The 57395-nt window shown below is 72.3% G+C and carries 47 protein-coding genes and 1 pseudogene (1 of these 48 running past the window's edge); 17 read left to right on the forward strand and 31 right to left on the reverse strand.

Features of this window, described 5'->3' with window-relative positions; all coding sequences use genetic code 11:
• The 4 genes from BZZ08_RS13770 to BZZ08_RS13785 all read right to left on the reverse strand — a co-directional run.
• On the reverse strand, positions 1 to 206 hold a 206-nt coding region (locus BZZ08_RS13770; RefSeq protein ID WP_198601458.1), incomplete at its 3' end, for a flavodoxin-dependent (E)-4-hydroxy-3-methylbut-2-enyl-diphosphate synthase.
• Positions 207 to 462: 256 nt separating this feature from the next.
• Entirely contained in the window at positions 463 to 1755 is a 1293-nt protein-coding gene (locus BZZ08_RS13775) for a M50 family metallopeptidase (protein ID WP_104632569.1), read from the reverse strand.
• Between the two features lie 8 nt (positions 1756 to 1763).
• The gene (gene dxr / locus BZZ08_RS13780; protein WP_104632490.1) at positions 1764 to 3020 is read right to left on the reverse strand and encodes a 1-deoxy-D-xylulose-5-phosphate reductoisomerase; all 1257 of its coding nucleotides are present in this window, start codon (positions 3018 to 3020) and stop codon (positions 1764 to 1766) included.
• A gap of 99 nt (positions 3021 to 3119) precedes the next feature.
• Positions 3120 to 5084, reverse strand: coding sequence for an acyl-CoA dehydrogenase family protein (locus tag BZZ08_RS13785; RefSeq protein WP_104632491.1), 1965 nt, complete (start codon positions 5082 to 5084; stop codon positions 3120 to 3122).
• A gap of 291 nt (positions 5085 to 5375) precedes the next feature.
• Here BZZ08_RS13785 and BZZ08_RS13790 point away from each other — a divergent pair, with 291 nt between their 5' ends.
• The gene (locus tag BZZ08_RS13790; RefSeq protein WP_104632492.1) at positions 5376 to 6389 is read left to right on the forward strand and encodes a LacI family DNA-binding transcriptional regulator; all 1014 of its coding nucleotides are present in this window, start codon (positions 5376 to 5378) and stop codon (positions 6387 to 6389) included.
• Positions 6390 to 6471: 82 nt separating this feature from the next.
• On the opposite strand, the gene BZZ08_RS13795 is transcribed toward BZZ08_RS13790, so the two are convergent.
• From BZZ08_RS13795 to BZZ08_RS13820, 6 genes are read right to left on the reverse strand one after another with little or no spacing between them, the layout of a single operon-like run.
• Positions 6472 to 7206 (reverse strand): glycoside hydrolase family 12 protein, encoded by a 735-nt coding sequence (locus BZZ08_RS13795; RefSeq protein ID WP_104632493.1) that lies wholly within the window; start codon positions 7204 to 7206, stop codon positions 6472 to 6474.
• Between the two features lie 38 nt (positions 7207 to 7244).
• The gene (locus BZZ08_RS13800) at positions 7245 to 9473 is read right to left on the reverse strand and encodes a glycosyl hydrolase family 95 catalytic domain-containing protein (RefSeq protein WP_104632494.1); all 2229 of its coding nucleotides are present in this window, start codon (positions 9471 to 9473) and stop codon (positions 7245 to 7247) included.
• A complete protein-coding gene (locus tag BZZ08_RS13805) occupies positions 9470 to 11452 on the reverse strand; it encodes a beta-galactosidase (RefSeq protein WP_104632495.1) in 1983 nt (660 codons plus the stop codon). The genes BZZ08_RS13800 and BZZ08_RS13805 overlap by 4 nt, the downstream gene beginning before the upstream one ends.
• On the reverse strand, positions 11452 to 12378 hold the full coding sequence (locus tag BZZ08_RS13810; protein WP_198601466.1) for a carbohydrate ABC transporter permease: 927 nt from the start codon (positions 12376 to 12378) through the stop codon (positions 11452 to 11454). Before BZZ08_RS13810 ends, BZZ08_RS13805 begins: the two co-directional genes overlap by 1 nt.
• 41 nt (positions 12379 to 12419) lie before the next feature.
• On the reverse strand, positions 12420 to 13457 hold the full coding sequence (locus BZZ08_RS13815) for an ABC transporter permease (RefSeq protein WP_104632497.1): 1038 nt from the start codon (positions 13455 to 13457) through the stop codon (positions 12420 to 12422).
• A 27-nt stretch (positions 13458 to 13484) separates the two neighbouring features.
• On the reverse strand, positions 13485 to 15170 hold the full coding sequence (locus tag BZZ08_RS13820) for an extracellular solute-binding protein (RefSeq protein ID WP_104632498.1): 1686 nt from the start codon (positions 15168 to 15170) through the stop codon (positions 13485 to 13487).
• A gap of 331 nt (positions 15171 to 15501) precedes the next feature.
• On the opposite strand from BZZ08_RS13820, the gene BZZ08_RS13825 reads away from it, so the two are divergent.
• A complete protein-coding gene (locus tag BZZ08_RS13825) occupies positions 15502 to 18342 on the forward strand; it encodes a glycoside hydrolase family 3 C-terminal domain-containing protein (RefSeq protein ID WP_104632499.1) in 2841 nt (946 codons plus the stop codon).
• 41 nt (positions 18343 to 18383) lie between these two features.
• Here the strand turns inward: BZZ08_RS13825 and BZZ08_RS39525 are convergent.
• A pseudogene (locus tag BZZ08_RS39525) lies at positions 18384 to 18506 on the reverse strand (DNA-binding response regulator); the annotation flags it as partial.
• On the opposite strand from BZZ08_RS39525, the gene BZZ08_RS13835 reads away from it, so the two are divergent.
• Together BZZ08_RS13835 and BZZ08_RS13840 are read left to right on the forward strand one after the other, a co-directional pair.
• Positions 18499 to 19491: a glycosyltransferase family 4 protein gene (locus tag BZZ08_RS13835; RefSeq protein ID WP_446750256.1), complete on the forward strand. Its 993-nt coding sequence runs from the start codon at positions 18499 to 18501 to the stop codon at positions 19489 to 19491. The pseudogene BZZ08_RS39525 and the gene BZZ08_RS13835 sit on opposite strands and share 8 nt — an antisense overlap.
• 13 nt (positions 19492 to 19504) lie before the next feature.
• Positions 19505 to 19918 (forward strand): cytidine deaminase, encoded by a 414-nt coding sequence (locus BZZ08_RS13840; RefSeq protein WP_104632500.1) that lies wholly within the window; start codon positions 19505 to 19507, stop codon positions 19916 to 19918.
• Between the two features lie 9 nt (positions 19919 to 19927).
• Here BZZ08_RS13840 and BZZ08_RS13845 read toward each other — a convergent pair whose 3' ends face one another.
• The 3 genes from BZZ08_RS13845 to BZZ08_RS13855 form a co-directional block, all read right to left on the reverse strand.
• On the reverse strand, positions 19928 to 21373 hold the full coding sequence (locus BZZ08_RS13845; protein WP_104632501.1) for an aldehyde dehydrogenase family protein: 1446 nt from the start codon (positions 21371 to 21373) through the stop codon (positions 19928 to 19930).
• Positions 21374 to 21513: 140 nt separating this feature from the next.
• Positions 21514 to 23163: a PucR family transcriptional regulator gene (locus BZZ08_RS13850; protein WP_104632502.1), complete on the reverse strand. Its 1650-nt coding sequence runs from the start codon at positions 23161 to 23163 to the stop codon at positions 21514 to 21516.
• A 153-nt stretch (positions 23164 to 23316) separates the two neighbouring features.
• Complete coding sequence (locus BZZ08_RS13855; protein WP_104632503.1) at positions 23317 to 25440, reverse strand: ATP-binding protein; 2124 nt, start codon at positions 25438 to 25440, stop codon at positions 23317 to 23319.
• 252 nt (positions 25441 to 25692) lie between these two features.
• Between BZZ08_RS13855 and gabT the strand changes: the two genes are divergently transcribed.
• Positions 25693 to 27027 (forward strand): 4-aminobutyrate--2-oxoglutarate transaminase, encoded by a 1335-nt coding sequence (gene gabT / locus BZZ08_RS13860; protein ID WP_104632504.1) that lies wholly within the window; start codon positions 25693 to 25695, stop codon positions 27025 to 27027.
• Positions 27028 to 27425: 398 nt separating this feature from the next.
• On the opposite strand, the gene BZZ08_RS13865 is transcribed toward gabT, so the two are convergent.
• Positions 27426 to 28235 (reverse strand): tetratricopeptide repeat protein, encoded by an 810-nt coding sequence (locus BZZ08_RS13865; protein ID WP_241965474.1) that lies wholly within the window; start codon positions 28233 to 28235, stop codon positions 27426 to 27428.
• Between the two features lie 44 nt (positions 28236 to 28279).
• Here BZZ08_RS13865 and BZZ08_RS13870 point away from each other — a divergent pair, with 44 nt between their 5' ends.
• Positions 28280 to 28969, forward strand: a complete 690-nt coding sequence (locus BZZ08_RS13870) for a phosphatase PAP2 family protein (RefSeq protein WP_198601459.1) — start codon at positions 28280 to 28282, stop codon at positions 28967 to 28969.
• On the opposite strand, the gene BZZ08_RS13875 is transcribed toward BZZ08_RS13870, so the two are convergent.
• The 8 genes from BZZ08_RS13875 to BZZ08_RS13910 form a co-directional block, all read right to left on the reverse strand.
• Positions 28908 to 30725 carry a chitinase gene (locus tag BZZ08_RS13875; protein ID WP_241965475.1) on the reverse strand — a complete coding sequence of 606 codons (1818 nt, stop codon included), beginning with the start codon at positions 30723 to 30725 and terminating at the stop codon, positions 28908 to 28910. The genes BZZ08_RS13870 and BZZ08_RS13875 overlap by 62 nt on opposite strands.
• Before the next feature lie 102 nt (positions 30726 to 30827).
• The gene (locus tag BZZ08_RS13880) at positions 30828 to 31295 is read right to left on the reverse strand and encodes a hypothetical protein (protein ID WP_104632508.1); all 468 of its coding nucleotides are present in this window, start codon (positions 31293 to 31295) and stop codon (positions 30828 to 30830) included.
• A gap of 129 nt (positions 31296 to 31424) precedes the next feature.
• Positions 31425 to 32852, reverse strand: coding sequence for an NAD(P)/FAD-dependent oxidoreductase (locus BZZ08_RS13885; RefSeq protein ID WP_104632509.1), 1428 nt, complete (start codon positions 32850 to 32852; stop codon positions 31425 to 31427).
• 34 nt (positions 32853 to 32886) lie between these two features.
• Positions 32887 to 33699, reverse strand: a complete 813-nt coding sequence (locus BZZ08_RS13890) for an ABC transporter permease (RefSeq protein WP_104632510.1) — start codon at positions 33697 to 33699, stop codon at positions 32887 to 32889.
• Entirely contained in the window at positions 33700 to 34629 is a 930-nt protein-coding gene (locus BZZ08_RS13895; protein WP_104632511.1) for an ABC transporter permease, read from the reverse strand. It lies immediately after the preceding gene.
• Positions 34629 to 35822, reverse strand: coding sequence for an ABC transporter ATP-binding protein (locus BZZ08_RS13900; protein WP_104632571.1), 1194 nt, complete (start codon positions 35820 to 35822; stop codon positions 34629 to 34631). Before BZZ08_RS13900 ends, BZZ08_RS13895 begins: the two co-directional genes overlap by 1 nt.
• Positions 35823 to 35827: 5 nt before the next feature.
• On the reverse strand, positions 35828 to 37075 hold the full coding sequence (locus tag BZZ08_RS13905) for a polyamine ABC transporter substrate-binding protein (protein ID WP_104632512.1): 1248 nt from the start codon (positions 37073 to 37075) through the stop codon (positions 35828 to 35830).
• A 55-nt stretch (positions 37076 to 37130) separates the two neighbouring features.
• A complete protein-coding gene (locus BZZ08_RS13910; RefSeq protein ID WP_104632513.1) occupies positions 37131 to 38666 on the reverse strand; it encodes a gamma-aminobutyraldehyde dehydrogenase in 1536 nt (511 codons plus the stop codon).
• 202 nt (positions 38667 to 38868) lie between these two features.
• Between BZZ08_RS13910 and BZZ08_RS13915 the strand changes: the two genes are divergently transcribed.
• Positions 38869 to 39477 carry an NADAR family protein gene (locus tag BZZ08_RS13915; RefSeq protein ID WP_198601460.1) on the forward strand — a complete coding sequence of 203 codons (609 nt, stop codon included), beginning with the start codon at positions 38869 to 38871 and terminating at the stop codon, positions 39475 to 39477.
• 51 nt (positions 39478 to 39528) lie between these two features.
• Here BZZ08_RS13915 and BZZ08_RS13920 read toward each other — a convergent pair whose 3' ends face one another.
• Both BZZ08_RS13920 and BZZ08_RS13925 read right to left on the reverse strand, forming a co-directional pair.
• Positions 39529 to 39978 carry a DUF4190 domain-containing protein gene (locus tag BZZ08_RS13920; protein ID WP_104632515.1) on the reverse strand — a complete coding sequence of 150 codons (450 nt, stop codon included), beginning with the start codon at positions 39976 to 39978 and terminating at the stop codon, positions 39529 to 39531.
• A 58-nt stretch (positions 39979 to 40036) separates the two neighbouring features.
• The gene (locus BZZ08_RS13925; RefSeq protein WP_104632572.1) at positions 40037 to 40702 is read right to left on the reverse strand and encodes a DUF4190 domain-containing protein; all 666 of its coding nucleotides are present in this window, start codon (positions 40700 to 40702) and stop codon (positions 40037 to 40039) included.
• A gap of 56 nt (positions 40703 to 40758) precedes the next feature.
• On the opposite strand from BZZ08_RS13925, the gene BZZ08_RS13930 reads away from it, so the two are divergent.
• From BZZ08_RS13930 to BZZ08_RS13940, 3 genes are all read left to right on the forward strand, one after another.
• The gene (locus BZZ08_RS13930; RefSeq protein ID WP_104632516.1) at positions 40759 to 41919 is read left to right on the forward strand and encodes an adenosine deaminase; all 1161 of its coding nucleotides are present in this window, start codon (positions 40759 to 40761) and stop codon (positions 41917 to 41919) included.
• A gap of 14 nt (positions 41920 to 41933) precedes the next feature.
• The gene (locus BZZ08_RS13935) at positions 41934 to 42641 is read left to right on the forward strand and encodes a glycerophosphodiester phosphodiesterase (RefSeq protein WP_104632517.1); all 708 of its coding nucleotides are present in this window, start codon (positions 41934 to 41936) and stop codon (positions 42639 to 42641) included.
• Between the two features lie 148 nt (positions 42642 to 42789).
• Complete coding sequence (locus BZZ08_RS13940) at positions 42790 to 43986, forward strand: serine hydrolase domain-containing protein (RefSeq protein WP_104632518.1); 1197 nt, start codon at positions 42790 to 42792, stop codon at positions 43984 to 43986.
• A gap of 35 nt (positions 43987 to 44021) precedes the next feature.
• Here the strand turns inward: BZZ08_RS13940 and BZZ08_RS13945 are convergent, their stop codons facing one another.
• The 3 genes from BZZ08_RS13945 to BZZ08_RS13955 form a co-directional block, all read right to left on the reverse strand.
• Entirely contained in the window at positions 44022 to 44561 is a 540-nt protein-coding gene (locus tag BZZ08_RS13945; RefSeq protein ID WP_104632519.1) for an HXXEE domain-containing protein, read from the reverse strand.
• A 12-nt stretch (positions 44562 to 44573) separates the two neighbouring features.
• Entirely contained in the window at positions 44574 to 45773 is a 1200-nt protein-coding gene (locus BZZ08_RS13950) for a polyamine ABC transporter substrate-binding protein (RefSeq protein ID WP_104632520.1), read from the reverse strand.
• Between the two features lie 200 nt (positions 45774 to 45973).
• Entirely contained in the window at positions 45974 to 47413 is a 1440-nt protein-coding gene (locus tag BZZ08_RS13955; RefSeq protein WP_104632521.1) for a gamma-aminobutyraldehyde dehydrogenase, read from the reverse strand.
• 164 nt (positions 47414 to 47577) lie between these two features.
• Here BZZ08_RS13955 and BZZ08_RS13960 point away from each other — a divergent pair, with 164 nt between their 5' ends.
• From BZZ08_RS13960 to BZZ08_RS13990, 7 genes are all read left to right on the forward strand, one after another.
• Positions 47578 to 48093 carry an Lrp/AsnC family transcriptional regulator gene (locus BZZ08_RS13960; RefSeq protein WP_104632522.1) on the forward strand — a complete coding sequence of 172 codons (516 nt, stop codon included), beginning with the start codon at positions 47578 to 47580 and terminating at the stop codon, positions 48091 to 48093.
• 2 nt (positions 48094 to 48095) lie between these two features.
• Positions 48096 to 49469, forward strand: a complete 1374-nt coding sequence (locus tag BZZ08_RS13965; RefSeq protein WP_104632523.1) for an aspartate aminotransferase family protein — start codon at positions 48096 to 48098, stop codon at positions 49467 to 49469.
• A gap of 202 nt (positions 49470 to 49671) precedes the next feature.
• Complete coding sequence (locus tag BZZ08_RS13970; protein ID WP_104632524.1) at positions 49672 to 50448, forward strand: ABC transporter ATP-binding protein; 777 nt, start codon at positions 49672 to 49674, stop codon at positions 50446 to 50448.
• The gene (locus BZZ08_RS13975) at positions 50430 to 51935 is read left to right on the forward strand and encodes a hypothetical protein (RefSeq protein ID WP_104632525.1); all 1506 of its coding nucleotides are present in this window, start codon (positions 50430 to 50432) and stop codon (positions 51933 to 51935) included. Before BZZ08_RS13970 ends, BZZ08_RS13975 begins: the two co-directional genes overlap by 19 nt.
• Before the next feature lie 130 nt (positions 51936 to 52065).
• Entirely contained in the window at positions 52066 to 52473 is a 408-nt protein-coding gene (locus BZZ08_RS13980) for a VOC family protein (RefSeq protein ID WP_104632526.1), read from the forward strand.
• Positions 52474 to 52498: 25 nt separating this feature from the next.
• On the forward strand, positions 52499 to 53677 hold the full coding sequence (locus BZZ08_RS13985) for an LOG family protein (RefSeq protein ID WP_104632527.1): 1179 nt from the start codon (positions 52499 to 52501) through the stop codon (positions 53675 to 53677).
• A gap of 155 nt (positions 53678 to 53832) precedes the next feature.
• Positions 53833 to 54537, forward strand: a complete 705-nt coding sequence (locus BZZ08_RS13990) for an LAETG motif-containing sortase-dependent surface protein (protein WP_104632528.1) — start codon at positions 53833 to 53835, stop codon at positions 54535 to 54537.
• 119 nt (positions 54538 to 54656) lie between these two features.
• On the opposite strand, the gene BZZ08_RS13995 is transcribed toward BZZ08_RS13990, so the two are convergent.
• The 3 genes from BZZ08_RS13995 to BZZ08_RS14005 all read right to left on the reverse strand — a co-directional run.
• A complete protein-coding gene (locus tag BZZ08_RS13995) occupies positions 54657 to 55685 on the reverse strand; it encodes an ABC transporter ATP-binding protein (protein ID WP_104632529.1) in 1029 nt (342 codons plus the stop codon).
• Positions 55686 to 55687: 2 nt separating this feature from the next.
• On the reverse strand, positions 55688 to 57289 hold the full coding sequence (locus tag BZZ08_RS14000) for an ABC transporter permease (protein WP_198601468.1): 1602 nt from the start codon (positions 57287 to 57289) through the stop codon (positions 55688 to 55690).
• Positions 57290 to 57357: 68 nt separating this feature from the next.
• On the reverse strand, positions 57358 to 57395 hold the end of the coding sequence (locus BZZ08_RS14005; protein ID WP_104632531.1) for a thiamine ABC transporter substrate-binding protein. Its footprint extends 1054 nt past the window's final position; only the last 38 of its 1092 coding nucleotides appear in the window; the start codon falls outside the window, past its right edge; its stop codon occupies positions 57358 to 57360.

Below are 57395 nucleotides of genomic sequence, written 5' to 3' on the forward strand. Positions count from 1 at the left end.
CGGACGATCTGGCAGCCCGACGCCGTCAGCTCGGCGATCTGCTGGAGCGTCGCCCCGATGTCGGACGTACGGGTGGTGGTCATGGACTGCACCGACACGGGGGCGTCGCCGCCCACCGCCACGGGCCCGACCTGGATCTGCCGGCTCTTGCGGCGCTCCGCGAGCCTGGTCGGAACGTCCGGCATGCCGAGAGAAATCGCAGTCATCTGCTGTGCAACCCCAAGTCGTGGATCAAGGTCCGGTCCCGTTCAGCGGCGGGCTCCGGCAATCGAGATTACGGCACCGACGTGAACGCCGGGCACGCGGCGTACGGGGCTGCACCTTTTGGCGTCCATCTGCCGGGCGTATGGAGTGAAGCCCGGTCCGGAGGGACATGCTCTCCGGATCGGGCTTCTCATCGGATCGGTCGGACGGTCCGTGGATCGGGTGATCACGCCGGGTCCCGCGCGGACGGTCCGGTCGTCAGGTGATGCGCACCGGGTTGACGACGTCCGCCACCAGCACGAGCAGCGTGAAGCAGACGAAGACGCCCGCCACCACGTAGGCCACCGGCATCAGCTTCGCCACGTCGAAGGGCCCGGGGTCGGGCCTGCGCAGCACCTTGGCGGTGCTCCGGCGCAGCGACTCCCACAGTGCGCCCGCGATGTGGCCGCCGTCGAGCGGCAGCAGCGGGAGCATGTTGAAGAGGAACAGAGAGAGGTTGAAGCCGGCCACCAGCATGACGAACATGGCGAGCTGCTGGGTGGGCGGGATGTCCAGGGTGGCGATCTCGCCTCCGACGCGGGCGGCGCCGACGACGCCCATCGGGGAGTCGGCCTCCCGGGGTCCGTCGCCGAAGGCCGCGTCCCACAGGGCGGGGATCTTGGCGGGCAGCGCGGCGAGCGAGTCGACGGCGTCGCCGATCCGGTCGCCCATCCAGGTCACGGACTGGCCGAAGTCCTGTTTCACCACGCCGGTGGCGGCGCTGAAGCCGAGGAAGCCGGCGGTCACGTACTCGCCCTGGACGATCTGTCCGTTGGAGTCCTTCTTGGCGACCTTGTTGGTGGCGATGGTCGCGTGGAGGGTGACCTCCTCGCCCTTGCGCTCGACGACGACCGGCACGTCCTCGCCCGGGTTGGCGCGGATCAGGTTGGACAGCCTGTCCCAGTCGTCGGTCCGTACGCCGTCGAAGGCGACGATCTTGTCCCCGGCCCTGAGGCCCGCCGCGGCGGCCGGGGAGGCCGGGTCGGCCTTGGTGCAGTCGTCGCGGTTCTCGCTCTGCGAGATGACGCACTGCGAGACGGAGCTGACGGTGGTGGTCTGCTGCGAGATGCCGAAGCCCATCAGCACGGTGAGGAAGAGCACCACGGCGAGGATGAGGTTCATGAACGGGCCGGCGAACATCACGATGACGCGCTTCCACGGCTTGCGCGTGTAGAAGAGGCGCTTGTCGTCACCGGGCTGCAGTTCCTCGAAGGCGGCCGAGCGGGCGTCCTCTATCATCCCGCGCCAGGGCGAGGTGGAGCGTGCCTCCAGGCGGCCGTCGGGGCCGGGCGGGAACATGCCGATCATGCGGATGTAGCCGCCGAAGGGGATGGCCTTGACCCCGTACTCGGTGTCGCCCTTCTTCTTCGAGAAGAGCGTCGGTCCGAAGCCCACCATGTACTGCGGCACCCGGATGCCGAACATCTTGGCCGTGGACAGGTGGCCCAGCTCGTGCCAGGCGATGGAGAAGAGCAGACCGACGGCGAAGAGGACTATGCCGAGGATGAACATCAGGGTCGTCATGCACGGGCCTCCGCCGTCTGTGCCGCCAGTTGCCGGGCCCGGGCGCGTGCCCAGGTCTCCGCTTCGAGGACGTCCGCGACGGTGAGCGAGGTTCCCGTACCGGGGGTGCCGTGCTCCTCGACCACCCGCGTGACGGTCTCCATGATCCCGAGAAACGGCAGCGCGCCGGAGCGGAACGCCTCGACGCACTCCTCATTGGCGGCATTGAACACCGCCGGGGCCGTGCCCGCGAGCTGTCCCACGTGCCGGGCCAGGTTCACCGAGGGGAAGGCCTCGTTGTCGAGCGGGAAGAACTCCCAGGTCGAGGCCTTGCTCCAGTCGAAGGCGGGGGCGGCGTCGGGAACGCGTTCGGGCCAGCCGAGGCCGACGGCGATGGGCCCGCCCATGTCGGGGGGCGTGGCGTGGGCCAGGGTCGATCCGTCCGTGTACTCAACCATCGAGTGGACATACGACTGCGGGTGCACGACCACCTCAATGCGGTCGAAGGGAATGTCGTAGAGCAGGTGGGCCTCGATCACCTCCAGGCCCTTGTTGACCAGGGTGGCGGAGTTGATCGTGATCACCGGGCCCATGGCCCAGGTGGGATGCGCGAGGGCGTCCTCGACGGTGACGGCGGCCAGCTGGTTCTTCGTCCGGCCGCGGAACGGGCCGCCGGACGCGGTGACGACCAGTTTGCGCACGTCGGCGCGGGTGCCGGCGGCCAGCGCCTGGAAGAGGGCGGCGTGCTCCGAGTCGACCGGGATGATCTGGCCCGGCTTGGCCAGCGCCTTGACCAGCGGGCCGCCGACGATGAGCGACTCCTTGTTGGCCAGCGCGAGGGTGCGGCCCGCCTCCAGGGCGGCGAGGGTGGGCGCGAGTCCGATGGAGCCGGTGATGCCGTTGAGCACCGTGTGGCAGTCGGAGGCGGCGAGCAGGGTGGCCGCCTCCGGCCCGGCGAGGATCTCCGGGAGCGGCTCCCCCGCGCCGTACTGGGCGGTGAGCGCCTCCCGCAGCGCCGGTACGACGTCCTCGCGGGCGACGGCGACGGTCCGCGCCTTCAGCCGGTACGCCTGCTCGGCTAGGAGGGCGACCCGGCCGCCGTTGGCGGACAGGGCGGTGACCCGGAAGCGGTCCGGGTTGCGCAGCACGAGGTCGATGGCCTGGGTCCCGATCGACCCGGTGGACCCGAGGATCACCACGTCCTTCGGGCCGTCGCCCGCCACCGGGTCGTAGACGAGGTGGGGGTCGGCGAGTGGGGCTGGACTGTCGCTCATCCCCCCATTGTGGCCGCAACGGCCCTCCGGGAGGACAGCGCGTCCCTCGCACGGGTGTCGCGCACCCGCGCGAGGGATCGCCCGGGGCCGGGCCCCGGGTCAGCCGATGGCGCGGCGGACGTTCTCCCGCTGGGACGGGCCCGGTGTGGCGTCCGCGATCCACGGGCCGTCGCCCGAGGGGTCGACGACGCCCTGCTCCAGCCATTCGTACGCGCCGCCCAGCACGCCCTTGACGACCTTGCGGTCCAGGTCGTCGGTGTTGCTCCACAGGCGGCCGAAGAGTTCTTCGACCCGGAGGCGGGACTGACGGCAGAAGGCGTCGGCGAGCTGGTAGGCCTCGCGGCCGTGGTCGCCCTTGGCGCGCAGGTGCTCGGCGCGTACGCAGGCGGCGCTCATCGCGAACAGCTCCGCGCCGATGTCGACGATCCGGCCCAGGAAGCCCTGCTTGGTCTCCATCCGGCCCTGCCAGCGGGACATGGCGTAGAAGGTGGAGCGGGCGAGCTTGCGGGCGGTGCGTTCGACGTAGCGCAGGTGACCGGACAGGTCGGGGTGACCGGAGGGGTGGAAGTCGGCGTACGAGCGCGGGAGTTGGCCGGGTCCGGCGACGAGCTTCGGCAGCCACTTGGCGTAGAAGACGCCGGCCTGCGCGCCCGCCCTCGCCTTGTCGGACAGGGTCTTGTCGGGGTCGATCAGGTCCCCCGCGACCGAGAGGTGGGCGTCGACGGCCTCGCGTGCGATCAGCAGGTGCATGATCTCGGTGGAGCCCTCGAAGATGCGGTTGATGCGCAGGTCCCGCAGGAGTTGCTCGGCGGGGACCGCGCGCTCGCCGCGGGCTTCCAGGGAGGCCGCGGTCTCGAAGCCCCGGCCGCCGCGGATCTGGACCAGTTCGTCGGCCATCAGGCAGGCCATCTCGGAGCCGTAGAGCTTGGCGAGGGCGGCCTCGATGCGGATGTCGTTGCGGTCCTCGTCGGCCATCTGGGAGGAGAGGTCCAGGACGGCCTCCAGCGCGAAGGTCGTCGCCGCGATGAAGGAGATCTTGGAGCCGACCGCCTCGTGCAGCGCGACCGGCTTGCCCCACTGCTCGCGCACCACCGACCACTCGCGGGCGATCTTCAGGCACCACTTGCCGGCGCCGACGCACATGGCGGGCAGCGAGAGGCGGCCGGTGTTGAGGGTGGTGAGGGCGATCTTGAGCCCGGCGCCCTCGGGGCCGATGCGGTTGGCGGCCGGGACGCGGACGCGGTGGAAGCGGGTGACGCCGTTCTCCAGGCCGCGCAGGCCCATGAAGGCGTTGCGGTTCTCGACGGTGATGCCCTCGGAGGCGGCCTCGACCACGAAGGCGGTGATGCCTCCCTTGCCGTCCTTGCCCCCCTCGCCCTTCTCCGGCTTGGGGACGCGGGCCATGACCACGAGGAGGTCGGCGACGACTCCGTTGGTGGTCCACAGCTTCACGCCGTCGAGGACGTAGTCGTCGCCGTCCCGGACCGCGGTGGTGGCCAGACGGGCGGGGTCGGAGCCGACGTCCGGCTCGGTCAGCAGGAACGCCGAGATGTCGGTGCGGGCGCAGCGCGGCAGGAACGTGTCCTTCTGCTCCCGGGTGCCGAACATCTTCAGCGGCTGCGGCACGCCGATCGACTGGTGGGCGGAGAGCAGCGCGCCGATCGCCGGGTTCGCGGACCCGACCAGGGCGAGGGCCTTGTTGTAGTAGACCTGGGTCAGGCCGAGGCCGCCGTACTTGGTGTCGATCTTCATGCCGAAGGCGCCCAGCTCCTTCAGCCCGGTGATCACGTCGTCGGGGATCCGCGCGTCGCGCTCGATCACCGCCCCGTTGATCTTCGTCTCGCAGAAGTCGCGCAGCTTGGCGAGGAACTCCTCGCCCCGCTGGACGTCCTCGTCGGCCGGGAGGGGGTGGGGGTGGAGGAGGTCGAGACGGAAGCGGCCGAGGAACAGCTCCTTGGCGAAGCTGGGCTTGCGCCAGTCCTGTTCCCGGGCCGCCTCCGCGACCTGTCGGGCCTCACGTTCGGTGACGGTGGGACGGGAGGAGGGGGTGGGTGGTGCGGACATGAGGCTCACCTCGCCACGAATCGCCCTGCACGAACTTGCGGACGTACGTTACTAGTCGGTGCTACTCGATCGTATGTACCCGATCCCGGGCGACCCAGCCACCCTTCGTGCGGCCGTTCGGCCGATACTGCGGGGGGAGACTCGACAAGGAGAACGCAGAGGAAAGGGCAGTCGAAGCGCTTCGACTGACTATGGACACCCATCCCCGCTGCGGCTACTGTCGAACCACCCTCGCCCGCCCCTGTTGGTCCCGCGCGCTGTCGAAGCGCTTCACAAAGCTTGGAGAGCTGGATGGTCACCCTCGCCGAGGTCGCCCAGCACGCCGGAGTCTCGGCGAGCACGGTGAGCTATGTCCTCAGCGGCAAGCGGTCCATCTCCACCACCACCCGGCAGCGGGTCGAGGAGAGCATCCGGAAGCTCGGCTACCACCCGAACGCGGGCGCCCGCGCCCTGGCCAGCAGCCGGTCGAACATCATCGCCCTCATGATCCCGCTGCGCACCGACATGTACGTGCCGGTGATGATGGAGATCGCCATCGCGGTCGCGGCCGGCGCGCGCACCCACGGGTACGACATCCTGCTGCTCACCGGCGAGGAGGGCCCCGACGCGGTGCGCCGCGTCACCGGCAGCGGACTCGCCGACGCGATGATCCTCATGGACGTCGAACTCGACGACGAGCGGCTCCCGCTGCTGCGCGGCACCGACCAGCCGTCCGTGCTGATCGGGCTCCCCGCCGACACCGAGGGCCTCACCTGCGTCGACTTGGACTTCCGGGCGACCGGCGCGCTCTGCGTGGAGCACCTGGCACAGCTGGGCCACCGCGACATCGCGGTCATCGGCGAGGCCGCCGCCGTCTACGAGCGGCACACCGGCTTCGCCGAGCGCACCCTCGACGGTCTGCGCACCCGCGCACGGGAGCTGGGACTGCGGCTGCTGCACCGGCCCTGCGACGGCGGGTACGACGCGATGGCCGCGACGCTCGCCCGGGTCTTCGACGAACGCCCGGACACCACGGGATTCGTCGTCCAGAACGAGGCGGCGGTCGAGCCGCTGCTCGCCCTGCTGCGCCAGCAGGGCCGGGCGGTGCCGGAGGACGTGTCGGTGGTCGCGGTCTGCCCCGAGGAGGTCGCCACCCAGGCCTCGGTACGGCTCACCTCGGTCGCGGTGCCCGCGCAGGAGATGGGGCGGCGGGCCGTGGAACAGCTGGTCGCCAAGCTCGACGGCCGCGGCAGCGACGAGGTTGTGCTGCTCGCGCCGGAGCTGACGGTCCGGGCCAGCTCGGGACCGGCGCCCGTCCGGCCGTAGCACTCCTCCGCCCCGCCGCTCTCCGGGCCCCGCAGGGCCGGTCCCGGGACCGGCCCTGCGCGGTGGTGCGCGGGTGCCGTGGTCAGCCGCCGCTGACCGTCAGGTTGTTGGTGCGGAAGTCCAGGCCGCCGGCGGACGAGGTGATCTCGTAGCCGAACTGCACGTCACCGATGGTCTCGTTGCCCATCCAGCCCTTGGTGTCCTTGATCCACTTCAGGATCGGGAGGATGTTCACCGTGCCGGAGTTCGAGTCCGAGGTGCGCAGGAACGAGAAGACCTCGTTGGCGCCGTTGTCCCCCTTGTAGACGTTCCAGGTGTGGCCGCCGAGGCTGACGGTCCCCTGCGCGGTGCCGAGGGGGCCGACGGCGCCGTTGTAGTTGACCCAGAGCATGATCTCGTAGTCGTAGTCCGTGTCCCAGATGTCGTACGAGGTGTTGTACGCGCCGGACGTCGGGACCGTGACGTTGTAGCTGCTGGTGAGCGAGCCGAGGGAGGTGATCGGCTTGTTGATCACCTTCTTGGCGTTCGGGTAGGACTTGATGCCGCCGGTGTCGGGGTGGTCCGCCCAGACGCCCCAGTTGGTGCCGGAGTTGGCCCAGACGCACTGGCTTCCGGCGCCGGAGCCCCAGATGTTGTTGTAGAGGGTGTAGCCGTCCAGGGTGGTGTTGCCCCACTGGTCGCAGGAGTTCCAGACGGCGGCCTGGGCGGGGGCGGAGGCGAGGCCGACGGTGGCGCCGAGCGCGAGGGCCGGGGCGAGGAGGGCGGTCAGGGTGCGGGTGCGGACGCGGGTGCGGGTGGGGCGCGTGCGTGGTGCCATGGCGTTTCCTTCCATGGGTGGGGGGACGTGCGCTGGTGTTACCGCGCCTTGACGCTGATGACGCGGTCCTCCCCGGCGACGAGGTCGAGCGGTTCGGCGCCGGAGGGAGTCCTGAGTTCGATGCGGCGGGAGCGGTCCGGGCGCAGGACGGCCGTCGCGCCGCCGTCGGGCGTCCAGGTGAGGTCGACGGTGGCCCCGAACCGGGTGCGTGTGCCCCTGAGTTCACCCTGCGGGCAGGAGGCGGGCAGGGCGGGCAGCAGGACCAGCCGGCCGGGGGTGGACTGCACGAGCATCTCGACGAGCACGGCGGGCAGGGCGTGCGCGGCGTCCGCGTTGTAGACGTCGCGGTGGGGGTAGTGCGCGCTCATCAGGGAGGCGTGGAAGTAGTCGCCGTCCAGTACCCGGCCGAGCGCGTGGGCGACCCGGTCGCCGTCGCGGAGCCTGGCCGCGACCAGGGCGTGGTGGAGGTGGCCGTGGGCGGAGTCGTTCTCGGCGCCGCGCAGTTCGAGGGCGCGGTGCGCGGCCTCGGCGAGGTCGGGGGTGTCGTACGGGTTGATCTCCTCCAGCGGCCAGACGCCGTAGAGGTGGCTGAGGTGGCGGTGGTCGTAGGTGTCCGCCAGGCCGGGCCACGCCCACTCGGCGAGCGCGCCGTCGGCGTTGACCCGGTGCGCGGGGAGGCGGCCGGCGAGGGCGCGCCAGCGGTCGGCGTGCCCGGGGTGGCGGTCGGCGGCGGTGAGCAGGGCGTGCCGGGCGGCGGAGAGGTCCATCGCCGCGTTCAGGGTGCCCCAGCTCGCGTTCGCGGGACGGTTCTCGGGCGAGTAGGAGGGGACGACGGCCAGGTGGCCGTGCTCGTCGGTGCGGTGGAGGAAGTCCTCGTAGAAGAGGGCGACTTCGGCCAGGGCGGCGGTGGTGCGGGGGTCTTCGGTGCCGTGCGTCTCGTCGTGGTCGACGAGGGGCTTGAGCAGCCAGTCGGCGCCCGCGGTCCACAGGTGCAGCGGGTACTCGCGGCTGAAGTGGTACGTGTGGCCGCACTCGCCGTCGGTGTGCGAGGGCGCGACCACGCCCCGGGTGCCGAAGATCTCGCGGGCGTTGTCCCGCCAGTCGGGCAGTTGCCGGTGGACCAGGGCGGCGTGGGCCTCGGTGACCTCGGGGAGGGCGGCGGCCGCGGCGGAGGCGGTCTGGAGGTTGAGGTTGGCGTTGGTGGTGAAGGCGCCGGACCAGGCGGTGTTCCAGTCGCCGGTCCACAGGCCGGTGAGGCGGGGCGGGAGCAGACCGCTCGCCGACAGCAGGTGGTAGCGGCCGGCGGCGAAGAGCCGTTCCAGGAGGGCGGGGCCGCCGCCGGGCCGGGCGAGCAGGACCGAGCCCGGCAGGGCGCGTTCGGCGGGGTCGGCGGCGAGGTCGAGGGTGACCCGGTCGTAGGCGGTGCGGTGGTGGGTCAGGTGCCGGGCGAGCAGGTCGTCGTACGAGGCCGCGGGCGGGGCTCCGTCCAGCAGGGCGCGCAGGGCGCGCGTCTCGGCGACCGTGTCCAGCTCGCCGGTGTGGCGGTGCACCCGGGTCAGCAGCAGCACCTCGGTGGCGTCCTCGACGAGGACGCCCGGCGGTACGAGCCTCGTGGTGCCGCCGGTGACGGCGACGAGGGTGACACCGGTGTACGCGAGGTCGCTGCCGGGGTAGCGGGCGCGCAGGGTGAGCAGGGCCCCCTCGGGGGTGAGGACGGTGCCGTGGCCGATGCCCAGCTGGGCGGGGGCACCGGGGAGACGGGGGTCGAGGGACAGGTCGAGGGTGAGACGCGGGGCGGTGACGCGCTGGACGATCACGTCGTCGGCGCGGGAGACGAAGACACGGCTGGTCCAGGCGCCGTGGGTGACCGTGGTCACGCCGGTGGTGAAGTCGACGGCGCGGCGGTAGGGGGCGTGGGTGTCGAGGGCGCCGGTGTCCTGTGGCCGGTCCAGGCGCAGTTGGAAGGCCGGGTGGAAGGGGCGTACCCGGCGCAGCGGGCGGCCGTCGGTGAAGTCCTCGGCGGCGGTGGCGTCCCCGGCGAGCAGGCGGTCCTGGAGGGCGGGGAGTCCGGCGGCGAGTGCGGGCGGGCGGCGGTGTGCGTCGTCGCCGTCCGGGCGGACCAGGGTGTGGTGGGTGACGATCACCCGGTCGGCGTTCGGATCGCCGAACACGAGGGCGCCGTGGTGGCCGTTGCCGCTCAGGAAGGCGTCCTCCCAGCGGGCGGCGGGCTCCGGCTCCCAGGTGCCGTGCACGGGCGGGCCGCTCATGACGTCGGCTCCGGGTCGCCCAGCACGGCCACGCCGTAGCGGCCGAGGGTGACGCGGTCGGTGACGACGGCGTCGGTCAGCAGGTCGCGGTGGGTGCCGGGGACGTCGACGGTGACCGGGTCGCGGCCGTGGTGGAGGAGGAACAGCAGGTCGCCCCGGCGTACCGCCTCGACGTCGGCCGGGAGGGCGTCGAGCACCGGGCGGACGCCCGCGTCGGCCGCGGCACGGGCCAGCAGGTCGCGCAGCGCGTCCGGCTCGGGGAGGGTGGAGAGGTACCAGGCGCGGCCCTTGCGCAGGACGGCCGGGAGTCCGTCCAGCTCGCCGCCCCGGTACGGGACCGTCTCGGACGCGGTGCCGTCGGGTTCGATCTCCTCCGACCAGAGGGTGCCGCGGAAACCGTCGCAGTCGGCGCTCTCGCCGGCGTCCAGGGGCCACCACTCGTGCAGGGTGCGGATGCCGAACAGTTCGCGCAGCCGGGCGTCCATGCCGCCGGTCCTGACCCGGTCGTCCAGGTCGGCGACGCCGGTGAGGAAGCCGCAGACGAGGGTGCCGCCGCCGCGGACGTGGGCGAGGAGGTTGTCGATCGCCGCGTCGGTGAGGGCGTAGAGCTGGGGCACGACGACGACCCGGTACGGGGCGAGGTCGCCCTCCGGGTGGGCGAAGTCGGTGGCCAGGTGGGCCCGCCACAGCGCGCGGTGCCAGGTGCGCAGGACGTCCGCGTGGCCGACGTGGGCGGAGGGGCGGGCCTCCTGGTCGGCGGCCCACCAGGAGTGCCAGTCGTGCAGGACGGCGATGTCGGCGCCGATCGTGCCACCGGCCGCGTACGGGCCGAGCCGCGCGAGGTCGGCGCCGAGCTGGACGACCTCCTGGTGGGTACGGCCCTCCTCCCCCGCGTGGGACACCATCCCGGAGTGGAACTTCTCGGCGCCCTGGCGTGACTGGCGCCACTGGAAGTAGCAGACGGCGTCGGCGCCGCGGGCCACCGCCTGGAGCGACCAGAGGCGGTTGAGGCCGCGCGGCTTGGGGTGGTTCACCCCGCGCCAGTTGACGGGTCCGGCCGCCTGTTCCATGAGCATCCACGGGCCGCGCGCCTGCGAGCGGGTCATGTCCTGGACCAGGGCGCCCTCCTGGGCGCCGAACGGGTCGCGCGGGTCGGGGTAGAGGTCGACGGAGACGACGTCCTCCTCCTCGGCCCAGCGCCAGGCGTCCTGGCCGGACCACAGCGGCATGAAGTTGGTGGTGACCGGGAGGTGCGGGGTGTGGCGGCGGACGATGTCGCGCTCGGCGGTGTAGCACTCCAGGAGCATGTCGGAGGTGAAGCGCCTGAAGTCCAGGACCTGGGTGGGGTTCCTCAGGTAGTGGGCGTGGCGGGGTGGGGCGACCTCGGCCCAGTCGCCGTAGCCCTGGCTCCAGAAGGCGGTGCCCCAGGCGGTGTTGAGGGCGTCGAGGGTGCCGTAGCGGTCCTGGAGCCAGCGGCGGAAGCGGGTGGCGGCCTCGTCGCCGTAGTCGTAGGTGCAGTACTCGTTGTTGATGTGCCACAGGGTCAGGGCCGGGTGGCTCGCGTACCGCGCGGCGAGGGCCTCGGTGACGGCGGCGGCGTGGCGGCGGTAGGTGGTGCTGGAGTGCGAGAAGTGCTGTCGGCCGCCCCACCACTCGGTGCGGCCCTCCGCGTCGCGGGGCAGGGTGTCGGGGTGGAGGTGGCCCAGCCAGGGCGGGGGCGAGGCGGTGGGGGTGGCGAGGACGACGCCGATGCCGGCCTGGTGCATCAGGTCCATGAGCCGGTCCAGCCAGGCGAAGTCGTGGACGCCGGGGCGTGGTTCGAGCCTGGACCAGGAGAAGACGCCGAGGGTGACGGAGTTGACGCCGGCGGCCTTCATCAGGCGGACGTCCTCGGGCCAGGTCTCCTCGGGCCACTGCTCGGGGTTGTAGTCGCCGCCGTAGAGGATGCGCCGGCCGGTGACGTCGGACAGGTTCGGCATCAGCCCTTCACCGCCCCGGTGAGCATGCCCTTCTTGAAGTGGCGCTGGACGAAGGGCGACAGCACGGCGACCGGCAGCAGGGCCATGACCATCACGGCCATCTGCACGGCGAGGCCGGAGAGTTCACCGGTCTTGATGGCCTGGCCGAGGCCGACCGGTGCCTCCTGCTTCTGCACCAGCTGGATCATGACGTTCTGGAGGGGCAGCATGTCCTGGTCGTTCAGGTAGAGGGAGGCGTTGAACCAGGCGCTCCAGTAGCCGACGGCGTAGAACAGGGTGATCACCGCGACGACCGCGCGGGACAGCGGCAGCACGATCTGCCACAGGATGCGCAGGTCCCCGGCGCCGTCGATGCGGGCGCTGTCGATCAGCTCCTGGGAGATGCCCATGAAGAAGCCGCGCAGCACCAGGATGTTGAAGACGCTGATCGCGCTCGGCAGGATCAGCGCGAGGTAGCTGTCGGTCAGGCCGAGGGACTGCACCAGCAGGTAGGTGGGGATGAGACCGGCGCTGAAGAACATCGTGGCGAGCAGCACCATGAGGATCCAGCGGTGGCCGAGGGAGCCGGTGCGGGAGAGCCCGTAGGCGCACAGCACGGACACCGCCATGGAGAACAGGGTGCCGACGAGCGTGATGCCGATGCTGACGAGGGCGGCGCGGGTGACCTGGCCGCCGCTGAGCAGTTCCTGGTAGGCGACGAAGGTGAGGTCCTTGGGGATCATCACCAGGCCGCCGGCCTCGTCGATGGACCTGCGGCTGGACAGGCTGGTGACGACGACGATCCACAGCGGGAAGAGGATGGCCAGGCAGGCCAGGAGCAGCACGAGCCCCTTGCCGGCGAGTCCGGCCCGGCCGGGCCGCTCCTCCCATGCGGGGCGGGGCGGGGCCGCCCACGGGCGGGGCCGGCGCGCGGGCGCGTCGCTCACGGCGGTCGTCTCCCGTACGGCCGTGGCTTCGGGTACGGCGGTCACTTCTTGTACACCCCCTGCTCGCCCATGAGGTGAGCCACCTTGTTGGCCACCAGCACCAGGCCGAGGCTGATGACGCCCTTGACGAGCCCCGCGGCGGCCGCGTAGCCGAAGTCCTGGTTGCGCACGCCGTTCCACCACACGAAGGTGTCGAGGACCTCCGCGGCGCCGGGGCCGACGGCGTCGCGTTGCAGCAGGATCTGTTCGAAGCCCACCGTCAGGGCGTCGCCGACGCGCAGCACCAGCAGCAGGGCGATCACCGGACGCAGCGCGGGCAGCGTGACGTGCCACATGCGGCGCCAGCGGTTCGCGCCGTCCATCGCGGCGGCCTCGTACAGGTCGGGGCTGACCGAGGCGAGGGCGGCGAGGAAGACGATGATCCCCCAGCCGGCGTCCTTCCACACGCTCTGCGCGGTGACCAGGAACTTGAAGGTGTCCGGGTCGGTCATGACGCTGAGCCCGTCGTACCCGTGGTCGCGCAGCAGCTGGGACAGCAGCCCGGCGCCGCCGAGCAGCTGCTGGAAGACGGCGATGACCAGCACCCACGAGAAGAAGTGCGGCAGGTAGAGGATGGCCTGCGAGATCGCCCGCACCCGGGGCCGCACCACGCTGTTGATGAGCAGCGCGAGCCCGATGGGGATCGGGAAGTACAGCAGGAGCTGGAGCACGAAGAGCACGAGCGTATTGCGCACCGAGTTCCAGAAGGCGGAGTCCTCGAAGATCCGCTGGAAGTTCTCCAGGCCCACCCAGGGGCTGTGCAGCATGGAGACGATGCCGTTGTCGGAGATGTACGGGTCGTACTCCTGGAAGGCGACGACGTTTCCGAGGATCGGCACGTAGTTGAAGAGCAGCACCAGCAGCACGGCCGGCAGGGTCATCAGCAGCAGTACGCGGTCGCGCCGGAACCGCAGCCGCAGGCTCAGCTTCCCGGGGTGCCGCTTCTTCCCGCGGGGGCCGGCGGCATCGCCGGACGCCACCGGGGTCTTCTTCGTCGCTTCGGCCTCGGTCCTGGTCCGAGGCACCGTGCTGTGGGACACGGTGGTTCTCCTTGCCTCGGTACCTGGTCAGCCGGCCGCCGGCCCGTTCTCGTCGAGGAGCTTGTGGTACCAGTCGCGCAGCTTGTCCCCGCCCTTGCTCTTCCAGTCGGAGACGGCCTGCTGCATGTCGCCGATCTTCTTGCGGCCGCGGACGATGTCGTCCTCCAACTGTTCGAAGTCGTTGGAGAGGTTGGTGTAGCGGGCGGGCTCGACGATCTGCATGCCGTAGAACGTGGGCTTCCTGGTGACGGCGCCCGTCCGTTGCTGCCACTCGACCTGCCCCTTGGCGACCTCGGGGAAGTCGGGGTGGGCGATGGTCGCCGCGGGGCTCGCCACCATCACGTAGGCGTTCATCACGTCGATGTTGCCCTGGTCGGTCTTGGTGGGCACGCCGTCCTTGACGGTGTAGTGGGTGCCCTCGACGCCGTAGTTGGTGGCCATGTACTCCTTGGTCCCGTACGGCGCCGCGGTGACGTTGGCGACGGCCAGCACGTCGCGGATCACGGACTTGGACGCCTTCTTGTTGACGAAGGCGAAGATGCTGGCCGGGTTCTGCGCCCACAGCGTGGGTGCGCCGCCGTCGTGCCCGAAGAAGTCCATCCCCCAGATCTTGAACTCGGGGTTCTGGGTGGCCTGTTCCGCGGTGCGGCTCCACCACTGGGAGATGTCCTGGTTGTAGACGAGGAACTCACCGGCGGCGAACTTGGGTCCGGGGTCGGCGGCGTTGGACTTGCCGAGCTTGGCGTCGGGGTGCACCACCCCGGCGGCGAACAGCTTGCGCGTCCACTCCAGCGCTTCGAGGTACTCGTCGGTCTCGGCGCGGTAGACCAGCTTGCCGTCGACCTGGTTCCAGCCGAGCGACTTCTCGTTGCCGGAGAGCACACCGAAGGCGTTGAAGGCGGTCCACTTCATGTCCAGACAGGCCCAGCGCTTGGCCCTGGCGTTGGTGGCGTCCTTGGCCAGCGCCATGAACTCGTCGCAGGACCGGGGGACTTCGTAGCCCTCCTTCTCGAAGATGTCCTGCCGGTACAGCGGCACGATGCCGGACACGTACGAGGACGGCATCGGCAGGCCGAGCAGCTTGCCGCCGAAGATGGACCGCCGCCAGGCGTCGGTGGGGATCGCGGCGAGGTTCGGGTACTCCTTGACCGCGTCGCCGGACAGGTAGGGGCCGAGGTCGGCGAACTTGCCGATGATGGCGCTGGGTATCTTGCCGGTCATGTTCCAGCCGGGCACGACCACCACGTCCGGCACCTCGCTGGAGGCGAGGACCGCGCCGAGCTTCTGGTCGTAGGTGTTGCCGTCCTGGTTCTGCCAGGCGACGTCGACGCCGATGAGGTCGTTCATCGCCCGGTAGTAGGCGTTGTCCGCCTTGGGCGGGGACCCCCAGAACGGCGACATGATCGTGACCTCGCCGCCCTTGCCGAGCTTCTTGGGCACCGAGGTCTTCAGCTCCGCGAGGTCGAGCTTGCTCGTGAAGCCGACCGCGGAGCCGTTCTTGCTGGGGATGTCGGGCGTGACGACGCTGCCCGCCACGTACGCCGGCAGCAGCTTCTCGGCGTCCTTGCCCGACGTGGTGCCGTCGCGCGAGCCTCCGTCGGATCCGCCGCAGGCGGAGAGCAGCGGCACCCCTCCCGCCACCGCCGCGGTGGCGACCGCGGTGGAGGCGAGGAAACTTCTCCGGCTGGGACCGGAGGCGGCGTTCGGCGTCATGTGCGTCAACCCTTCGTGCCTTCGTGGCGCACCACAGGAGACCCGACGGGCCGTCGGCTGCGGTGTGTTGAGGGAACTGAAACCAGCGCCTGTCGAAGCGCTTCGATGTTGCAGCGAGGTTAAGTTAACCCCTCGGGGGGCACAAGGGTCGTCCCCAAGATTCCTGTCCGGCGCCACCGGCACCGGCGTTGGCCGAACTGTTCCTTGCCACGTTGCAATGCGGCACGGGCGCAGCCGCGATCCGACGCAGTGTCTTGACACCCACCCGGGGCTGCACAGAGCATCGAAGCGCTTCGACGTCCTGCCCGCACCATCGCAAGGGGACCTCCACGTGACCGCACCCACGCCGCCGTTCCGTGATCCGCAGCTGCCGTTCGCGAAGCGCGTCGACGACCTGATGTCGCGGCTCACCCTCGATGAGAAGACCGCCTTCCTGCACCAGTTCGCGCCCGCGGTCGAACGGCTCGGCATCGCCGCCTTCCGCACCGGCCAGGAGGCACTGCACGGCGTGGCCTGGATGGGCCCGGCGACCGTGTTCCCACAGGCCGTGGGGCTCGGCGCCACCTGGAACGAGGAGTTGGTGCGGCGGGTCGGCGAGGCGGTCTCCAAGGAGGCCCGGGCGATGCGCGCCCGCGACGAACGCGTGGGCCTCAACGTCTGGTCTCCCACCGTGAATCTGCTGCGCCACCCGCTGTGGGGCCGCAACGAGGAGGGCTACTCCGAGGACCCGAGGCTCACCTCGGCCATCGCCACCGCCTACACCCGGGGGCTGCGCGGCGACCACCCGACGTACTGGCGCACCGCGCCCGTCCTCAAGCACTGGCTCGCCCACAACAACGAGACCGACCGAGACACCTCCTCGTCCTCCGTCCGCCCGCGCGTCCTCAACGAGTACGACCTGCGGGCCTTCCGCGAGACGGTCGAGGCGGGCGCGGTGGCCGGGGTGATGCCGGCCTACAACCTGGTCAACGGCCGCCCCAACCACCTCTCCCCCTACCTGGCCCGGCACCTGCGCACCTGGACGGAGGACGAGCTGCTGGTCTGCTCGGACGCGGGCGCGCCCTCCAACCTGGTCGACTCGGAGCACTACTTCGACACCCACGAGGAGGCGACCGCCGCCGCGCTGCGGGCCGGGGTGGACAGCTTCACCGACCACGGCACGGACTCCTCGCGGATCCTCGCGCGCCTCCGGGGCGCCCTGGAGCAGGGCCTGTTGACCGAGGCGGACGTGGACGCGGCCGTACGCCGTCAGCTGTCGGTCCGCTTCCGGCTCGGCGAGTTCGACCCGGAGCACGACCCGTACGCGGGTGTCGACGACTTCGACACCCCGGAGCACCGGGCGCTCGCGCGGGAGGCGGCCGAGCAGGCGGTGGTCCTGCTCAAGAACGACGGCGTCCTGCCGCTGGCCCCCGACACCCGCGTCGCCGTCGTCGGACTGCTCGCCGACGAGTGCAAGCTCGACTGGTACAGCGGCACGCTCATCCACCGCTCGACCCCGCTGGAGGGCCTGTACGAGCGGTTCGGCGCCGACCGCGTGAGCTTCGCGGAGGGCGTGGACCGCGTCCGGCTGCGCACCGCCGACGGCACCTTCCTGCACGTCCTCCCGTCGGACGACTCCCCCGCCGAGGCGCTCGGCACGGAGGGTGCCCTCGACCCGGCGCTGCTCGCCGGCCGCACCGACCTGCCGCCCCTGACCACCGACGCCGTCGGCACCGAACTGGCGGTCGTCGACTGGGGAGAGGACGTGCTCACCCTGCGCGCGCCCGACGGCCGGTACCTGTCCGTCGCCGGGGACGGCTTCGTGCGCGCCTCCGCCGACCAGCCCGGCGGCTGGGTCGTGCAGGAGACCTTCCGGCTGGAACCCCATGCGAGCGGTCACCTCCTGCGGCACACGGGAACGGGTCGTCCCGTCCAGGTCGCCGCCGACGGTGTGAAGGTTGCCGAGGACGACGCGGACGCCGGCGTCTTCGAACTGGTCGTCGCCGAGCGCGGCGAGGACGCGGTGACACGGGCGGCGGCGGGGGCGGACGTGGTCGTCGTGGTCGCGGGCAACGACCCGCACATCAACGGCCGCGAGACCGAGGACCGTACGACGCTGCGGCTGCCCGCCCACCAGGAGCGGCTGCTGCGCGCGGCCCGCGCCGCCAATCCGGCGACCGTGCTGGCGCTGGTGTCCGCCTACCCGTACGCGGTCGACGTGGCGGCGCTCCCGGCGGTGCTGTGGACCGCGCACGGCGGCCAGGCGGCCGGTACGGCGCTCGCCCGGGTCCTGGCCGGTGACGTGTCCCCGGCGGGCCGGCTCCCGCAGACCTGGTACGCCGACGACGCCGACCTGCCCGGCCTGCTCGACTACGACGTGATCGGCGGCCGCCAGACCTACCTGTACTTCGAGGGGACGCCGCTGTTCCCGTTCGGCCACGGCCTGTCCTACGCGTCCTTCGGGTACGGGGACCTGACGGCACGGGTGCGGGACGGGGCCGGGCCGGTGTCCGTGTCCTTCACGGTCACCAACACCGGGGAGACGACCGCCGACGAGGTGGCCCAGCTCTACGTCCGCGCCCAGGACCCCTCGGTCCCGCGTCCGCGCCGCGAACTGCTGGCCCACCGCCGGCTCACCCTCGCCCCGGGGGCGTCGGACCGGGTCTCCTTCGAGGTCCCGCTGTCCGCGTTCGCGTTCTGGGACGTCGCGCACGGCCGGTGGCGGCTGGAGCCGGGGCCGTACGCCCTGCTGGTGGGTGCCTCCAGCGAGGACGTGCGCCTGTCGACGACCGTCACCCTCGGCGGCGAGCCTGGCGCACCGCGTCCGGTCGGAGCACGCGGTCTGGACGCGGCCGACTTCGACGAGCAGAGCGGCACGGAGATCGTCGACCGTACGAAGACGGTGGGCGACGCGGTGACGGCGGTCACCGGACGGACGGGGCAACTGCTCTACCGCGCCTGCGACTTCGGCGCCGGCGTGACCGGGGTGACCGTGTCCGTGGCGGGCGCGGGCTCGGTCGAGGTCGCCCTGGACGGCGGCCCGGCGGTGGCGGTCCTGTCGCCGGACGCGCCGACCGCGGGGCCGTACGACTACGTGGACCTGGCGAGCGCCTTCACCGCGGAGGGCGTCCACGACCTCCGCGTCACGCTGCGCGGCGCACTGCGGCTCGCGCACGTCGGCTTCTCCGGCTGAGGGTCCGGAGGAGGCAGGAGGGCGGGGCCCGGCGCCGGTGCCTACCGGTGCCGGGCCTCCCCCGACTCGCCGGACGCGCGGACCAGGCCCAGTTCGTAGGCGACGATCACCGCCTGGGCCCGGTCGCGCAGCTCCAGCTTGGCGAACAGCCGGTTGATGTGGGTCTACACGGTGGCCGCGCCCACGGCCGCGACCAGGCCCGGCGAGTCCTTCCCGTACCCGGTGGTCCGCCACCCGGTCCGCACCCTCCTGCCGACTCTCCGGGCGACCGCGCACGCCGCGGCGGTGGATCGCCGGTACGGCTGCGACCGGGTGTGGTTCGGCGCGGCGGCGCCCCTCGCGCCCGGGGCCCGCGGCCTGTTGCGCCGCATCGGCTCCCAGGTGGACACGCTGACCTGGCTGGGCGAGCGCACCCGGGGCCCGATCGAGGCGGCCCTCGCCCCCGGCACCCGGACGGCCCGGCTGGTCCCCGGCGTGGACACCGGGGCCTTCCACCCCGCTGCCGACGGCACCCGGATCAGGACGAGGTACGGCCTGGGCCACCGCCCCGTGATCCTGTGCGCGGCCCGGCTGGTCCCGCGCAAGGGCCAGGACACCCTGATCAGGGCGCTGCCCTGGGTGCGCAGGGCGGTGCCGGACGCCGTGCTGCTCCTGGTCGGCGATGGCCCTCACGCGGCCGGGCTGCGGCAACTGGCCCTGCGCGAGGGCGTCATGGACTCGGTCCACTTCGCCGGCGGCCATCCCCACCACGCGCTCCCGGCCTTCTACGCCGCCGCCGACGTCTTCGCGATGCCCTGCCGTACCCGCAGGGGCGGTCTGGAGGTGGAGGGCCTCGGCGTCGTGTACCTGGAGGCCGCCGCGTCCGGACTGCCGGTCGTCGCGGGCGACTCGGGCGGCGCGCCGGACGCGGTGCGCGAGGGTGAGACGGGGCATGTCGTCGACGGCCGCTCGGTCGCGGCGACGGCGGACCGGCTGATCAGGCTCCTGCGCGATCCCCGGCTCGCCCGCGCCATGGGCGGCGCGGGCCGCGACTGGCTGCGTACGGCATGGTCCTGGGACCACGCGTACGCGACGCTGCGGGACCTGCTGTCGGGTCGGACGGCGGGCTGCCGCACAGTGAGACCGGCCGACACCCGGCACCACACCTGACAAGGCGGAGACGATGACCTCACAGACGAAGCCCGTGGACCACGAACTCGTCGAGGCCGCGGCGCACGTGGCCCGCACCCGTTGCCGGGGCGACAACCACACCATGGCCGCCGCGGCCCGCGCCCGGGACGGGCGGATCGTCACGGCGGTCAACGCCTACCACTTCACCGGCGGCCCCTGCGCCGAGCTGGTCGTCGTCGGCGCGGCGGCGGCCCAGGGCGTGTACGAGCTGGAGACGATCGTCGCCGTCGGCGACCGCGAGCGCGGGGTCGTCCCGCCGTGCGGCCGGTGCCGTCAGGTCCTGCTCGACTACTTCCCCGGGCTCAAGGTGATCGTCGGGGACGGGGACCGCGTCCGTGCGGTCCCCGTCACCGACCTGCTGCCCGAGACGTACGTCTGGGCGGACCACCAGCTCGACGCCGGGTGAGGCCGGGCGTCAGAGCGCGAGTCCGGTGAGGACCAGCACCCGCTCGTAGGTGTAGTCGTCCATCGCGAACTTCACGCCCTCGCGGCCGACGCCGGACTGCTTGGCGCCGCCGTACGGCATCTGGTCGGCGCGGTAGGAGGGGACGTCGCCGATGACCACGCCGCCGACCTCCAGGGCGCGGTGGGCGCGGAACGCGGCCTGCAGGTCGTGGGTGAACACGCCTGCCTGGAGGCCGTACTTGGAGTCGTTGACGGCGGCGAACGCCTCGGCCTCGCCGGTCACCTTCCGGACGCTGAGGACGGGGCCGAAGACCTCCTCGTGGGCGAGGGTGGTGTCGGCGGGGAGGTCGGCGAGGACGGTCGGGGCGTAGGAGGCGCCGTCGCGCTTGCCGCCGGTGAGGAGCTTCGCGCCGGCCGTGACGGCCTCCTCGACCCACGCCGCCACGCGCTCGGCGGCGGCCTCGCTGACCAGCGGGCCGACGTCCGTCGCCTCGTCGTTCGGGTCGCCGGTGACCTGGGCCTCGACGGCGGCGACGATGCGGGGCAGCAGGCGGTCGTAGACGGCCGCGTCGGCGATCACGCGCTGCACGGAGATGCAGGACTGGCCGCCCTGGTAGTTGGAGAAGGTGGCGATGCGCGCCGCCGCCCGGTCCAGGTCCTCGTCGCTCGCCCAGTCGGCGAGGACGACGGCCGCGCCGTTGCCGCCCAGCTCCAGCGTGCAGTGCTTGCGGGGCACCGAGTCCATGATCGCGTAACCGACGGTCTCGGAGCCGGTGAAGGAGATGACCGGGAGGCGCTCGTCCTGGACGAGGACGGGCATCTTGTCGTTCGGGACCGGGAGGATGCTCCAGGAGCCGGCGGGCAGCTCGGTCTCGGCGAGCAGCTCGCCGAGGATCAGGCCGGACAGGGGGGTGGCGGGGGCCGGCTTGAGGATGATGGGCGCGCCGGCGGCGATCGCGGGGGCGATCTTGTGGGCGCACAGGTTGAGGGGGAAGTTGAAGGGCGCGATGCCGAGGACGACGCCCTTGGGGAAGCGGCGGGTGAGGGCGAGGCGGCCCTGGCCGCCGGCGTCGGTGTCCAGGCGCTGGGCCTCGCCGCCGTTGAAGCGGCGGGCCTCCTCGGCGGCGAAGCGGAACACGGAGACGGCGCGGCCGACCTCGCCGCGGGCCCACTTGACCGGCTTGCCGTTCTCGGCGGAGATCAGGCGGGCGATCTCCTCGGTGCGCTCCGCCAGGCGGCGGCTGACGTGGTCGAGGGCGGCGGCGCGGAGGTGGGCGGGGGTGGCGGCGAACTCGTCCCGTACGGCGTACGCGGCGGCCACGGCCTCTTCGACCTGGGCGTCGGTGGGGAGGCTCACCGTGCCGACGGTGGTGCCGTCCCAGGGGGAGGTGACGTCGAAGCCGGACTCGCCGGTGGCCTGGCGGCCGGCGAGCCAGAAGGCGTGGGTGGAAGTCATTGTCGAGTCCCGGCCCTTCCGCGTTGGGGGTGGTGTGTACGGGTGCGGGGTCCACGGTAGGGCGGGGCGGGGTGGACGGTGTTTGTCCGGGGTGTAGTGGTGGGCGGCGGGTGTTCGACGTGGTGGCCAGGTGGGGGCCGTTACTCGGGTGCCGTCGCCTTCAGGGCCAGCCACAGCTCCATGCGGACGTCCGGGTCGTCCAGGGAGCGGCCGAGGATCTCCTCCACCCGGCGCATCCGGTAGCGCAGGGTGTGGCGGTGGACGCCGAGGTCGGCGGCGGCCGCGTCCCACTGGCCGTGGCGGGAGAGCCAGGCGCGCACGGAGGCGACGAGGTCGCCCCGGCCGGTGGCGTCGTGGTCGCGCAGCGCCCGCAGGAGGCCGTCGGCGAAGGCGCGCACCGCGTCGTCGGCGAGGAGCGGCAGGACCGAACCGGCCGCCACGTGCTCGTGCTCCACGCAGACGCGGCCACGCCGGCGGGCCACCGACAGGGCCTGCTCGGCCTGCTTGTAGGCGGCGGACGCGGCGATGGGTCCGGACGGGGCGGAGAGGCCGAGGACCAGGCTCTCCTCGTCGCCGCCCGCACGGGACTCGGACACCGGGCGGGCGGCCTCCAGCGCCGACGCGTGCTCGACGCAGGCGGCGACGGCCGCGCCGCCGTCGGTGGCCAGCACCACCAGGCGTTCGCCCTCGGGGACGACCAGCACCGCCTCGCCGGAGCGGGCCGCCGCGGATTCCGCTGCCTCGGCGAGCGCGCCGAGGGTGCCGGGCGGGTCGCCGCCGGTGTCACCGCCCGTGTCACTGGTGGCCGTGGAGGTCCTGGTCCTGGCCGCCGACGACTCGGCGACGATGATCCGGAACGGCGCGTCCAGCAGGCCGCCGTACAGGTCCCCGGCGACCGTGCGCGCGTGGTCGGGTTCGCCGGCCAGCAGCATGCGCAGCACGGCCGCGTCGATGCGGAGCACGGCCTCGTGCAGGGAGCGGGAGCGTTCCGTGGTGAGGGTCAGCAGGGCGATGGCGGAGTGGACGGCGTACCGCTCGGCGGTGCCCAGGGCGGCGGCCGTGCCGACGGCGAGCGCGGAGCGGGGCCTGCGGGAGGTGCCCAGGGAGTGCAGCTCGACCCGGTCGGCGTTCTCGGGGTGCTCGGTGTTCCCGGCTCCGCCGACCACCGACGAGGCCGGTGCGGGGCGCTCGCGCAGCCGTTGCACGTCCGCGGTGAGCCGCGCCGCCCTGCGGCCCGCCCACTCCGGCGCGGCGGCGACGACGGCGCCGGCGGCGTCGTACAGCGCCGCCCAGCCGTCGACCTGGGCGGCGAGCGCGGCCAGCAGGCCCTCCGGGCCGTCGGTCAGGGTCCGCCGGGTCAGCTCGCGCTGGGCGGCGAAGCCCGCGGTGACCGCGCGGTACTGGTCGGCGGCGATCGCGGCGGAGACGGCCTTGCTGATGGCGAGGAAGGGGGTGCGGCGCGGCACCTCCAGGAGCGGCAGCCCTTCCCGCCGGGCCGCGTGCACCAGGGCCTCGGGGACGTGGTCGTAGGTGACCCCGACGGCGAACCCGAGGCCCACCACTCCGGCGTCCGCCAGCCGTTTCACGTACCGGTGCATCGCCTCGGGGTCCTCGGCGTCCAGCTTGAGGGCGGTGATCAGCAGCAGTTCCCCGCCCTCCATGTAGGGCACGGGGTCGGCGAGTTCGCTGACGTGGGCCCAGCGCACCGGTACGTCGAGGCGGTCCTCACCGGCGCGCACGGTCAGCTTCAGCGCCGAGTGGTGGACGAGCGAGGCGAGCGTGGGGGGCATGGGGCCTGGGCCTTCGGGTCTGCGTCGGGGTGTGAGGCCGGCTGCGGGGCCGGTGTGGAGTCCGTGTGATCTTTTGGCCGCCGCGTATGAACGACCTGTGTCGATTCTGCCTCACTGTACGGTCCCCGGGTGCCCGCCCGGGGACCGTACGGCTCACCCGCGCAGATCCACCAGCAGAGGCGGCGCGTGCTCCCCCTTGACGCTGGTCAGCGACAGCACCGCGTGCCCGGCCGGCACGGCGTGCGCCAGCTCGGAGGCCGACCAGCGTTCCCGCTCGACCTGGCGGACGGTCACCGCGCGCGCGGTGGGCGCCTTGCCGGTGATCACCCGGCGGAGCATGTGCACGGCCTTGCCCGCCGGGGTCTCGGCGATGATCTGCCGGTCGGTGACGTCGCGGGCCTCGGTCCACTCCTTGCCCCACACCTCGGCGAAGTCCTGCCCGTCCCAGGGGGTGAGCCCGGACAGCGCCATCCGGCACCCGATGGCCCCGAGCAGCGGCCCGCGCAGCGGGCGCGGCACGTCGTCCAGGGTGCGCAGGGTCAGGACCACTCCGGCACCGGCCGAGCGCAGCCGCTGCACGCCCCGTACCGCCTCCGGCGTCACCACTCCGCTCGCGTCGTCCAGCACCAGGCAGGCGAACAGCGACCGGTCCTCCCGCGTCGAGACGCTCGCCGTGAACTGGGCGAGCACCAGCCGGGCCAGCATCCGGGAGGCGTCGGCGTGACCGCGCTGCGGCAGGTCGATGCGGACCCGCACCGGGTGGTCGAGGGCCTTGAGGGAGAAGGGCCGGGACTGTCCCGAGGTGTCGAAGAAGGGGGCGAAGGCGGGCCGGTCGAGCAGCGCCACCCGGTCGGCCAGGACGCCGCCCAGGTCGCCGGGCCGCTCCAGCTGGCGTTCGCGCGCGTCCAGCTCGCGCAGCAGGGAGTCCTGCCCGGCCACGCGCAGCCCCTCGCGCAGTTCGGCCAGCGGTCCGGGCGCGCCCTCCAGCAGCTGCCGCAGTTCCGGCACGCCGGGGAAGCGGCCGTGGACCGCGCGGAAGGGGCCGAGCAACTGGGCGAGGACGGTGGTGGAGCGCCGGGTGTCGCCGCCCTGGTGCTGCTCGGTGAGGTCGCCGGCCAGGGCCTCCGCGAGGACGACGGCGGCCTCGTCGGGGTCGGTGGTGCCGCCGTACAGGTCCAGGTCGTACACGGAGTCCGGGTCGCCGATCCGGACGACGACGTCGTAGGCGTCGGCCGGGCCGAGGTCCGCGCCCGCCGCGCCGACCACGACGACCGCGGCGCGCCCGGCGAGCGCGTGCAGGCACAGCGACTCGGTGAGCGGACGCACCAGGCTGCCGGTCTTGCCGGAGCCCGCGGGTCCGACGGCGAGCAGGGAGGTGCCGAGCAGGTCGGGCCCGAGGGCGAGACCGGCGCCGCGGTAGGCGTAGGGGTTGCGGGCGTCGTCGGCGGCCGTGCCGATGCGCACCTGGCCGGTGACGAGGTCGTGCCGGGCCTGCCGGGCGGGCAGGTCGCGGGCGCCGGAGGGGTGGGGGCAGGCGGCGGAGCCGTGGCTGAGCACCGCGCCGGTGAAGGTGGCGAGGCTGTGCCGCCCGCGCTGCACGCCCTGCCAGGCGCGGGTGATGCGGGCGTGGTCGACGTCCCGCATGAGTCCGGAGCGGGCGTCGGCGGCGAGCCGTTCGGCGGCGTCGTGAGCACCGGCGGCGCGGAGCGCGGGCCAGGCGGCGGGGTCCTCCTCGGGGGCGGGCGCGGGGCCCGCGCCGGGGGCGGCGCGGCGCCAGGCGGGCGGGCCGTAGCGCCGCCAGATCTCACCCCAGCGGCCGAGCCGGCCGACGGCGACCATGATGATGCCGGCGATCAGGACGTAGTAGGCGTAGACGACCACGACCGAGGCGAAGCTGTGGGGCTCGGCCCAGGAGTCCGGGATCATCGCGTAGAGGGGCAGCAGCCACCAGCCGCCCAGGTAGCCGTTCCAGAGCAGCGACCAGATCAGCCAGCCGACCAGGAAGGCGATCACCGCGCCGCTCAGCAGCTGGCGGCCCGGCACCCGCTCGGGCTCCTCCTCGGGCCGCGGCCGGTGCCCGAACCGCCACACGCCGGGCAGTGCCTCGGGGCGCGGGGTGCGCAGCCAGGTCAGGAAGGCCGAACCGTCCGAGCCCCCCGGTGCCCGCGTCGGCCGTGGCGGCACCGCGGGCGCCGCGGGCACCTCGGGAGGACCCGCCGGACGCGGCACCGGATTCGCATGCGTGCCCCGCGCGTCCCGGGTCCCGTCGCCGTCCATCGCCCTTGCCCCCTGACCAGCCGCTCCGTCCACCATCAGCGAGCCAATCTAACGCCCTCCCAAGGGGAGTTCACCGCTTACGCGGCCGGGCTCGCGTCGACGTGTCCATATGTCGCCGTTCCCGACACCTGTCCATGCCGGACAACCGGCCGCGCGGACAACGCCCACATGGAGCATGCCCACCCCACCGTGCCGGTCCTAGCCTGCGAGAAAAGAAGGCAAGCGTTCGTCCGCAAGACCCCAGGAGCCCCCATGACCGCCCTTCCGCAGGAGCGCCGCGTCGTCACCGCCATCCCCGGCCCGAAGTCGCGGGAGCTGCAGGCCCGCCGTACGGCCGTGGTCGCGCAGGGGGTGGGCTCCACGCTGCCCGTGTTCGTCGCGCGCGCCGGCGGCGGTGTGATCGAGGACGTCGACGGCAACCGTCTGATCGACTTCGGCTCCGGCATCGCGGTGACCTCCGTCGGCGCCTCCGCCGAGGCCGTCGTACGCAAGGCGTCCGCGCAGCTCGCCGACTTCACCCACACCTGTTTCATGGTCACGCCGTACGAGGGCTACGTCGCCGTCGCCGAGGCGCTGGCCGAGCTGACGCCGGGCGACCACGCCAAGAAGTCGGCCCTGTTCAACAGCGGCGCCGAGGCCGTGGAGAACGCCGTCAAGATCGCGCGTGCGTACACCAAGCGGCAGGCCGTGGTGGTCTTCGACCACGGGTACCACGGCCGGACCAACCTGACCATGGCGCTGACCGCGAAGAACATGCCGTACAAGCACGGCTTCGGTCCGTTCGCGCCCGAGGTGTACCGCGTGCCGGTCGCCTACGGCTACCGCTGGCCGACCGGTGCTCAGAACGCCGGTCCGGAGGCCGCCGCCCAGGCGATCGACCAGATCACCAAGCAGGTCGGCGCCGAGAACGTGGCCGCGATCATCATCGAGCCGGTGCTCGGCGAGGGCGGCTTCATCGAGCCGGCCAAGGGCTTCCTGCCCGCGATCAGCCGGTTCGCCGAGGACAACGGCATCGTCTTCGTCGCGGACGAGATCCAGTCCGGCTTCTGCCGCACCGGTCAGTGGTTCGCCTGCGAGGACGAGGGCATCGTCCCGGACCTCATCACCACGGCCAAGGGCATCGCGGGCGGTCTGCCGCTTTCCGCCGTCACCGGTCGCGCCGAGATCATGGACGCCGCGCACTCCGGCGGCCTCGGCGGCACCTACGGCGGCAACCCGGTGGCGTGCGCGGGCGCGCTCGGCGCCATCGAGACGATGAAGGAGCTGGACCTCAACGCCCGGGCGAAGGAGATCGAGGCGGTCATGAAGTCCCGCCTGTCCGCCATGGCCGAGAAGTTCGACGTCATCGGCGACGTCCGGGGCCGCGGCGCGATGATCGCGATCGAGCTGGTCAAGGACCGCGCCACCAAGGAGCCGGCCCCGGAGGCGACCGCCGCGCTCGCCAAGGCCTGCCACCAGGAGGGCCTGCTGGTCCTGACCTGTGGCACCTACGGCAACGTGCTGCGCTTCCTGCCCCCGCTGGTCATCGGGGAGGACCTGCTGAACGAGGGCCTCGACATCATCGAGCAGGCCTTCACCCGCATCTGAGCACGAGCGTCGAACGCGCATCTGAGCCGCCTTTCGCACGCCTGGCGGGACGACCGGCAGAGCGTGTGAAGAACGTGTGCGAGGTGGATGTCAGGACGCCGATGACCCTGTCCTGAGCGCACCCCCTGCCGTAGGTTCTACGCAGATGAGAGATACACCCGCCCACAGGGGACTGTGGGCGGATCATCAGGACGAGGCCTCCCCAGCTTCGACCTGGTCGTGCCTCGCGCACACAACCGGAGCCCACGGGTTCCGGCTTCCTCACCGATCGGACGGTCGCCCGCCCCAAACCCCCCGGGGCGCGCGGCGTTCCGGTCAGGACGGCCGCCTCAGCACTCGGGGCGGTGGTTCACCGAAGGGCCGGCACACTCCCCCCCTTGTGCCGGCCCTTCGGTGTTTCACTCCCCCGCTTCCTCCCCGGTGATCCGGGCCAGCAGGGCGCGGGCCTCGCCGGTACGCGGATGGGCCGGGTGCAGCCGCCGCTCGCAGTCGGCCAGCGCCCGTCGTACGGCGTCCTCCGCCTCGGTGCGGCGTCCCAGTCCGTACAGGGCCTCGGCGGTGACCAGGTCCGGGTACCCGGCGGCGTAACGGGGCGGCGGCGGCAGGCTCCGGCGTACCTCCGTCAGCGCCTCCTCGTGGCGGCGCTGCCCGTTCAGGCTGCGCGCCAGCGTGGCGTGCAGGACACCTGCGGCGGGTCCGTCCGCCCGGGGCAGGTTGCCGCGGGCCACGGCCTCCGCCTCCTCGTGGCGGGCCAGCCCGCACAGCACGACGGCCAGGTGTCCGAGGATGTTGATCTCCAGCGCCGCCACCGGAGCGCGGTGGGCGATCTGGTTCAGTTCCCTCAGGACGCCGTTCGCCTCGGTCTCCGCCTCCGCGTAGCGCCGCAGGCCCGACAGGGCCACCACCCGGTTGCCGCGGGCGATCAGTCGCAGCATCTGCGCGTTGAGGCCGACCGGCTCCAGTTCCGCGATCAGCGTGTCCAGTTCGTCCAGCGCCTCGGCCGTCCGGCCGTGCATGACGGCCGTTCCGGTGGCCAGTATCCACGCCTCCCAGTGCGGCGGACGCCTGCGCCAGGGTCGCCGCGGGAGCGCGGCCAGGGCCCGCGCCTCGGCCTCGACCTCCTCGTACCGGCCCTCCCTGGCCATGGTCCGCAGCCGGGCGAAGGTCTTCCCCCACTGGCTGTCCCGTGCCGTTCGTATGCTCGTCACGGGCGGTGAGACTACGCGACGGCGGGCCTGCGAAGCTGGGCGTCATGCCGGTCTCCGCCCCGCCACGCGCCCTGTCCGCCCTCGTCGGGCTTCCCGTGCTCCTGTTCGCGCTGATCACCTGGCAGGTGGTCGCCGACGGCCCGCTGGTCGGGGTGGACGAGCGGCTGAGCGGGGCGCTCGTCCACCCCGACCGGTTCTCCGAGCTGCTGGCCGACCTCGGCAATGTGCAGGTGGCGGTGCCGGTCCTGGTCGTTGCGCTGGCGTACGTGGCGTGGCACGGGCGGGTCAGAGGTGTGGACCTCTGGTGGCTGCCGCCCCTGGCCGGGGCTCTGGCGATGGTCCTGGTGCCGGCGCTGGTCGCCCCGTTGAAGGAGTGGACCGACCGCCCCGGCACCCCGGCGGTGCCCCCGGCGGTCGGCTACTACCCCTCGGGCCACACCGCCACGGCGGTCGTCGCGTACGGCACGGCGACGCTGCTGCTGGTCCCGCTCCTGCGCTCACCCGTGGTACGCCGGGCGCTGGTCGTGCTGTGTGCCGTACTGGTGCTGGGCACCTCCTACGGGCTGGTGCGGCGGGGCTACCACTGGCCGCTGGACGTGGTGGCCAGTTGGTGCCTGGGGGTGGTGCTGCTGGCCGGGGTCCGGCTGGCGGTCCGCCGGACCCCGCCGGGCGTCAGCCGAAGTACGCGTCGAAGTTCTTCTGGAACTCCCAGTTCGAGTAACGGTCCCAGTTGATCGACCAGGTCATCAGGCCGCGCAGGGCGGGCCAGGTGCCGTGGGTGGCGTACGAGCCGCAGTCGGTCTTCCTGGTCAGGCAGTTCAGGGTCTTGGTGACCTCGGCCGGGGAGACGTGGCCGTTGCCCGCGTTGGTGGAGGCGGGCATGCCGATCGCCACCTGGTCCGGGCGCAGCGGCGGGAAGACGTTGTTCGCGTCGCCCGCGACCGGGAAGCCGGTGAGCAGCATGTCGGTCATGGCGATGTGGAAGTCGGCGCCGCCCATGGAGTGGTACTGGTTGTCGAGGCCCATGATCGGGCCGGAGTTGTAGTCCTGGACGTGCAGCAGGGTGAGGTCGTCGCGCAGGGCGTGGATGACGGGCAGGTAGGCCCCGGCCCGCGGGTCCTGGCCGCCCCACTTGCCGGTGCCGTAGTACTGGTAGCCGAGCTGCACGAAGAAGGTCTCCGGGGCCATGGTCAGCACGAAGCCGTCGCCGTACTTGGCCTTCAGGGTCTTCACGGCCGAGATGAGGTTGACGACGACGGGGGTCTTCGGGTTCTTGAAGTCCGTGTCGTCGGCGTTCAGGGAGAGGGAGTGGCCCTCGAAGTCGATGTCGAGGCCGTCCAGGCCGTACTCGTCGATGATCGCGGAGACGGAGGAGACGAACCTGTCGCGGGCGGCGGCGGTGGTGAGCTGCACCTGGCCGTTCTGGCCGCCGATGGAGATCAGCACCTTCTTGCCGGCCGCCTGCTTGGCCTTGATCGCGGCCTTGAACTCGGCGTCGCTCTCCACGTTCGGGCACTCGGTGACCGGGCAGCGCTCGAAGCGGATGTCCCCCGACGTGACCGAGGTGGGCTCACCGAAGGCCAGGTCGATGACGTCCCAGCTGTCGGGCACGTCGGCCATGCGCGTGTAGCCGGAGCCGTTGGCGAAGCTGGCGTGGAGGTAGCCGACCAGGGCGTGGGCCGGGAGGTCGGAGGAGCCGCCGCCGTCGTCCGGGCGCTGGGCGGTGGTCGCCGTGACCGTGGCGGAGCGTGCCGACTCGCCCGCGTCGTTGAGCGCGGTCACCTGGAAGGAGTACGCGGTCGAGGGGGTCAGTCCGGTCACGGTGGTGGAGGCGCCGGTGACGGTGGCGGCCTTGGCGCCGTCGCGGTAGACGGCGTATCCCGTCGCCCCCGGCACCGGTGACCAGGACAGGGCGACGCTGGAGGAGGTCACCGAGCCGGCCTTCAGGCCGCCGGGAGCCGCCGGGGGCTGGCCCGTATCCCCGCCCGGGCCGGTGAGGGAGATGTCGTCGGCGTGGTAGGCGCCGGTGCCGTACCAGCCGTGGGTGTAGAGGGTGACCTTCGTGGTCGACGGGCCGGTGCGGAACGTGGTGGTGAGCTGCTTCCAGTCGAGGGCGGACTGGGCCCACGTGGAGACGTCGGTGGTGCCGGTGCCGCTCGCGCCGAGGTATACGTAGCTGCCCTGGACGTATCCGGAGAGAGTGTACGGGGAGTCCGGTCTGACGGACACCGTCTGCGCGCAGCGGGCGTTGTCGGCGCCCGCCGGGGTGGCCTTCAGGGCCGCCGTGCCGCCGTGCACGGGCGAGGTCACGGTCGTGCCCGCCGTACAGGTCCAGCCGTCGAGCGCGGACTCGAAGCCGCCGTTGCGGGCGAGGTCCGCGTCGGCCGCACGGGCGGCCGACGTGAGCGCGGTCAGGCCGGACACAGCGAGGGCCGCGGCCGTGAGCAGGGTGACGAGGGGGCGACGGGCGAGCGGTCTGGCGTGTTCCACACGTGCGCGTTCCACAAGTGCCTCCGGACATGGGGGAGATGGGGAGGGCGGAGCGCGCCCAATTTGGTCCAGACCAATTCTGTTGTCAACCCCTTGCGCACGTCACTCCCGCCGCGCCTCGCCCTCCTCCCCCGCCAGGGCCGCCGCCGCCTCGTGCATCGCCAGCTCCAGGAGCGAGGGGTCGGTGAGGGTGCCGGTCCCGTCCGGCGGGATCAGCCAGCGGGTGCCTCCGGACGACAGTCCGCCGGGGTACGGCACCACGATCCAGGTGCCGAGCCCGGCGGTCCGGATGCCGGTGCCGACCCAGCGGGCCGCCGTGCCGGCCGGCACGAAGAAGCCCGTGCGCGCGTCGCCGAAGTCGGCGAGCACCGGCCCTGGCTGGTCCAGGACGCGGGAGAGCACGTCCAGGGTCGGATAGCCGAGCCTGCTCGGCAGGATGAGCACGTCCCAGGCCTTGCCGGCGGGCAGCAGCGCGACGCCCGAAGGATCGCGCTCCCAGTCCCGGCGGCAGGACTCGGGATCCGGTGCGACGGATGCCAGCCACGCGACCGCCGTCTTGGCACCAGGCATGTGAAACCTCCCTTTCACTCGTCGACGCGGGGTGCGTCACGAGGGAGAGGGAGGTCTCCCGGCTCCATTACGCGGGTTGTCGTGCCTCGTTGGGGTGAACCGGGTCACACGCCCGCCCACCGGCACTGCTCAGCTGTCGAAGCCGAGGCCCAGGCGGTCCATCGTCCGCAGCCACAGGTTGCGCCGGCCGCCCTGAGCGTCCGCGCGGGCCAGCGACCACTTGGTGAGCGCGATGCCGGTCCAGGCGAAGGGCTCGGGCGGGAACGGCAGCGGCTTCCTGCGCACCATCTCCAGCTCGGTGCGCTCGGTGCGCTCCCCCGCCAGCAGGTCGAGCATCACCTCGGCGCCGAACCGGGTGGCGCCCACACCGAGGCCGGTGTACCCGGCCGCGTACGCCACCTTGCCCTGGTGCGCGGTGCCGAAGAACGCCGAGAAGCGCGAGCAGGTGTCGATGGCGCCGCCCCAGGCATGGGTGAAGCGGACGCCCTCCAGCTGCGGGAAGCAGGTGAAGAAGTGCCCGGCGAGCTTGGCGTAGGTCTCGGGGCGGTCGTCGTACTCGGCGCGCACCCGGCCGCCGTACGGGTAGACGGCGTCGTAGCCGCCCCACAGGATCCGGTGGTCGGCGGAGAGGCGGAAGTAGTGGAACTGGTTGGCGCTGTCCCCGAGGCCCTGCCGGTTCTTCCAGCCGACGGAGGCGAGCTGCGCGTCGGTGAGCGGCTCGGTCATCAGGGCGTAGTCGTAGACCGGGACGGTGTACGGGCGGACCCTGCGGACGAGGTTCGGGAAGATGTTGGTGCCGAGCGCCACCGTGCGGGCGCGGACCCCGCCGTACGGGGTGCGTACGGCCATGCCGGCGCCGTACGGCTTGAGGGTGAGCGCCGGGGTGTGCTCGTACACGCGCACCCCGAGGGCGAGGCAGGCGCGCTTGAGGCCCCAGGCCAGCTTGGCGGGGTTGACCATCGCCACGCCCCGCCGGTCCCACAGGCCGGCCAGGAAGGTCGGGGAGTCGACCTGTTCCCGCACGGCCTCGGCGTCCAGGTACTCGATGCCCTCGGCGAGGCCCTTGGCGCGCAGCTCCTCGTGCCACTCCTCGAGTTCGCGGGCCTGGTAGGGCTCGGTGGCGACGTCGATCTCGCCGGTGCGTTCGAAGTCGCAGTCGAGGCCGTGGCGGGCGACCGCCTCCTCGATGGCGTCGAGGTTGCGGGCGCCCAGCCGCTCCAGCCGGTGGATCTCGTCCGGCCAGCGGGTGAGGCCGTTGGACAGCCCGTGGGTGAGGGAGGCGGCGCAGAAGCCGCCGTTGCGGCCGGAGGCGGCCCAGCCCACCTCGCGGCCCTCCAGCAGCACCACGTCCCGCCCCGGGTCGCGCTCCTTGGCGATCAGCGCGGTCCACAGTCCGCTGTAGCCGCCGCCGACGACCAGCAGGTCGCAGGTCTCGGCGCCGGTGAGGGCGGCCGCGGGGCGGGGGCGGCCGGGGTCGTCCAGCCAGTACGGGACCGGCTGGGCGTCGGACAGGGATTTCGTCCAGTCGTTGCTGCGGCTCATGGCGCTAGGGGCCATGATTTCAACTCCCTACGAATACAGCTGATGTGCTTTATGCCTTGCGGCGATTCCGGCGGTTGCCGATGACCATGGAGGCCAGGACGAACAGTACGGCGATGACGAACATGGCCGTACCGATGACATTGATCTGGACGGGCGTTCCGCGCTGGGCCGATCCCCAGACGAACATGGGGAAGGTGACGGTCGAGCCCGCGTTGAAATTGGTGATGATGAAATCGTCGAAGGACAGCGCGAAGGCGAGCAGCGCGCCGGCCGCGATACCGGGGGCGGCGATCGGCAGCGTGACCCGGACGAAGGTCTGGAAGGGACCGGCGTACAGGTCCTGCGCCGCCTGCTCCAGCCTCGGGTCCATCGACATCACACGCGCCTTGACGGCCGTCACGACGAAGCTGAGGCAGAACATGATGTGGGCGATCAGGATCGTCCAGAAGCCGAGCTGAGCACCCATGTTGAGGAAGAGGGTGAGCAGCGAGGCGGCCATCACGACCTCGGGCATCGCCATCGGCAGGAAGATCAGCGAGTTGATCGCGCCGCGCGCGCGGAAGCGGTAGCGGACCAGCGCGAAGGCGATCGCGGTGCCGAGCGCGGTGGCGCCCAGCGTCGCCCAGAGGGCGATCTGGAGGCTGAGCGAGAGGGAACCGCACAGCCCGGCGACTCCGCACGGGTCCTGCCAGGCGTCCGTGGAGAACTGCTGCCATTCGTAGTTGAAGCGCCCGTTCGGTTTGTTGAACGAGAACACCGTGACGACGACATTGGGCAGCAGCAGATACGCGAGCGTCAGCAGTCCGGCGATCACGACCAGATGGCGCTTGAGCCAGTTCTTGGAGGAGGTGACGAAGGCCATTTAAACGAGATCCTCCGTTCCGGACTTGCGGATGTAGAAGGTGACCATGGCGAGAATCGCGGCCATGAGGACGAACGAGAGCGCGGCCGCCGTCGGATAGTCCAGCACCCTGAGGAACTGGGACTGGATGACGTTTCCGATCATTCCGGTGTCGGCCGAGCCCAGCAGGGAGGCGTTGACGTAGTCGCCGGTGGCCGGGATGAAGGTCAGCAGGGTGCCGGAGACGACGCCCGGCATCGACAGCGGGAAGGTGACCCTGCGGAAGACCGTGGACGGCTTCGCGTACAGGTCCCCCGCCGCCTCGTGCAGCCGGCCGTCGATGCGCTCCAGGGAGGTGTAGAGCGGCAGGATCATGAAGGGCAGGAAGTTGTACGTCAGACCGCAGACCACCGCGAGCGGGGTGGCCAGCACGCGGTCGCCGGAGGTCCAGCCCAGCCAGCCGGTCACGTCCAGGACGTGCAGCGTGTTCAGGGCGCCGACCACCGGCCCGCCGTCCGCGAGGATCGTCTTCCAGGCCAGGGTGCGGATCAGGAAGCTGGTGAAGAACGGCGCGATCACCAGGATCATGATCAGGTTCCGCCAGCGTCCCGCGCGGAAGGCGATGAGGTACGCCAGCGGATAGCCGAGCAGCAGGCACAGCACGGTCGCGGAGGCGGCGTAGGCGACCGAGCGCAGGAACTGCGGCCAGTACTCGGACACCGCGTCCCAGTAGGTCACGAAGTGCCAGGTGACCTTGTAGCCCTCCTCCAGCGAGCCCGTCTGCACCGAGGTGGAGGCCTGGTAGACCATCGGCGCCGCGAAGAAGACGACCAGCCAGAGGATGCCGGGCAGCAGCAGCCAGTACGGCGTCCAGCGGCCCCTCTTGCGCGGGGGCTGCTGCTCGGGCGCGGCCGGGGTCAGCGGCGGTGGCGCCTCGGTGAGGGTGGACATCAGGCGCCCTCCCCCTCGGTGACACCCGCGTCGCCCATCGTCCCGGCAAGCGGGGACTGGTCAGCGTCGAGCCCGAAGGTGTGCGCCGGGTTCCAGTGCAGGACGACCTCGGCGCCGGGCGCGAGGCGGGCGTCGCGGTCGATGTTCTGGGCGTAGACCTCGAACTCGGGGCAGGCGGCGCAGTCCACGACGTACTGGGTGGAGACGCCGATGAAACTGGTGTTGCCGATCCTGCCGGTGATGCGGTTGCGGCCCTCGGGGACGGAGCCCGCGTCGTCGGCGTGGGTGAGGCTGATCTTCTCGGGGCGGACCCCGACCAGGATCTTGTCGCCCGCCTTCGCCGGCGCGGAACAGCGGGCGCCGGGCAGCACCAGCTTGTCACCGGCCGCCTTCACGACGAGGTCGTCACCGCTGCGGGTGTCGACCTCGGCCTCGATGAGGTTGGAGGTGCCCAGGAAGTTGGCGACGAAGGTGGTCCTCGGGTTCTCGTACAGGTCGGCGGGGGCGCCCAGTTGCTCGACGCGGCCCGCGTTCATCACGGCGACCTGGTCGGCCATCGTCATGGCCTCCTCCTGGTCGTGGGTGACGTGCACGAAGGTGATGCCGACCTCGGTCTGGATGCGCTTGAGCTCCAGCTGCATCTGGCGGCGGAGCTTGAGGTCGAGGGCGCCGAGGGGTTCGTCGAGGAGCAGCACCTTGGGGTGGTTGATCAGGGCGCGGGCGACCGCGACGCGCTGCTGCTGGCCGCCGGAGAGCTGGTGCGGCTTCTTGCGCGCCTGCTCGCCGAGCTGCACCAGGTCGAGCATCTCCCCGACCTGCTTCTTCACGCTCTTGATGCCGCGCCGGCGCAGACCGAAGGCGACGTTCTCGTAGATGTCGAGGTGCGGGAAGAGGGCGTAGGACTGGAAGACCGTGTTGACCGGCCGCTTGTAGGGCGGCAGCGCGGTCACGTCCTGGTCGCCGAGGTGGACGGTGCCGCCGCTCGGCTCCTCCAGTCCGGCGATCATGCGCAGGGTGGTGGTCTTGCCGCAGCCGGAGGCGCCGAGCAGGGCGAAGAACGACCCCTGGGGCACGGTCAGGTCGAGCGGGTGCACGGCGGTGAAAGAGCCGTAGGTCTTGGTGATGCCGGCCAGGCGGACGTCGCCGCCGCCGTCCGTCGCGGCCGTCTGGTTCTTCGTCGTATGCGTCGTCATCGTCGTCACGCCCCGGTGAGCTTCGCGAACTTGGCTTCGTATGCCGTCTCTTCCTTCGCGCTCAGGGAGCGGAAGGAGTGCGACTTGGCCTGCATGGCCTTGTCGGGAAGGATCAGCGGGTTGTTCGCCGCGTCCTCGTCGATCTTCGCCAGGTCGTCCTTCACGCCGTCGACCGGGCAGACGAAGTTGATGTAGGCGGCGAGTTCCGCGGCCGGTCCCGGCTCGTAGTAGTAGTCGATGAGCCGTTCGGCGTTCGTCTTGTGCCGTGCCTTGTTGGGGATCAGCATGTTGTCGCTCGACGTGACGTAGCCGCTGTCCGGGATGACGAAATCGATGTCCGGGTTGTCCGCCTTGAGCTGGACCACGTCACCGGCCCAGGCCAGACAGGCCGCGAAGTCCCCCTTGCTGAGGTCGGACGTGTAGTCGTTGCCGGTGAAGCGGCGTATCTGACCGCGGTCGACGCCCTTCTGGAGCCGGGCGACCGCGGCGTCGTAGTCGTCGTCGGCGAAGCGGGCCGGGTCCTTGCCCATGTCGAGCAGCGTCATGCCCATGGTGTCGCGCATCTCGGTGAGGAAGCCGACCCGGCCCTTGAGCTTCGGGTTGTCGAGCAGGTCGGAGACCGTCTTGACCTCGATGCCGTCCAGCGCCTTCTTGTTGTAGGCGATGACGGTCGAGATGCCCTGCCACGGGTAGGAGTAGGCCCGGCCGGGGTCCCAGTCGGGGCTGCGGAACTGGGGCGACAGGTTGGCGAAGGCGTGCGGCAGGTTGGCCGGGTCCAGTTTCTGCACCCAGCCGAGCCGGATCAGGCGGGCGGCCAGCCAGTCGGTGAGGACGACGATGTCGCGGCCGGTCTCCTGGCCCGCGGCGAGCTGCGGCTGGATCTTGCCGAAGAACTCGCTGTTGTCGTTGATGTCCTCGGTGTACGTGACCTTGACGCCGGTGCGCTGGGTGAACGCCTCCAGCGTCGGGTGCCGGCGGCCGCTCTCGTCCACGTCCATGTACTCGGTCCAGTTGGAGAAGCGGACCTGCTTCTCCTCCTTGGAGTGGTCCTCGGCGGAGACGCCGCCCTCGGTCTTGCCGGCCGCCGGGATGCCGCAGCCGCTCAGCAGGCCGAGGCCGCCGACGGCGAGCGTGCCGCCCGTGGAGGCGCGCAGCAGCGAACGGCGGGTGAGGGCGGCCCTGCCGCTCCTGAGACTGCGCCGCATGGCGGCCACTTGGGCCGGGGACAGGCGGTCTGGCTCGTACTGCTCCATGCGCGTGGTTGCCCTTTCGGGTGGGCCGGCCGTGGTCGGCGGCCTGGCGTGATGGCTATCGGTCCCCGAAGACGGTGCGGTGCCAGTCCTTGGCCGCCACCGCGGTGTTGTCGAACATGACGTGCTTGACCTGCGTGTACTCCTCGAAGGAGTAGGCGGACATGTCCTTGCCGAAGCCGGACGCCTTGTACCCGCCGTGCGGCATCTCGCTGATGATCGGGATGTGGTCGTTGATCCACACGCAGCCCGCCTTGATCTCGCGGGTGGCGCGGTTCGCGCGGTACACGTCCCGGCTCCAGGCGGAGGCGGCGAGCCCGTACGGCGTGTCGTTGGCCAGCCGGATGCCCTCGTCGTCGGTGTCGAAGGGCAGCACCACCAGGACGGGACCGAAGATCTCGGACTGGACGGCCTCGCTGTCCTGGGCGGCGTCCGCGATCAGGGTGGGCCGGTAGTAGGCGCCCTCCTTGAGGCCGCCCTGCGGTGCCTCGCCGCCGCACACCACGCGCGCGTAGGAGCGGGCCCGGTCGACGAACCCGGCGACGCGGTCGCGCTGGACGTGGCTGACCAGCGGGCCGAGGTCGGTGCCGGGGGCGAAGGGGTCGCCGACGCGGACGGTGTCCATGAGGGCGGCGGTCCGCTCGACGAACGCCTCGTAGAGGGGCCGCTGCACATACGCGCGCGTGGCGGCCGTGCAGTCCTGGCCGGTGTTGATGAGCGCGCCCGCGACCGCGCCGTTGACGGCGGCGTCCAGGTCGGCGTCGTCGAAGACGAGGAAGGGCGCCTTGCCGCCCAGCTCCAGGTGGAGGCGTTTGACGGTGGCGGTGGCGACCTCGGCGACGCGCTTGCCGACGGCGGTGGACCCGGTGAAGGAGGTCATGGCGACGTCGGGGTGGGCGACGAGGTGCTCGCCGGCCTCCCGTCCGGTGCCGCTGACGATGTTGACCACCCCGTCGGGGATGCCGGCCTGGGTCGCCGCCTGGGCGAACATCACAGAGGTCAGCGGGGTGATCTCGGCGGGCTTGAGGACGATGGTGTTGCCCGCGGCGATGGCCGGGAGGATCTTCCAGGCGGCCATCTGGAGCGGGTAGTTCCAGGGCGCGATGGACCCGACCACGCCGATCGGCTCGCGCCGCACGTACGAGGTGTGGTCGCCGGAGTACTCCCCCGCCGACTGGCCCTGGAGGTGGCGGGCGGCGCCGGCGAAGAAGGCCGCGTTGTCGACCGTGCCCGGCACGTCGAACTCACGGGTCAGCTTCAGCGGCTTGCCGCATTGCAGCGACTCCGCGCGGGCGAAGTCCTCGGCGCGGTCGGCGAGGACGGCGGCGAACCGGTGCAGGGCGTCGGAGCGCTCGCCCGGGGTGGCGCCGGCCCAGCCGGGGAACGCCTCCCGCGCGGCGGCGACGGCCGCGTCGACGTCGTCGGGGCCGGCCAGCTCGTAGGTCAGGACGTCCGCGCCGGTCGCCGGGTCGACGACGGTGTGCGTCCGTCCGGAGGTGCCCCGGGTCAGACGGCCCGCGATGTACTGGGCCCCGTCCGCGAAGCGGTCCTGGGCCGGGAATCGGTCCGGGGTGGCGTTGCCGGGGTTGTGCATGTCGGCTCTCCTCGGTCTCCCCGTGGCGGGGGCCGGCGTGGCTCAGGCTCGATGTGAGTGCCGATCCTGACAGAGCACTAGGCCTCCAACAAGTGATTCCGTTGTTGCCATTTGGTTACGCGACGGAATCTGTCGACCAGGTGTCGAGTCGCCACGGAAAAGGACGGACGGAGTGTCAGTGGCGCGTGCCACACTCGCATGCATGGACAAGATCACGGGGGCGGCCCGGAGGGCAGCGGAGGGCATCGACAGCCGGGAGGCGCTGGTGACGCGGGTCCGGGCGGGCGCGCGGATCGAGTACCTGTGCTTCTGGGGGCACCGGCCGCTCCCGGACGGCAGGCTCGGGCCGGGCTGTCTGAGCCAGTGGTGGCCGTCACCGTTCACCGTGGCCGGGGTGGAGTACGCGACGGCCGAGCACTGGATGATGGCGGGCAAGGCCCGGCTCTTCGGGGACGCGGAGGCCGAGCGGCGGGTGCTGGCGGCCGCACACCCCGCCGGGGCGAAGAAGGCGGGCCGGCTCGTGCGCGGTTTCGACGAGGCGGTGTGGGAGCGGCAGCGCTCGCGGATCGTGGTGGAGGGCAGCGTCCACAAGTTCGCCTCGGACCCGGCGCTGCGGGCCTTCCTGCTGAACACGGGCGAGAGGGTGCTGGTGGAGGCGAGCCCCGTGGACCGGGTGTGGGGCATCGGCCTGGCCGCGGACGACGAGGCGGCGCGGGACCCGGAGCGCTGGCGGGGGCCGAACCTGCTGGGCTTCGCGCTGATGGCGGCCCGGGAGCGGCTGCGCGCGGGCGACCGAGGGGGCAGCGGCTGATCGGGCAGCGGCTGAGGGGGCGGCCCGGGGCCGCCCCCTACCGGACCGGGCTCAGGCCACGCTCATCAGGCTCGCGAAGGCGAGGAAGCCGAGCAGCGGCAGGATCACGGTGGCCGTGATGCCGAGCACGAGACCGGCGGTCGCGGCACCCTTGTTGGTGGCCTCGCCCCGGGTGGCCCTGCCCCGGCCGATCGCGCCGAAGATGATCCCGAGAATGCCCAGGATCACGCCGAAGAACCAGAGGAAGAAGGTCAGGCTGCACACCACGCCGATGATGCCGAGCACCAGTCCCGTGGTCCCCATGCCGTTGCTCGGCTGCATCGGCATGCCGTAGCCGGGCCCCTGCGGATAGCCCACCGGCGGCGCGGCCGGGTAGGAAGGCCCCTGGTTCGGATAGCCGTACCCGGGCGCGGACTGCGGGTACGCGTAACCCCCCGCGGGCGGCTGCCCCGGCTGCGGCGGCGGCCCGTAGTCCCCGGGTCCGGGATTGGAGTACGACATGAACTGCTCTCCCCTCGTTGGCGCTTGACATCGTAGAGGCAACCCTGCGGGGATGAGCTCAGCTTTCCGCGGTGACGGAGACCGGCACGGGGCGCGAGGAGCCGTAGTAGGGGTCGTCGTAGCCCGAGTCCTCGTTGATCGCGGCGGTGATCCCGACGGCGATCAGCACGATCACGGCGACACCGAGCACGATGCCGACGATGCCCATGACGAATCCGGCCTGGGCCTGCCCGTGGTTGGTGGCCAGACCGCTCTCCGCCTTCCGGCGGCCCTTGATCCCGAAGACCACGGCGAGGATGCCGAGCACCAGGGAGACCACGCCGTACAGGCAGAACAGCGCGCAGGCGAGGATGCCCAGCACCATCGACGCGGTGCCGAGCCCGTTCTGCGGGGGCGCCTGCATGCCCGGCCAGCCGTAACCCTGGCCGTAGCCGGGGTAGCCGTATCCGCCCGGGACGCCGGCCCCACCGGGCGCGAGGGGCGGCGGGGGCACCGCGGCGTCCGGGCCGGGGAACCCGGCGCCGGGCATCGAGGTGACCGTGGCCTGGTCGTGCACGCCCGGCGCCGGCGGCCAGGGGGGCGGCGCGTCGGAGGCGGGCGGCTGGGACGGCTGCTGGGGCTGCCCGGCGCCGGCGCCCTTGTCCAGGGACGGCCCGCTCTCCGGGGGCGCCCAGGGGTCGTGGCCGCCGGAGGATTCCCCCTCCGGCCGTATCGCGTCCGTCATGTGCTGTCCCCCCGGGTCGTTCGTGCCCGCCATGCTACGGTCCCGGGCCGCCGGGCGTGAGACCGGCCTACGATGATCCCCGAACGACCGATCAGCCGATCACCCGTGCCCCACCGCCGCCCCGCGGCCCGGGGCGCCGCCCTGGGGAGGAACCCTTGACCGAGCACCTCGTCGACCCCGACGTCCCGCGCGACCTGCACGCCTTCATCGCCGGACTGCCGAAGGCCGAACTGCACGTCCACCACGTCGGTTCCGCCTCCCCGCGCATCGTCTCCGAACTGGCCGCCCGCCACCCCGACTCCAAGGTCCCCACCGACCCCGAGGCCCTGGCCGACTACTTCACGTTCACGGACTTCGCGCACTTCATCGACGTCTACCTGTCCGTGGTCGACCTGGTCCGCACCCCGGAGGACGTCCGGCTGCTGACCTACGAGGTGGCCCGGGACATGGCCCGCCAGCAGGTGCGCTACGCCGAGCTGACCATCACGCCGTTCTCCTCCACCCGGCGCGGTATCGACGAGGGCGCCTTCATGGACGCGATCGAGGACGCCCGCAAGGCGGCCGAGGCCGAGTTCGGGACCGTACTGCGCTGGTGCTTCGACATCCCCGGGGAGGCCGGTCTGGAGTCCGCCGAGGAGACGACACGGCTCGCGACCGACGACCGGCTGCGCCCGGAGGGCCTGGTCTCCTTCGGGCTCGGCGGGCCCGAGATCGGGGTGGCCCGCCCGCAGTTCAAGCCGTACTTCGACCGGGCGATCGCCGCGGGACTGCACTCGGTGCCGCACGCGGGCGAGACGACCGGCCCGCAGACCGTGTGGGACGCCCTCACCGACCTGCGCGCCGAGCGCATCGGACACGGCACCAGCTCCGCGCGGGACCCGAGGCTCCTGGCCCACCTCGCCGAGCGGCGCATCCCGCTGGAGGTGTGCCCGACCTCGAACATCGCCACCCGCGCGGTGCGCACCCTGGACGAGCACCCGCTCAAGGAGTTCGCCCGCGCCGGCGTCCTGGTGACGATCAACTCCGACGACCCGCCGATGTTCGGCACCGACCTCAACAACGAGTACGCGGTCGCCGCCCGGCTCCTCGGCCTCGACGAGCGCGGCCTCGCCGACCTGGCGAAGAACGGGGTCGAGGCCGCCTTCCTCGACGCGCCGGGCAAGGCCCGCATCGCCGACGAGATCGACACGTACACCGCCGACTGGCTCGCCTCCTGAGAGTTGCCGCCCCCATGGACACCCCGCGCCCCCTGACCGCCGTCGCCCACCGCGGTGACCCCTACCGGCACCGCGAGAACACGATCGACTCGCTGCGTTCCGCCCTGGACCGCGGCGCGGACGCGGTCGAGACCGACGTACGCCTCACCCGGGACGGCGTGCCGGTGCTGCTGCACGACGAGACGCTGAAGCGGCTGTGGCGGCACGACCGGCCGCTGCGCTCCCTGTCGGCCGAGGAGGTGCGCGGGCTGACGGCGGGCAGGGTGCCGACGCTCGCCGAGGCGCTGGCCGCGACCGGTGACGGCCGGCTGATGCTCGACCTGCCCGGGGCGCCCGGCGAGCGGGCGGTGCGGCGCATCGTGGACGTGGTCCGCGAGTGCGGGGCGCGGGACCGGGTGTACTACACCGCGGGCGCCGCCGCGATGCTCGCCGTGCGGGCCGCCGACCCCGCCGCCGAGATCGCCATGACCTGGACCACGGCCGCCCCGCCCCGGCCGGCGCTGCTGGCGGCGGTGCGGCCGCGGTGGCTCAACTACCGCTTCGGCCTGGTGCACCGGGCCCTGGCCGACCGCGTCCACGCCACGGGCTCCTGCTGTCCGTGTGGACCCCCGCCCCGCCGCACCATGCGCCGGCTGCGCGCCCTGGGCGTCGACTCGATCACCACCAACCGCATCGACGTCCTGTGCGCGCTGCGCGGCGGCGGCTCCGGCCACCGCCCGTAAGGGCGATCCCGTACAAGTCCCGTCGGCTGTAAGGGTCTTCCCCGAGTAGGGTCCCGGGGCGGGTGCCCTCCTCGCAGGGGATCCGCGGGGGCTCGGGGCCCGGCGAGGATGATCACCGTCCTTCCCGTCCGGACCCCTGGAGCAGTCGATGCGTGCCCGAACCTCCTCCGCCCTCGCCGCTTCCCTCGTACTCGCCCTCGCCGCCGGCCCGCTGGCGGTTCCCGCGTTCGCCGCACCCCCCTCCGACACCGCTCCTGCCTCCACCGGACACGGAACGGACGGGCCGCGCCGGTCGGACGGGACGGACGGGCCTGACGAGGAGGCACTGCGCGAGGCGCTCTCCGACCTCCCGAACCAGCACGCCACCGCCGCCCTCGTGCGGGTCGGCGACCCGGACGGCGACTGGCACGGCAGTGCGGGCGTGCGCGACCTGGCCACTGACCGGCCGGCACTCCCCAACGCCCGCTTCCGGGCCGGTTCGATCACCAAGGTCGTCACCGCCGCCGCTGTCCTGCGGCTCGCGGCCCAGGACGAGATCGACCTGGACGCGCCGGTGCAGGACTACCTCCCCGACCTGTTCACGCCGGAGTTCGAGCAGCCGATCAGCGTGCGAAACCTGCTGAACCACACCAGCGGCATCAAGCCGGGCGACGGTCTCGGTGAGGACTTCGCGGAGGTGTACGCGCACCGTTTCGAGACCCTCACCCCGCAGCAGGTCGCGGCGTCGGCGATCGCCAAGGGACCGGAGGACTTCACCCCGGGGACGCGGCAGCAGTACCTGAACATCAACTACACGATCCTCGGCCTGCTGATCGAGAAGGTGACGGGGCACTCGTACGCCTCCGTGGCCACGCGCCTGGTCCTGCGTCCGGCCGGCATGCACCACACGTACTTCCCCGGCACCGATCCCCGCATCCGGGGCCCGCACAACCGGGGCTACCACGCGGTGGAGCGGCCGGACGGCACGACGGACCTCGTCGACGTGACCGAGTGGAACCAGGCGGACCGCTGGGCGGCCGGTGACATGATCTCCACCACCGCCGACCTGGAGAAGCTGATCACCCGGCTGTTCCGGGGAAAGATCGTGCCGCAGCCGGAGCTGGAGGAGATGTTCACGACCCCGGCGGGCGTTCCGGGCGCACAGCGCAGCGCGGGGCTGGAGTACACGGAAGTCGGCGGCGAGATCTTCTGGGGCAAGTCAGGGTCCCGCTACGGATACAGCGCCCTCGTCGGCGGCACCCGCGACCTGTCCCGCACCGTCGTCTACTCGGTCAACTCCACGGACGCCAAGAGCGCGGAGGCGAACCCGGTGCTCGACGCGATCACCGCGGCCGCGCTGAAGTAGCCCGCGCCCGCCGCCAGTCGCCCGCCAGTCGCCCGTCAGCCGCCCGTCAGCCGCCGCGCCACCCCGTGTGCCGCGACCGTCGCCGCCCCCGCGAAGCCCAGGCCCACGGCGAGGTCGCGCGGACGGGTGGCGCGCAGGACACCGGCGCGGCGCAGCCGACGGCGGGCCCAAAGCGTGAACGGGACGACGATCAGCGGCGAGGTCGCCGACCCGGGTGTGTAGCCGCGCACCAGCCCCGCCTGCCCGAGGTGGACGAGACCGTGCAGGCCGAAGGCGGTGAGCGCGGTCTGGTAGGCGGCCGAGCGGCCGCCGGTCAGCCGTCCGGCGACGGACGCGGCGGCCACGACCGCGGCCATCGCGCCGACCGCCACCGCGAACTCCCGCCCGTCGACCGACCCGGCCCGCCGCCACACGGCCTCCGGCACGGCCGGGTACCGCTCGCGCAGGGCCGGGAGGTTGCGCCGCCACCAGCCCGGCACGGTCGCCAGTTCTTCCAGGTCGTGCAGGGCCCAGGCGGCCAGCAGCCCCAGCGTGACCGCGCCCTCGACCCGTTCCTCACCCGATGAATTCCTCACGTGATCAGTCTGCTACACCCCGACGATCCCGTTCCACCGCTTCGCGAATTCCGCCCGCTCCCTGGCCGGGATGTCCCGCGCGATGGCGAGCCGCCTCCGCATCGTGGCGTCCGGGAAGATCAGCGGGTCCTCGGCCAGGGCGGCGGTCTCCTCGTCGTCGGAGGAGGCGAGCACGTCCTGGGCGGCGGGGACCGGGCAGACGTAGTTGACCCAGGCGGCCAGCTCGGCGGCGACCTCGGGCCGGTAGTAGTGGTCGATCAGCCGCTCGGCGTGGGCCTTGTGGCGGGCCAGGTCGGGGATCATCAGGGACTCGGCCCACAGTTCGGCGCCCTCCTCCGGAACGACGAACTCGATGTCCGGGTCGTCCGCCTGGAGCTGGATCACGTCGCCGGAGTAGGCCTGGCAGGCGAGGACGTCGCCGCTGGAGAGGTCCTTGATGTAGTCGTTGCCGGTGAAGCGGCGGATCTGCCCCGTGCCGACCTGCCGCTCCACCTGGTCGCAGATCCGGTGGAAGTCGTCCGTCTTCCAGTCGGTGATGTCCACGCCGTTGCCCTGCATCAGCAGCGCGAAGGCCTCGTCCATGCCCGACAGCAGGGTGACGCGGCCCTTGAGGTCGGCCGCCCACAGGTCGGCCACGCGCCGGATCTCCCGGCCCAGTCTGCGCCGGTTGTACGCGATCCCGGTGATGCCCGACTGCCAGGGCACGGTGAACTTCCGGCCGGGATCGAAGGCGGGCGAACGCAGCAGCGGGTCCAGGTACCGGGTGACGTTCGGCTGGCGGGAACGGTCCATCTCCTGCACCCAGCCCAGCCGCACGAACCGTCCGCACATCCAGTCACTGATGACGATCAGGTCGCGGTCGGTGGGCTGGTGGTTCATCAGGGACGGGCTGATCTTGCCGAAGAACTCGTCGTTGTCGTTGATCTCCTCGATGTAGTCGACGGAGATGCCCGTCTCCTTCTCGAAGGCGTCGAGCGTGGGCCGCCGACCGGGGTGCTCGTCGTCGGTGTCGATGTACAGCGGCCAGTTGGCCCAGGTCAGCCGCCGTTCACCGGCGGACCGGTCGGTCGCGGCCCGGTCGCCCGGCGCGACGTACGCGGCGGGCACACCGCAGCCGGCCAGTGTGCCGAGCGCACCGAGCGCGGCGGAACCGCCCAGGCCGCGCAGCAGCGTACGACGGGAGAGCGGGGGCGTCTTCGGGAGCAGGGGCATGGCACGAGGATTCCCGTCCCGCGCCCACCGGGACAATCGACGCTGCGTCGAGCGGGCCCGGCCAGGCCCGACACCCTGTCGAGCGCGCGGAGTTCCCCCCCCCCCCCCCCCCCCCCCGCACGCACCGCGGCCCCGGACGGAGACCATGAGGTTCCGTCCGGGGCCGCGCACACCGGGTGCGGTCCGCACACCGCCCGCGGTCACACGTCCAGCGACGTCATCACGTGCTTGATCCGCGTGTAGTCCTCGAAGCCGTAGCCCGACAGGTCCTTGCCGTAGCCGGACTTCTTGAAGCCGCCGTGCGGCATCTCGGCGACCAGCGGGATGTGGGTGTTGATCCACACGCAGCCGAAGTCCAGCTTCTTGGACATCCGCATCGCGCGGCCGTGGTCCTTGGTCCACACCGAGGAGGCCAGCGCGTACTCGACGCCGTTGGCCCACTCGACGGCCTGGTCCTCGTCGCGGAAGGACTGGACGGTGATGACCGGGCCGAAGACCTCCTGCTGGATGATCTCGTCGTCCTGCTTGAGGCCGGAGACGACGGTCGGGGCGTAGAAGTAGCCCTTGTCGCCGACCCGGTGGCCGCCCGCCTCGACCTTGGCGTGCGCGGGCAGGCGCTCGATGAACCCGGAGACCTGCTTGAGCTGGTTGGGGTTGTTGAGCGGGCCGTAGAGCACGTCCTCGTCGTCCGGCTGCCCGGTCTTGATCTCGGACGCGGCCTTGGCGAGCGCGCTCACGAACTCGTCGTGGACCGACTCGTGGACCAGCACGCGGGTGGCCGCCGTGCAGTCCTGCCCGGCGTTGAAGTAGCCCGCCTCCGAGATGCCCGCGACGGCCTTGGGGATGTCGGTGTCCTCGAAGACCACGACCGGGGCCTTGCCGCCCAGCTCCAGGTGGACCCGCTTGAGGTCCTTGGAGGCCGACTCGGCGACCGACATGCCGGCCCGCACGGAGCCGGTGATGGAGGCCATCGCCGGGGTCTCGTGCTCGACCATCAGGCGGCCGGTGTCGCGGTCGCCGCAGACGACGTTGAAGACGCCCTTGGGCACGATCGAGCCGATGATGTCGGCCATCAGGGCCGTGGAGGCGGGGGTGGTGTCCGAGGGCTTGAGGACGACCGTGTTGCCCGCGGCGAGCGCCGGGGCGAACTTCCACACGGCCATCATCATCGGGTAGTTCCACGGCGCGACCTGCGCGCAGACACCGATCGGCTCGCGGCGCACGAAGGAGGTCAGCCCCTCCATGTACTCGCCGGCGCCGCGGCCTTCCAGCATCCGCGCCGCACCCGCGAAGAAGCGGATCTGGTCGACCATCGGCGGGATCTCCTCGGAGCGGGTCAGCCCGATCGGCTTGCCCGTGTTCTCCACCTCGGCCGCGATCAGTTCCTCGGCCCGCTCCTCGAACGCGTCCGCGATCTTCAGCAGGGCCTTCTGCCGCTCGGCCGGGGTCGTGTCGCGCCAGGCCGGGAAGGCCGCCGCGGCGGCCGCCATGGCGGCGTCCACGTCCGCCTGCCCGGACAGGGGGGCGGTCGCGTACGCCTCGCCGGTGGCGGGGTTGACCACGTCCGTGGTCCGTCCGTCGGCGGCGTCCCGGAACTCACCGTCGATGTAATTGCGCAGACGACGCAGCTCGGTGCTCACTGCCGGCCCTCCAAGTTCGGTGTCCAGTGACTGAGACACCCACCCTAGACGGAGTCCCGACGTTTTCAACACCCCCACCACCCTCAGGGTTGCGATATCCGCAGATTGAAGCGAGCCAAACAACGAATTTCATCGATCCGGCCTTGCGAAACTGTCGATACGTCGTGCACAGTGAAGCCGTGGCCAGTCGAAGCGCAGACCAGAAGGACTCCCGCGAGTCCAGGAACGGCGGTCCCCAGTTGGACGCCGTCTCCCTCGCCATCGTCGAGCAGCTCCAGGAGGACGGCCGCCGGCCGTACGCCGCCATCGGCAAGGCCGTGGGCCTGTCGGAGGCGGCCGTGCGCCAGCGCGTCCAGAAGCTGCTCGACCAGGGCGTGATGCAGATCGTCGCCGTCACCGACCCGCTCACCGTGGGCTTCCGGCGCCAGGCGATGGTCGGCGTCAACGTCGAGGGCGACGTGGAGTCGGTGGCCGAGGCGCTGGCGGCCATGTCCGAGTGCGAGTACGTGGTGATGACCGCGGGCTCCTTCGACCTGATGGTGGAGGTCGTCTGCGAGGACGACGACCACCTCCTGGAGGTCATCAACCGACGCGTCCGGGCCGTGCCCGGCGTGCGCTCCACCGAGAGCTTCGTCTACCTCAAGCTCAAGAAGCAGACCTATATGTGGGGAACCCGATAATCGTGAGCACCGACAGCCCCAAGGACCTCAGCCGGACCGCGTACGACCACCTGTGGATGCACTTCACCCGCATGTCGTCGTACGAGAACGCCCCCGTCCCCACCATCGTCCGCGGTGAGGGCACCCACATCTACGACGACAAGGGCAAGCGCTACCTCGACGGCCTCGCCGGCCTGTTCGTGGTCCAGGCCGGACACGGCCGCACGGAGCTGGCCGAGGCCGCCGCGAAGCAGGCGCAGGAGCTCGCGTTCTTCCCGGTGTGGTCCTACGCCCACCCCAAGGCCGTCGAGCTGGCCGAGCGGCTGGCGAACGAGGCCCCCGGCGACCTCAACAAGGTCTTCTTCACCACCGGCGGCGGCGAGGCGGTCGAGACCGCCTGGAAGCTCGCCAAGCAGTACTTCAAGCTGACCGGCAAGCCCACCAAGTACAAGGTGATCTCCCGCGCGGTGGCCTACCACGGCACCCCGCAGGGCGCCCTGTCCATCACCGGCCTGCCCGCGCTGAAGGCCCCCTTCGAGCCGCTGGTCCCCGGCGCGCACAAGGTGCCGAACACCAACATCTACCGCGCCCCGCTGTTCGGCGACGACCCCGAGGCCTTCGGCCGCTGGGCCGCCGACCAGATCGAGCAGCAGATCCTCTTCGAGGGCCCGGACACGGTCGCGGCGGTCTTCCTGGAGCCCGTGCAGAACGCCGGCGGCTGCTTCCCGCCCCCGCCCGGCTACTTCCAGCGGGTCCGCGAGATCTGCGACCAGTACGACGTGCTGCTCGTCTCGGACGAGGTCATCTGCGCCTTCGGCCGCCTGGGCACGACCTTCGCCTGCGACAAGTTCGGCTACGTCCCGGACATGATCACCTGTGCCAAGGGCATGACCTCGGGCTACTCCCCGATCGGCGCCTGCGTCATCTCCGACCGCCTGGCCGAGCCGTTCTACAAGGGCGACAACACCTTCCTGCACGGCTACACCTTCGGCGGCCACCCGGTCTCCGCCGCGGTGGGCATCGCCAACCTCGACCTGTTCGAGCGCGAGGGCCTCAACCAGCACGTGCTCGACAACGAGGGCGCCTTCCGCGCCACCCTGGAGAAGCTGCACGACCTGCCGATCGTCGGCGACGTCCGCGGCAACGGCTTCTTCTACGGCATCGAGCTGGTCAAGGACAAGGCCACCAAGGAGTCCTTCAACGAGGAGGAGACCGAGCGGGTCCTGTACGGCTTCCTCTCCAAGAAGCTCTTCGAGAACGGCCTGTACTGCCGTGCCGATGACCGCGGCGACCCGGTCATCCAGCTCGCCCCGCCGCTGATCTCCAACCAGGAGACCTTCGACGAGATCGAGCAGATCCTGCGCGCCACGCTGGCGGAGGCGTGGACGAAGCTCTGATCGTCCCGATCATCCGCTGAGACGATCATCACCGGCCCCGGTGCGGTCCGTTCGAGTGAGAACGGCGGCCCGGGGCCGCGTGCTGTCCGGCTTCCTCCCCGGCGACTCCTTACGGTGCCCAGTGACCGATCGGCCCCGCCTTCGTTCCCCCGGAAGGGGGACAGGACCGGGGAAATACGGATCAGAACCGAGGTGTACGCCCATGGAGGCCCCGCCGGACAACGACGTGCTCTGGGCCCGTGCCCTGCACTTCCAGCACCACGACGGCTCCCCCGCGCTGCAGGGTGTGTCGCTCGGCGTGCGCGAGGGCGAGATCCTCGCCGTGAGCGGCCCGCGCGGTAGCGGCAAGACCACGCTGCTGCGGTGCCTGTCCGGGCTGGTCAAGCCGCAGGACGGCGAGGTCTGGTTCAACAGCGTGCCGGTGCACACCATGGGTCCGCTCAGCCGCGAACGGCTGCGCCGCGACCGCTTCGGCTGGATCGACCCCGCCCCGGCGCTCGTCCCGGAGCTGAACGCCTGGGAGAACGCCGCGCTCCCCCTCATGCTGCGCGGCACCGGCCGGCGCCGGGCCAAGACCGCCGCCCTGGAGTGGCTGGACCGCCTGGACGTCGGCGGCAAGGCACGCAGGCGCCCGCACGAACTGCGGCAGGCAGAGCGGCAGCGCGTCTGCATCGCCCGCGCCCTCGCCGTCGCCCCGGCGGTCCTCTTCGCCGACGAGCCGACGGCGCCCCTGCACCGAGCGGACCGCGCCCACGTCCTGCGGACCCTCACCACGGCGGCCCGCTCGCACGGCATCACCGTCCTGCTCGCCACGCACGACGCGCAGACCGCCGCCCTGGCGGACCGCTCGGTGGCGCTCCTCGACGGACGGCGGGTACGGACCGTGCACCTGCCGCCGCTCGCCGAGACCACGGTGGCCACCGGTGCCGCCGGGACTCCCGGAACGGAAGGCCGGGCGGCGTGCTCGCTCTCCGCCTGACCCGCACCGCCCACCTCGCCGTCCATCTGCGCCGCCTGCTGGTCGCGGTGGCCTCGGCGGGCACGGGCTTCCTGCTGCTGTGCGCCCTCGGCCACGCGCTGAGCCACCCCGACGCGCCCGGTGCCTCCGCGCTGCGGCTTGCCTGGTGCGCGGCGCCGCTGGCCGCCGCGGTGTACCTCGCGGTGGCCGTGGCCCGCACGGACCCCGGGACCCGGCCCCGTTCGGGGCTGTCGGCGATCGGTCTGGGGCCGGGCCGGCTGATGGCCGTCTCGGCGACGACCACCGCCCTGTCCGCGGCGCTCGGTTCGGTGGTGGCCCTGCTCGCCTTCCTCCAGCTGCGCGGTGACCTGACCGGCCGGCCGCCCTCCGACCGCGTGGCGGCCGACGCCCTGGCCGTCGGCCAGTCCCTCCCCGCCCCGGCCGTCCTGACCCTGCTGGTCCTCGTACCGGCCGTCGCGTCGGCCGCGGTGGCCCACACCCTGCGGCCCCGCGATCCCCGGCCCGCCGCGGCCCCCGCACCCCGCGGCTACGGCCGCTTCGGCGCGTACGGCTGGGGCAAGGCCCGCGAGACCTTCGGCGCCTACGGCCGCTTCGGCGCCCGCACAGCCGTGGCTGCGGGCCGTCAGGCCGCTGTCCCTGCGGGCAGTCAGGCCGCCGGGGCGGCACACGTGGGCGCAGGCGGCGCCCTGCACACGCAGGCGAGTGATCCGCACCCCCTGGCCCCGGCGGACGGCACCACGCAGACGCTGGACGCCGCTCCCCCGGCCCCGGCCCCGGCGGACGGCACCACGCAGACGCTGGACGCCGCTCCCCCGGCCCCGGCGGACGGCACCACGCAGACACCGGCCGCCGACCCCGGCACTCCCGGCACCCCGCCCGAGCCGGCCCCCCGCCCCCAGAGCACCACCGCCCTCCCCTGGGGCATCGCCGTCCTCACCGCGGGCCTCACCGTCGAGACCTACACCGGCAACGCGGCCGGCGCCCCCGCCCCCGGCACCGCTCCCTCCGCCGGGGTACTGATCGGCTGGGCCCTCACCGCCCTGGGCCTCGCGCTGGCCGGACCGGGCCTCACCCACCTGTGCGGCCGCCTGCTCCAGGCCGCCCGGCCCGGCGCCCTGCGCCTCCTGGCCGGCCGCGTCCTCATGGAGGAGTCGCAACGCGTCGGGCGTCCGCTCGGCGTCGTGGCCGCCGTCGCCGCCGCGGCCTACGTGACGGCGACCGTGTACGACGGGGGCGGCCCCGCCTTCGGCCCGCTCAGCACCCTGGGCGCCCTCCTCGTGGCGGGCTGCACGGTGGCCACCCTGCTCACCGCGGCCGTCGAGGCCCGGCACGCCCGTGCCGACACCACGGACGCCCTGCTGCGACTCGGCGCGCCCCCGGCGACCCTGCGCGCCGCCGCCGCCGTACGCGCCGCCGCCCTGCTCGCCCTGTTCGTTCCGCTGGTCCTGATCGTCGCGGTGCTGGCGGCGCTGCCGCTGGACCACTGACCGGCGGAAACATTTTCGAGAAAGTCCGCGCGACCGCGATGAGTTCCGGGGCCGCCTCCCGTCTAATCCTTCGAACGGCACGCCATACGAACCGCACCGCCACAGCGGCACATCCACGGGAGAGGCCCCCATGTACCAGCAGATGATCTTCGTGAACCTGGCCACCAACGACCTCGACGCCTCGAAGAAGTTCTTCACCGGGCTCGGGTACGAGATCAACGCCCAGTTCAGCGACGACACCACCGCCTCGATCCCGCTGAGCGACACCATCGTCGTGATGGTGCACACGCCGCAGAAGTACCGCGAGTTCACCAAGAAGGAGATCGTGGACTCGACGAAGTCCAGCGAGGTGCTGATCGCGCTGAGCGCCGAGAGCCGCGAGAAGGTCGACGAGCTGGTGGAGAAGGCGGTCGCGGCCGGCGGCTCGGTCTCCGGCGAGACCCAGGACCACGGCTTCATGTACGGCCGGGCCTTCGACGACGTCGACGGCCACACCTTCGAGGTCGTGTGGATGGACCCGGCGGCCGTCCAGGGCTGATCCGGCGCGTGCCTAGCATGGGCGGGTGGATCAGACATCCGATCAGACACCCGCCCAGCGCAAGGCCCGGTCACCGCACGGGTCACTGTCACAGTTCCAGTCCCACCACGCCTCCCACGACCGGGAGATCGAGAGCCTCGCCGAGTTCGACCGGGTCGTCTCGGCGCACGGCAGCCTCGCCCACCACCGCGTCCAGGCCGTCGACCTGACGGCCCGTACGGACGCCCTGCTCACCGCCGACCCCACGGGCGCCGTCTTCCTCGGCTGCCCGATGGACCCCCGCGCCGCCGCCCGGGTGCGAGCCGCCGGGGCGCTGGTCTTCCCGCCGATACCGGGCCTCCCCTTCGACCCCTACCGGGGGCAGGTCTACTCCCCCGACGAGTTGTACGCCGGCCTCGACGGTGGGTACGGGGCGACACCGGACGCCCTGGCCTACGACTGGTTCCAGCAGACCAAGGCCGACGGGGACGTCTTCGCCTCGATGCTGCGCGCCGTCCACGACGACGCCGTCTCGGACGCGCTGGACGAACTCGTCGCGGGCAGCCGGGTGGTGGGCGTCATGGGCGGCCACGCCATGGCCCGCGGCACCGCGGAGTACGCGGGCGCCGCACGCCTGGGCCGGGAGCTGGCCCGCGCCGGTCTCACGGTGGCCACGGGCGGCGGTCCGGGCGCGATGGAGGCGGCGAACCTCGGCGCGTACGCCGCCCCGTTCGACGACGGCATGCTGGACGACGCCCTGGTGCTGCTCGCCGGGGTCCCGTCGTTCACACCGTCGATCGCCGACTGGGCGCGATCCGCGTTCGAGGTGCGCGAGCGCTGGCCCGGGGGCGGCGCCTCGATCGGCATTCCGACCTGGTTCTACGGCCACGAGCCGCCCAACGCCTTCGCCGCGCACATCGCCAAGTACTTCGCCAACGCCACGCGCGAGGACGGTCTGCTGGCCCGCTCCACCGCGGGCGTGGTGTTCCTGCCGGGCGCGGCCGGCACCCTTCAGGAGATCTTCGACAACGCGACGCCGAACTACTACGAGTCGCGCGGGGAGCCCACGCCGATGGTGCTCGTCGACCGGGATCACTGGACCCGGACGCTGCCGGCGTGGCCGCTGCTGCGGTCGCTCGCGAAGGGGCGGGCGATGGAGTCCCGCATCACGCTGGTCGACCGGATCGACGAGGCTCCCGATGCGCTGAAACGCGTCGGCGGTTAATAAGACGGCAAAGTCAACGGCCGGGGCGGGCATATGCGTTGACACTTCTTACGCCCCGCTTATAAACCAGTGAGGCTCATGGGTGTGCTGATGCCGCGTCATCGAGCGTCGGCACCCTCTTCACCCCCCGCATCCGCGCTCCCGTAAGGACAAACGTGGCAGTCCTGTCCATAATCAGCCGCACGGCATCGCGCCGTAGCGTCCGCGCCCTCGGCGTCGTCGCCGCCTCCGCGGCCCTGGCGCTCAGCGCCTCAGGCAACGCCCTCGCCTGCAACATCGGCGAGTTCTCCGCCGAAGCCAAGTGCGACGGCGACAACGGTGTCATCACGGTCACCGACGTGGACCCCGCCGGCATCCCGGCCACCGTCACCGTCTACCTCAAGGACGGCGACAAGCAGGTCGGCCAGCAGACGGTCAAGGGCTCCAAGGAGGGCACCACCGTCTCCTTCCCCGTGGACTGGCAGCCGAACACGGTCTACCGCATCCACGTGAAGGCCGACCGGTACGTCGACGAGGACATCCAGCCGGACGTCACCACCCCGTCGACCCCCTGCAAGACCGAGGACACGCCGTCCCCGACCCCGTCGGAGAGCTCCTCGACCCCGTCCGACGAGACGGAGTCCCCGGCGCCCGAGCCGTCCACGTCGGCCCCCGCGCCGTCGCAGTCGGAGAGCACCGCCCCGGCGGCCGTGCCGAACGACAACGCCCCGTCCCCGGCGGCCGGTGACTCCAACCTCGCCGAGACCGGTGCCAACTCCAACACCGGCATGATCGCCGGTATCGCGGCGGCCCTGGTCGTCGTCGGTGGCGGCGCCGTCTTCTTCGGCCTGCGCCGTCGCGGAGCGAACAGCGACAGCTGACGCCCGCTGCCCCGCGCAGATGCGTGCACCGCGGTGGCCCGTCCCGGTCCGGGGCGGGCCACCGTCGTTTCCGGCCGAACGTCGCCTTCTCCTCGCAGCGCGGCCCGCGGAGCGCCCGCTCAGCCGAGCACGACGACTTCCGCCGCGTCGAACTCCACCCCGACCGCGGCCCCGACCTCCGGCGCCGCCCGCAGCGCGCAGGCCGCCTCCAGACGGGGCGCGTCCTCGGGCTGGAGGTGCACGGCGACGTGCGTGCCGCGGAAGGTGCGGGCGGTGACCGTGCAGCGCAGGCCCTGGTCGGCCGGGACGACCCGGACCCCGGCCGGCCGCACGAGCACCGTCCGCGTGCCCTGCGGTGCGTCCTCGGGGACCGGCACCTTGCCCCACGGGGTGTCCGCGGCCTGTCCGGCGACGGACGCCTCGGCCACGTTGTCGAAGCCGAGGAAGCGGGCCACGAACGCGTCCGCCGGCCTTTGCCACACCTCCAGCGGCGTCCCCGACTGGGCGATCCGCCCGTCCCGCATCACCACGACCCGGTCGGCGAGCGCGAACGCCTCACCCTGGTCGTGCGTCACGGCCAGCACCGTGGTGCCCAACCGCCCGAACAGCTCGCGCAGTTCGACCACGAGGCGTTCCCGCAGCGAGCGGTCCAGCTGGCCGAGCGGCTCGTCCAGCATCAGCAGCCGGGGGCGGGGCGCGAGGGCCCGGGCCAGCGCCACTCGCTGCTGCTCCCCGCCGGAGAGCGCGGCGACGGACCGGTGGGCGGCGCCCGGCAGTCCGACCAGCTCCAGCAACTCCCCCACGCGGGCCCGCTGCGCGGCCCGGGACGCGCCGCGCATCCGCGGCCCGAAGGCGATGTTTCCGGCCACGTCCCGCTGCGGGAACAGCTGGTGGTCCTGGAACATCAGCCCGACCTCGCGCCTGTGCGCGGGCACCCCGGACTGGTCCCGTCCGTCCAGCGTCACCCGCCCGGCGTCCAGCGGCTGGAGCCCGGCGACCGCCCGCAGCAGCGTCGACTTGCCGCTGCCGCTGGGCCCGAGCACGCACACCACCTCGTGCTCGGCAACCCCCAGGTCGACGGCGTCGAGCACGGGCCGCCCGCCGAAGCGGACGGTTGCTCCTTCGAGGCTCAGCAGGCTGGGCGGCATGTTCAGAACTCCCCGCTCCGGTCGGTCCGCAGCCGCTCCAGCACCACCAGGGCCACCGCGCACACCAGCATCAGAATCGTCGAAAGGGCCATCGCCTGGCCGTAGTTCATCTCCCCGGGCCGCCCCAGCAGCCGCGCCACGGCGACCGGCAGCGTCGGGTTGTCGGGCCGTGCGATGAACACGGTCGCGCCGAACTCCCCCAGCGACACCGCGAACGCGAACCCGGCCGCGACCAGCAGCGCGCGCCGCACCATCGGCAGGTCCACCTCGCGCCAGACCCGCCACGGCGACGCACCCAGCACCGCGGCGGCCTCCCGCAGCCGTCCGTCCACCGCCCGCAGCACCGGCAGCATGGTCCGTACGACGAAGGGGACGCCCACCAGCGCCTGGGCGAGCGGCACCAGGATCCAGGAGGACCTGAGGTCCAGCGGGGGTTCGTCGAGCGCGATCAGGAACCCGAACCCGACGGTCACGGCCGACACTCCGAGCGGCAGCATCAGCAGCGCGTCGAACCCGCGCACGAAGCGGCCCGCGTCGCGCCGGGTGAGCGCGGTCGCGGCCAGCGCGCCGATCACCACGGCGATGCCGGTGGCGGCGACGGCGTACTGGAGGGAGTTGCCGATCGCCTCGATCGGCGGGACGAGGAAGGCGCCGCCGTCCTCACGGGTCAGCGCCCGGTAGTAGCCGAAGCCGGGGGCGCCCAGCGACCGCTGCACCAGTACCGCGAGCGGCAGCACCAGCAGGACAACGATGACGCCCAGGACCCCGGCGAGCAGCGCCCACTGCCCGGCTCCACGCGGCCGGCGCGCGGTCGTGGCCGCGTCCACCAGCCGTAGCGCCGTCTCGCGCCGCCGCACGGTCCAGGCGTGCACGGCGAGGACGGCGGCGACGGCCGCGAACTGGATCAGCGTCAGGACGGCCGCCGTGGACAGGTCGAAGACCTGCGAGGTCTGCCGGTAGATCTCCACCTCCAGGGTGGAGAAGGTCGGCCCGCCGAGGATCTGGACGACGCCGAAGGAGGTGAAGGTGAACAGGAAGACCATCAGGGCGGCGGCGGCCACGGCGGGCGCGAGCGCGGGCAGCGTGACCTGCCGCCAGGCCCGCAGCCGCGAGGCGCCGAGCATCCGCGCGGCCTCCTCCTGCCGCGGGTCGAGCTGCGCCCAGAGGCCGCCGACGGTGCGGACGACGACGGCGTAGTTGAAGAAGACGTGCGCCAGCAGGATCGCCCACACCGTGGTGTCCAGGCGCACGCCCCACAGTTCGTCCAGCAGCCCGCCGCGCCCCACCAGCGCCAGGAACGCCGTACCGACGACGACCGTCGGCAGCACGAAGGGCACGGTCACCGCGGCCCGCAGGAGTTGCTTGCCGGGGAAGTCGAAGCGGGCGAAGACGTACGCGCCGGGCAGCGCGATCAGCAGGGTGAGCGCGGTCGACGCCAGCGCCTGCCAGGTGGTGAACCACAGCACGTGCCGCACGTCGGACTGCGCGAGCACGTCCGCGATCCGCCCGAACCGCCAGGCCCCGTCGACCTCCAGGCCGCGCGCGACGATGGCGGCGACGGGGTAGGCGAAGAACACCGCGAAGAACGCGACGGGCACGGCCATCAGGCCGAGCCGAGCCGCGCTCCCGCGCACGGTCCGCGTCGGCTCCGCCGCCCGCTTGCCTTCTCGGCTCACTTCAGTACGAGCGAGGTCCACGACTTGACCCACT

This window comes from Streptomyces sp. MH60 (assembly GCF_002939385.1).
In the GTDB taxonomy this organism is placed as follows: domain Bacteria; phylum Actinomycetota; class Actinomycetes; order Streptomycetales; family Streptomycetaceae; genus Streptomyces.

Excerpts from the sequence above, each read along its gene's own strand:
- BZZ08_RS13915 (WP_198601460.1), top strand. The coding sequence starts at position 38,869 with ATGGACAAGATCACGGGGGCGGCCCGGAGGGCAGCGGAGGGCATCGAC.
- BZZ08_RS13935 (WP_104632517.1), top strand. The coding sequence starts at position 41,934 with ATGGACACCCCGCGCCCCCTGACCGCCGTCGCCCACCGCGGTGACCCC.
- BZZ08_RS13870 (WP_198601459.1), top strand. The coding sequence starts at position 28,280 with ATGCCGGTCTCCGCCCCGCCACGCGCCCTGTCCGCCCTCGTCGGGCTT.
- BZZ08_RS13950 (WP_104632520.1), bottom strand. The coding sequence starts at position 45,773 with ATGCCCCTGCTCCCGAAGACGCCCCCGCTCTCCCGTCGTACGCTGCTG.
- BZZ08_RS13940 (WP_104632518.1), top strand. The coding sequence starts at position 42,790 with ATGCGTGCCCGAACCTCCTCCGCCCTCGCCGCTTCCCTCGTACTCGCC.
- BZZ08_RS13925 (WP_104632572.1), bottom strand. The coding sequence starts at position 40,702 with ATGACGGACGCGATACGGCCGGAGGGGGAATCCTCCGGCGGCCACGAC.
- BZZ08_RS13850 (WP_104632502.1), bottom strand. The coding sequence starts at position 23,163 with ATGCCCCCCACGCTCGCCTCGCTCGTCCACCACTCGGCGCTGAAGCTG.
- BZZ08_RS13905 (WP_104632512.1), bottom strand. The coding sequence starts at position 37,075 with ATGGAGCAGTACGAGCCAGACCGCCTGTCCCCGGCCCAAGTGGCCGCC.
- BZZ08_RS13855 (WP_104632503.1), bottom strand. The coding sequence starts at position 25,440 with ATGGACGGCGACGGGACCCGGGACGCGCGGGGCACGCATGCGAATCCG.
- BZZ08_RS13980 (WP_104632526.1), top strand. The coding sequence starts at position 52,066 with ATGTACCAGCAGATGATCTTCGTGAACCTGGCCACCAACGACCTCGAC.
- BZZ08_RS13880 (WP_104632508.1), bottom strand. The coding sequence starts at position 31,295 with ATGCCTGGTGCCAAGACGGCGGTCGCGTGGCTGGCATCCGTCGCACCG.
- BZZ08_RS13775 (WP_104632569.1), bottom strand. The coding sequence starts at position 1,755 with ATGTTCATCCTCGGCATAGTCCTCTTCGCCGTCGGTCTGCTCTTCTCC.
- BZZ08_RS13885 (WP_104632509.1), bottom strand. The coding sequence starts at position 32,852 with ATGGCCCCTAGCGCCATGAGCCGCAGCAACGACTGGACGAAATCCCTG.
- BZZ08_RS13895 (WP_104632511.1), bottom strand. The coding sequence starts at position 34,629 with ATGTCCACCCTCACCGAGGCGCCACCGCCGCTGACCCCGGCCGCGCCC.
- BZZ08_RS13805 (WP_104632495.1), bottom strand. The coding sequence starts at position 11,452 with ATGCCGAACCTGTCCGACGTCACCGGCCGGCGCATCCTCTACGGCGGC.
- BZZ08_RS13970 (WP_104632524.1), top strand. The coding sequence starts at position 49,672 with ATGGAGGCCCCGCCGGACAACGACGTGCTCTGGGCCCGTGCCCTGCAC.
- BZZ08_RS13900 (WP_104632571.1), bottom strand. The coding sequence starts at position 35,822 with ATGACGACGCATACGACGAAGAACCAGACGGCCGCGACGGACGGCGGC.
- BZZ08_RS13995 (WP_104632529.1), bottom strand. The coding sequence starts at position 55,685 with ATGCCGCCCAGCCTGCTGAGCCTCGAAGGAGCAACCGTCCGCTTCGGC.
- BZZ08_RS13795 (WP_104632493.1), bottom strand. The coding sequence starts at position 7,206 with ATGGCACCACGCACGCGCCCCACCCGCACCCGCGTCCGCACCCGCACC.
- BZZ08_RS13800 (WP_104632494.1), bottom strand. The coding sequence starts at position 9,473 with ATGAGCGGCCCGCCCGTGCACGGCACCTGGGAGCCGGAGCCCGCCGCC.
- BZZ08_RS13790 (WP_104632492.1), top strand. The coding sequence starts at position 5,376 with ATGGTCACCCTCGCCGAGGTCGCCCAGCACGCCGGAGTCTCGGCGAGC.
- BZZ08_RS13785 (WP_104632491.1), bottom strand. The coding sequence starts at position 5,084 with ATGTCCGCACCACCCACCCCCTCCTCCCGTCCCACCGTCACCGAACGT.
- BZZ08_RS13835 (WP_446750256.1), top strand. The coding sequence starts at position 18,499 with ATGTGGGTCTACACGGTGGCCGCGCCCACGGCCGCGACCAGGCCCGGC.
- BZZ08_RS13845 (WP_104632501.1), bottom strand. The coding sequence starts at position 21,373 with ATGACTTCCACCCACGCCTTCTGGCTCGCCGGCCGCCAGGCCACCGGC.
- BZZ08_RS13840 (WP_104632500.1), top strand. The coding sequence starts at position 19,505 with ATGACCTCACAGACGAAGCCCGTGGACCACGAACTCGTCGAGGCCGCG.
- gabT (WP_104632504.1), top strand. The coding sequence starts at position 25,693 with ATGACCGCCCTTCCGCAGGAGCGCCGCGTCGTCACCGCCATCCCCGGC.
- BZZ08_RS13820 (WP_104632498.1), bottom strand. The coding sequence starts at position 15,170 with ATGACGCCGAACGCCGCCTCCGGTCCCAGCCGGAGAAGTTTCCTCGCC.
- BZZ08_RS13920 (WP_104632515.1), bottom strand. The coding sequence starts at position 39,978 with ATGTCGTACTCCAATCCCGGACCCGGGGACTACGGGCCGCCGCCGCAG.
- dxr (WP_104632490.1), bottom strand. The coding sequence starts at position 3,020 with ATGAGCGACAGTCCAGCCCCACTCGCCGACCCCCACCTCGTCTACGAC.
- BZZ08_RS14000 (WP_198601468.1), bottom strand. The coding sequence starts at position 57,289 with ATGGCCGTGCCCGTCGCGTTCTTCGCGGTGTTCTTCGCCTACCCCGTC.
- BZZ08_RS13890 (WP_104632510.1), bottom strand. The coding sequence starts at position 33,699 with ATGGCCTTCGTCACCTCCTCCAAGAACTGGCTCAAGCGCCATCTGGTC.
- BZZ08_RS13910 (WP_104632513.1), bottom strand. The coding sequence starts at position 38,666 with ATGCACAACCCCGGCAACGCCACCCCGGACCGATTCCCGGCCCAGGAC.